General features: G+C 43.6%; 54 protein-coding genes and 1 pseudogene. 47 read left to right on the top strand and 8 right to left on the bottom strand.

What is annotated here, in order from left to right:
• Positions 1–564: 564 nt before the first annotated feature.
• Entirely contained in the window at positions 565–1,233 is a 669-nt protein-coding gene (locus tag ACWQAU_RS00505; protein WP_027821505.1) for a hypothetical protein, read from the bottom strand.
• 592 nt (positions 1,234–1,825) lie between these two features.
• Here ACWQAU_RS00505 and ACWQAU_RS00500 point away from each other — a divergent pair.
• From ACWQAU_RS00500 to ACWQAU_RS00490, 3 genes are read left to right on the top strand one after another with little or no spacing between them, the layout of a single operon-like run.
• Positions 1,826–1,993 (top strand): hypothetical protein, encoded by a 168-nt coding sequence (locus tag ACWQAU_RS00500; protein ID WP_153302738.1) that lies wholly within the window; start codon positions 1,826–1,828, stop codon positions 1,991–1,993.
• 17 nt (positions 1,994–2,010) lie between these two features.
• The gene (locus ACWQAU_RS00495) at positions 2,011–3,351 is read left to right on the top strand and encodes a sensor histidine kinase (RefSeq protein WP_027821504.1); all 1,341 of its coding nucleotides are present in this window, start codon (positions 2,011–2,013) and stop codon (positions 3,349–3,351) included.
• Positions 3,352–4,095 carry a response regulator transcription factor gene (locus tag ACWQAU_RS00490; RefSeq protein WP_015825122.1) on the top strand — a complete coding sequence of 248 codons (744 nt, stop codon included), beginning with the start codon at positions 3,352–3,354 and terminating at the stop codon, positions 4,093–4,095. It abuts the gene before it with no gap.
• Between the two features lie 293 nt (positions 4,096–4,388).
• Here ACWQAU_RS00490 and ACWQAU_RS00485 read toward each other — a convergent pair whose 3' ends face one another.
• The 3 genes from ACWQAU_RS00485 to plnE form a co-directional block, all read right to left on the bottom strand.
• Positions 4,389–5,162, bottom strand: coding sequence for a CPBP family intramembrane glutamic endopeptidase (locus ACWQAU_RS00485; RefSeq protein ID WP_027821503.1), 774 nt, complete (start codon positions 5,160–5,162; stop codon positions 4,389–4,391).
• A gap of 98 nt (positions 5,163–5,260) precedes the next feature.
• Positions 5,261–5,419: a two-peptide bacteriocin plantaricin EF subunit PlnF gene (gene plnF / locus ACWQAU_RS00480; protein ID WP_003643811.1), complete on the bottom strand. Its 159-nt coding sequence runs from the start codon at positions 5,417–5,419 to the stop codon at positions 5,261–5,263.
• Positions 5,420–5,443: 24 nt separating this feature from the next.
• Complete coding sequence (gene plnE, locus ACWQAU_RS00475; protein WP_003641985.1) at positions 5,444–5,614, bottom strand: two-peptide bacteriocin plantaricin EF subunit PlnE; 171 nt, start codon at positions 5,612–5,614, stop codon at positions 5,444–5,446.
• A 265-nt stretch (positions 5,615–5,879) separates the two neighbouring features.
• Between plnE and ACWQAU_RS00470 the strand changes: the two genes are divergently transcribed.
• The 7 genes from ACWQAU_RS00470 (at position 5,880) to ACWQAU_RS00440 (ending at position 12,826) form a co-directional block, all read left to right on the top strand.
• A complete protein-coding gene (locus ACWQAU_RS00470; protein WP_027821502.1) occupies positions 5,880–8,030 on the top strand; it encodes a peptide cleavage/export ABC transporter in 2,151 nt (716 codons plus the stop codon).
• 16 nt (positions 8,031–8,046) lie between these two features.
• The gene (locus ACWQAU_RS00465; RefSeq protein ID WP_027821501.1) at positions 8,047–9,423 is read left to right on the top strand and encodes an HlyD family secretion protein; all 1,377 of its coding nucleotides are present in this window, start codon (positions 8,047–8,049) and stop codon (positions 9,421–9,423) included.
• 89 nt (positions 9,424–9,512) lie between these two features.
• A complete protein-coding gene (locus ACWQAU_RS00460; RefSeq protein ID WP_027821500.1) occupies positions 9,513–10,202 on the top strand; it encodes a CPBP family intramembrane glutamic endopeptidase in 690 nt (229 codons plus the stop codon).
• 67 nt (positions 10,203–10,269) lie between these two features.
• Entirely contained in the window at positions 10,270–10,938 is a 669-nt protein-coding gene (locus ACWQAU_RS00455) for a CPBP family intramembrane glutamic endopeptidase (RefSeq protein ID WP_027821499.1), read from the top strand.
• Positions 10,939–11,024: 86 nt separating this feature from the next.
• Positions 11,025–11,705 (top strand): CPBP family intramembrane glutamic endopeptidase, encoded by a 681-nt coding sequence (locus ACWQAU_RS00450; RefSeq protein ID WP_027821498.1) that lies wholly within the window; start codon positions 11,025–11,027, stop codon positions 11,703–11,705.
• A gap of 93 nt (positions 11,706–11,798) precedes the next feature.
• Entirely contained in the window at positions 11,799–12,485 is a 687-nt protein-coding gene (locus tag ACWQAU_RS00445) for a CPBP family intramembrane glutamic endopeptidase (RefSeq protein WP_027821497.1), read from the top strand.
• A 137-nt stretch (positions 12,486–12,622) separates the two neighbouring features.
• Positions 12,623–12,826, top strand: coding sequence for a hypothetical protein (locus ACWQAU_RS00440; RefSeq protein ID WP_027821496.1), 204 nt, complete (start codon positions 12,623–12,625; stop codon positions 12,824–12,826).
• A 94-nt stretch (positions 12,827–12,920) separates the two neighbouring features.
• On the opposite strand, the gene helD is transcribed toward ACWQAU_RS00440, so the two are convergent.
• Positions 12,921–15,230, bottom strand: coding sequence for an RNA polymerase recycling motor HelD (helD, locus tag ACWQAU_RS00435; protein ID WP_003646480.1), 2,310 nt, complete (start codon positions 15,228–15,230; stop codon positions 12,921–12,923).
• A gap of 258 nt (positions 15,231–15,488) precedes the next feature.
• On the opposite strand from helD, the gene ACWQAU_RS00430 reads away from it, so the two are divergent.
• From ACWQAU_RS00430 to ACWQAU_RS00270, 33 genes and pseudogenes are all read left to right on the top strand, one after another.
• Positions 15,489–16,265, top strand: a complete 777-nt coding sequence (locus tag ACWQAU_RS00430; RefSeq protein ID WP_027821495.1) for a carbon-nitrogen family hydrolase — start codon at positions 15,489–15,491, stop codon at positions 16,263–16,265.
• Positions 16,266–16,703: 438 nt separating this feature from the next.
• On the top strand, positions 16,704–17,720 hold the full coding sequence (trpS, locus tag ACWQAU_RS00425; RefSeq protein ID WP_015825134.1) for a tryptophan--tRNA ligase: 1,017 nt from the start codon (positions 16,704–16,706) through the stop codon (positions 17,718–17,720).
• 405 nt (positions 17,721–18,125) lie between these two features.
• Positions 18,126–18,836 (top strand): GntR family transcriptional regulator, encoded by a 711-nt coding sequence (locus ACWQAU_RS00420; protein ID WP_003641997.1) that lies wholly within the window; start codon positions 18,126–18,128, stop codon positions 18,834–18,836.
• Between the two features lie 72 nt (positions 18,837–18,908).
• Positions 18,909–20,270 (top strand): PTS sugar transporter subunit IIC, encoded by a 1,362-nt coding sequence (locus ACWQAU_RS00415; protein ID WP_003641998.1) that lies wholly within the window; start codon positions 18,909–18,911, stop codon positions 20,268–20,270.
• A 6-nt stretch (positions 20,271–20,276) separates the two neighbouring features.
• The gene (locus ACWQAU_RS00410; RefSeq protein WP_003641999.1) at positions 20,277–20,465 is read left to right on the top strand and encodes a hypothetical protein; all 189 of its coding nucleotides are present in this window, start codon (positions 20,277–20,279) and stop codon (positions 20,463–20,465) included.
• Complete coding sequence (locus tag ACWQAU_RS00405) at positions 20,455–20,877, top strand: DUF3284 domain-containing protein (protein ID WP_003642000.1); 423 nt, start codon at positions 20,455–20,457, stop codon at positions 20,875–20,877. Before ACWQAU_RS00410 ends, ACWQAU_RS00405 begins: the two co-directional genes overlap by 11 nt.
• A gap of 222 nt (positions 20,878–21,099) precedes the next feature.
• Positions 21,100–22,455, top strand: coding sequence for a PTS sugar transporter subunit IIC (locus ACWQAU_RS00400; protein WP_003643816.1), 1,356 nt, complete (start codon positions 21,100–21,102; stop codon positions 22,453–22,455).
• Between the two features lie 17 nt (positions 22,456–22,472).
• The gene (locus ACWQAU_RS00395; RefSeq protein WP_027821494.1) at positions 22,473–23,909 is read left to right on the top strand and encodes a 6-phospho-beta-glucosidase; all 1,437 of its coding nucleotides are present in this window, start codon (positions 22,473–22,475) and stop codon (positions 23,907–23,909) included.
• Positions 23,910–23,989: 80 nt separating this feature from the next.
• Complete coding sequence (locus ACWQAU_RS00390) at positions 23,990–24,886, top strand: ROK family protein (RefSeq protein WP_003642003.1); 897 nt, start codon at positions 23,990–23,992, stop codon at positions 24,884–24,886.
• Positions 24,887–25,035: 149 nt separating this feature from the next.
• Complete coding sequence (locus tag ACWQAU_RS00385) at positions 25,036–25,782, top strand: MurR/RpiR family transcriptional regulator (RefSeq protein WP_003642004.1); 747 nt, start codon at positions 25,036–25,038, stop codon at positions 25,780–25,782.
• 112 nt (positions 25,783–25,894) lie between these two features.
• On the top strand, positions 25,895–26,908 hold the full coding sequence (locus tag ACWQAU_RS00380; protein ID WP_027821493.1) for a tRNA dihydrouridine synthase: 1,014 nt from the start codon (positions 25,895–25,897) through the stop codon (positions 26,906–26,908).
• Between the two features lie 441 nt (positions 26,909–27,349).
• A complete protein-coding gene (locus ACWQAU_RS00375) occupies positions 27,350–28,267 on the top strand; it encodes a Ppx/GppA family phosphatase (RefSeq protein WP_003642008.1) in 918 nt (305 codons plus the stop codon).
• A 45-nt stretch (positions 28,268–28,312) separates the two neighbouring features.
• The gene (locus ACWQAU_RS00370; RefSeq protein ID WP_003642009.1) at positions 28,313–29,587 is read left to right on the top strand and encodes a hydroxymethylglutaryl-CoA reductase, degradative; all 1,275 of its coding nucleotides are present in this window, start codon (positions 28,313–28,315) and stop codon (positions 29,585–29,587) included.
• Positions 29,580–30,539: a hypothetical protein gene (locus ACWQAU_RS00365; RefSeq protein ID WP_027821492.1), complete on the top strand. Its 960-nt coding sequence runs from the start codon at positions 29,580–29,582 to the stop codon at positions 30,537–30,539. The genes ACWQAU_RS00370 and ACWQAU_RS00365 overlap by 8 nt, the downstream gene beginning before the upstream one ends.
• 21 nt (positions 30,540–30,560) lie before the next feature.
• Positions 30,561–31,265 (top strand): NAD-dependent protein deacylase, encoded by a 705-nt coding sequence (locus ACWQAU_RS00360; protein ID WP_027821491.1) that lies wholly within the window; start codon positions 30,561–30,563, stop codon positions 31,263–31,265.
• Positions 31,265–32,107, top strand: coding sequence for a DUF72 domain-containing protein (locus ACWQAU_RS00355; RefSeq protein WP_027821490.1), 843 nt, complete (start codon positions 31,265–31,267; stop codon positions 32,105–32,107). Before ACWQAU_RS00360 ends, ACWQAU_RS00355 begins: the two co-directional genes overlap by 1 nt.
• 594 nt (positions 32,108–32,701) lie before the next feature.
• On the top strand, positions 32,702–33,091 hold the full coding sequence (locus tag ACWQAU_RS00350) for an NUDIX hydrolase (protein WP_024971611.1): 390 nt from the start codon (positions 32,702–32,704) through the stop codon (positions 33,089–33,091).
• A gap of 321 nt (positions 33,092–33,412) precedes the next feature.
• Positions 33,413–35,464 carry a methionine--tRNA ligase gene (gene metG / locus ACWQAU_RS00345; RefSeq protein ID WP_003643823.1) on the top strand — a complete coding sequence of 684 codons (2,052 nt, stop codon included), beginning with the start codon at positions 33,413–33,415 and terminating at the stop codon, positions 35,462–35,464.
• A 232-nt stretch (positions 35,465–35,696) separates the two neighbouring features.
• Positions 35,697–36,593: pseudogene (locus ACWQAU_RS00340) on the top strand (multidrug effflux MFS transporter); the annotation flags it as partial.
• 158 nt (positions 36,594–36,751) lie between these two features.
• On the top strand, positions 36,752–37,528 hold the full coding sequence (locus tag ACWQAU_RS00335; RefSeq protein ID WP_003643825.1) for a TatD family hydrolase: 777 nt from the start codon (positions 36,752–36,754) through the stop codon (positions 37,526–37,528).
• Positions 37,515–38,078, top strand: coding sequence for a ribonuclease M5 (gene rnmV / locus ACWQAU_RS00330; RefSeq protein WP_011101014.1), 564 nt, complete (start codon positions 37,515–37,517; stop codon positions 38,076–38,078). Before ACWQAU_RS00335 ends, rnmV begins: the two co-directional genes overlap by 14 nt.
• Positions 38,075–38,965 carry a 16S rRNA (adenine(1518)-N(6)/adenine(1519)-N(6))-dimethyltransferase RsmA gene (gene rsmA, locus ACWQAU_RS00325; RefSeq protein WP_003642019.1) on the top strand — a complete coding sequence of 297 codons (891 nt, stop codon included), beginning with the start codon at positions 38,075–38,077 and terminating at the stop codon, positions 38,963–38,965. The genes rnmV and rsmA overlap by 4 nt, the downstream gene beginning before the upstream one ends.
• Positions 38,966–39,069: 104 nt before the next feature.
• The gene (locus ACWQAU_RS00320; RefSeq protein ID WP_003642020.1) at positions 39,070–39,321 is read left to right on the top strand and encodes a Veg family protein; all 252 of its coding nucleotides are present in this window, start codon (positions 39,070–39,072) and stop codon (positions 39,319–39,321) included.
• Positions 39,322–39,453: 132 nt separating this feature from the next.
• On the top strand, positions 39,454–40,320 hold the full coding sequence (gene ispE / locus ACWQAU_RS00315) for a 4-(cytidine 5'-diphospho)-2-C-methyl-D-erythritol kinase (RefSeq protein WP_003643828.1): 867 nt from the start codon (positions 39,454–39,456) through the stop codon (positions 40,318–40,320).
• A 309-nt stretch (positions 40,321–40,629) separates the two neighbouring features.
• A complete protein-coding gene (locus ACWQAU_RS00310) occupies positions 40,630–41,574 on the top strand; it encodes an alpha/beta hydrolase (protein ID WP_003642022.1) in 945 nt (314 codons plus the stop codon).
• A gap of 268 nt (positions 41,575–41,842) precedes the next feature.
• On the top strand, positions 41,843–42,541 hold the full coding sequence (locus ACWQAU_RS00305) for a metal ABC transporter ATP-binding protein (protein WP_003642023.1): 699 nt from the start codon (positions 41,843–41,845) through the stop codon (positions 42,539–42,541).
• Positions 42,534–43,331 carry a metal ABC transporter permease gene (locus ACWQAU_RS00300; RefSeq protein WP_003646500.1) on the top strand — a complete coding sequence of 266 codons (798 nt, stop codon included), beginning with the start codon at positions 42,534–42,536 and terminating at the stop codon, positions 43,329–43,331. Before ACWQAU_RS00305 ends, ACWQAU_RS00300 begins: the two co-directional genes overlap by 8 nt.
• 355 nt (positions 43,332–43,686) lie before the next feature.
• Positions 43,687–44,523 carry a pur operon repressor gene (purR, locus tag ACWQAU_RS00295; RefSeq protein WP_003642030.1) on the top strand — a complete coding sequence of 279 codons (837 nt, stop codon included), beginning with the start codon at positions 43,687–43,689 and terminating at the stop codon, positions 44,521–44,523.
• A gap of 68 nt (positions 44,524–44,591) precedes the next feature.
• Positions 44,592–45,974: a bifunctional UDP-N-acetylglucosamine diphosphorylase/glucosamine-1-phosphate N-acetyltransferase GlmU gene (gene glmU, locus ACWQAU_RS00290; RefSeq protein WP_027821489.1), complete on the top strand. Its 1,383-nt coding sequence runs from the start codon at positions 44,592–44,594 to the stop codon at positions 45,972–45,974.
• Between the two features lie 235 nt (positions 45,975–46,209).
• Positions 46,210–47,034, top strand: coding sequence for a serine hydrolase (locus tag ACWQAU_RS00285; protein ID WP_011101017.1), 825 nt, complete (start codon positions 46,210–46,212; stop codon positions 47,032–47,034).
• Positions 47,035–47,399: 365 nt separating this feature from the next.
• Positions 47,400–48,380 carry a ribose-phosphate diphosphokinase gene (locus ACWQAU_RS00280; protein WP_003643830.1) on the top strand — a complete coding sequence of 327 codons (981 nt, stop codon included), beginning with the start codon at positions 47,400–47,402 and terminating at the stop codon, positions 48,378–48,380.
• Positions 48,381–48,668: 288 nt separating this feature from the next.
• Entirely contained in the window at positions 48,669–49,691 is a 1,023-nt protein-coding gene (locus ACWQAU_RS00275; protein ID WP_015379808.1) for a YdcF family protein, read from the top strand.
• Between the two features lie 82 nt (positions 49,692–49,773).
• Positions 49,774–50,760 (top strand): hypothetical protein, encoded by a 987-nt coding sequence (locus ACWQAU_RS00270; RefSeq protein WP_015825144.1) that lies wholly within the window; start codon positions 49,774–49,776, stop codon positions 50,758–50,760.
• Positions 50,761–50,929: 169 nt separating this feature from the next.
• Here the strand turns inward: ACWQAU_RS00270 and yidA are convergent, their stop codons facing one another.
• The 3 genes from yidA to ACWQAU_RS00255 are packed head-to-tail and all read right to left on the bottom strand — an operon-like array spanning position 50,930 to position 54,058.
• Positions 50,930–51,739 carry a sugar-phosphatase gene (yidA, locus tag ACWQAU_RS00265; RefSeq protein ID WP_015379810.1) on the bottom strand — a complete coding sequence of 270 codons (810 nt, stop codon included), beginning with the start codon at positions 51,737–51,739 and terminating at the stop codon, positions 50,930–50,932.
• Between the two features lie 19 nt (positions 51,740–51,758).
• Entirely contained in the window at positions 51,759–53,111 is a 1,353-nt protein-coding gene (locus ACWQAU_RS00260) for an HD domain-containing protein (protein ID WP_003643832.1), read from the bottom strand.
• 14 nt (positions 53,112–53,125) lie between these two features.
• Positions 53,126–54,058 (bottom strand): lipoate--protein ligase family protein, encoded by a 933-nt coding sequence (locus tag ACWQAU_RS00255; protein WP_027821488.1) that lies wholly within the window; start codon positions 54,056–54,058, stop codon positions 53,126–53,128.
• Between the two features lie 41 nt (positions 54,059–54,099).
• On the opposite strand from ACWQAU_RS00255, the gene ACWQAU_RS00250 reads away from it, so the two are divergent.
• The 4 genes from ACWQAU_RS00250 to ACWQAU_RS00235 all read left to right on the top strand — a co-directional run bounded on the left by ACWQAU_RS00250 (position 54,100) and on the right by ACWQAU_RS00235 (position 57,300).
• A complete protein-coding gene (locus ACWQAU_RS00250; protein WP_259401851.1) occupies positions 54,100–54,231 on the top strand; it encodes a hypothetical protein in 132 nt (43 codons plus the stop codon).
• Positions 54,232–54,420: 189 nt separating this feature from the next.
• On the top strand, positions 54,421–54,861 hold the full coding sequence (locus tag ACWQAU_RS00245; RefSeq protein ID WP_003642040.1) for a YwiB family protein: 441 nt from the start codon (positions 54,421–54,423) through the stop codon (positions 54,859–54,861).
• 44 nt (positions 54,862–54,905) lie between these two features.
• On the top strand, positions 54,906–55,514 hold the full coding sequence (rpoE, locus tag ACWQAU_RS00240; RefSeq protein WP_003642041.1) for a DNA-directed RNA polymerase subunit delta: 609 nt from the start codon (positions 54,906–54,908) through the stop codon (positions 55,512–55,514).
• 172 nt (positions 55,515–55,686) lie between these two features.
• A complete protein-coding gene (locus ACWQAU_RS00235) occupies positions 55,687–57,300 on the top strand; it encodes a CTP synthase (RefSeq protein WP_003642042.1) in 1,614 nt (537 codons plus the stop codon).
• The last annotated feature ends 371 nt before the right edge of the window (positions 57,301–57,671 follow it).

The raw sequence follows: 57,671 nt of genomic DNA, 5'->3' as shown, positions 1-57,671 counted from the left end.
ATTAATGAGAGTTTATCTTCAATTCTTTAGTACTGCACTTCATTTGACAATTCTGGGGCATTATTCCTCGTTGGTGTAGGTTTAAATATAATGTTCAATGAGGGCTGGCAATCGTTGCCATGAGGTGTGTTAACTAAGTTGTGGGGTTGTAGACTGGATTTGAAGCTAAACGAGTTCAATCGTCATAGTAATTATTTGGTCGGTGCCGGTATGATCTCGTGTGAGGACGATGATTGCGCTGAGAGCGCTATTTGTCGCGCTAATCGGTATTACGAGAGTGCGCTACTTCATTATTATTACTATGAAAAACGGCTCCACCGTGGTAACTGCCACAGTGGAGCCGTTTAAGCAAAAACTGAAAAATCATATTATCTCATTTGTCAGTTTGACAGAAAGGCATACAAATTCACTCGTATTTATAATGTGCTATCGCCCAGCAGCCCCATCACTAATCACATAGATTGCGAAAACTACAATAAGCACTACCAGCAAGCTTCTCACTGGGTATTTCTTAATGATGTTTATTGTTTTATTGAGCATTAACGTGTGCCTTACCTTTTATATTTAAATTAATGTACCAATAATTAAAACGGCGTCTGAGATCCAATGGACATAGATGCCGCTCCGTAAAGTATTGGCAGATCGCCATGAAGCAGTTATTGGATAACGCGTAATACCGACGATTAAGGGATAAATCCAGTCGAAATGATAATGTGGAAGGTGCAAACACGCAAATACGATGCACCCTAATACGTTGATAATCGGCCACGCAAATTTTTTGAGCTTGGTTTGTGATAATAAGCGAATCAACGGAAGTGAAATAGAGGCCATTCCGACTTCCTCACCAACTAGTGATACTAGTAGCGTGAAGGCTATCCATACTCTTTCAATTAAAGGATAATCTTGCCCAGTTGAACTAGTTGTCAATGTTGTATTGTGAAATGACAATAGAGCATGCGAATTAATAATAGCTATAACCACAATCGCAGTGACTTCCAGAACAAACAGTAAAAGCACATACTTCATCACTATACGCCACTTTGGTGAGGGCAATGGTTGAAAGAATAGTTTTAAGTTAGAAAAACCATATAGCATTACTAAACTAATTATTCCAGCTGTAAGCATTGCTAACCAATCAAAATAAATATTAAGGAAAATCGCACCCATATAACCAGCCACAAAGAGCACTAATACTAGCGGGTAATATCTTCTTTTGAAATCAATTTCTATCATCTATTATAATCCCCCGAGACATCAATTATAGTGCGTGCGACCGACCGATTCAAACACGTATTCAACGACATTCTTACGACTCTGGCGGCCACCAGAAATATTCTTTTTAGGATCAGCAGTTAATTTCTCAAATTTACTTAAATATAGTTAATTTAATTTACATGATATGCGTTCCTAAATTTAAGTACATTTATTAAGATACGCTACAATTCTAAAAAAAGCATTTTTAAATTTATTAGCGTACTATTCACCTGACTTAACGTAGCTTTTAAAGTGAGTATCCGACGATTGGAGCCATTAGGAAAATCATTTTATCAATGATTAAAAACGGGTAAATAACATTAAGCATTCATAATGGTTTTTGGATTGTGTCCTTCATGGTTGTAGTACTTGCTTATCCGTATATATACAATCGCAGTATGTATGTGTTTTACTTACTTTTAATAATAGTGTTTAATTGATGGATATGATTTAGATGTATTACAATATAAATGAACATTAACGTTAAAACTATATAATTTAACGTTAATACTTGATTTTGCAAAAATATTGATAATCATGTTAAGTTTACAGATAAGGAGGGGTTATTATTATGAATAAAAATAGTATGTCTTTTGATAAAGTAGTAGGTAAAAGTTTAGATGTTGAGCAACTACAAAAGGTAAGTGGTGGGAAGTTCCAGAGCGTTTCATTAATGTATGGAAATAATGTTTCTCGCAAAACACTGACAAAATTTTTTAAATCTTTAATAAAAAGATAAATTAGGTGGTGTTCCACATGCTGGATTTTGGCGTTGTTGATACCTTTTACCAGGGATTTACCTCTGTTCTAGTAGTTTTGTTATGGTACTATTTTTTATCTGGTTTATTTAATTGGAAAAGTGTTTTGAAAATACTGGTTTTAACATTTTTTTGGGGAGTATTGAGTGTTTTTGTTGCAGATTTTATTCTGCTAATCATGGTATTGATTAATTTTGCTAGTCAATTTATTCAAAAAAAAAGTTTGAATTATGATAAGAGTGGAATTTTGCTACTAGTTGTGATTATCCAAGTTTTGATCGGTAATATTGCAATGTTTCTAGGAAGAATGAGTGTTAGAGGATTGTATAATGTCTCTAACCTGATGGGTGTACAGTATTACACACATGAGGTGTTAATAATATATGTAATATTTGTTATTATTATTAATTATGCTATTTTATTTTTCTATAGACGGTACTGTCATAAAATAGTGAGTGTTAATCGGAAGATAAAGGAATTAAATTTAAGTAAATCGTTATTTGAGTTGATTCTAATATTTTATGTTGCTATTGAAAGTATTATGTTAATAAGCTTAAACGAAAATATTACGGCAACCATTCAATTAACTTTAATAACTTCATTTATTGTAATGTTACTTATGATGCTGTGGCAGATGTTTTTTTTTATTCGGTCGTACATGAAAAAGCAAGAGGCTAGCTATCAGGCGAAACAAAATACACAATTAAATGAATATTTGAAGAGTGTTGAACAACAATATCTTGAGTTAAGAAGGTTCAAGCATGATTACAAGAATGTTATGTTGGCATTGCAAGATTCCATATCTAGCGGGAGTTCTTCAGAACAACTACCATACTTTAAAGAATTAATTGCGCAGAGCGCTATCGACACGTCGTTAGATAGTGGAAAAATAGCCAAAATTCAGCACGTTGGTAATGAAACATTACGGGGATTAATTGTACAGAAATTTTTCGATGCCCAAACTAAAGGGATTGAGCTGAGTCTCGAACTTGATCAGAGCGAATTCATAATTCAGCATAATTTGGTAGATGTTGTTCGAATTGTTGGTAATTTATTGGATAATGCGATTGATGCGGCCAAGTCTACTCCAGATAAGCAGGTAACTTGTGCATTTAACTCGCTACATGAAACGAAAGAAATTTCAGTGAGAAATTCAACTAATAAGAAACTTGATGTGAATAAGATGTTCGAATTAGGCGCGTCCACCAAGGGGAGTCAGCGTGGCTTTGGCCTATCAAATGTGCAACAATTGGTAGACAAACAAAAGAATTTTTTCCTGGATGTTGACAGCAAAAATGACCGAGTTATTATAACTTTGACAATTTTGGAGGAAGAATGATTGTTTCCAATTTATTTATACGAGGATAATGCTGAGCAAAGAGATAATTATCGTAAGACCATCAATAATACAATTATGATTAATGAGTTTGCAATGGCGCTTAGAGCGGCAACGGATGACCAAAAAATAATTCTAGCAGACTTGAATCAACAGCAAGATGGTCTTTTCTTTTTAGATATGGAAATCGGTGAGGACAAACAGGCTGGACTGGAATTAGCTAGTCGAATTCGAGCAGCGATACCTTTGGCCAAGATAGTTTTCATTACAACACACGATGAGCTATCATTTGTTACTCTGGAACGGCGGATTGCACCGTTGGATTATATTTTAAAAGATCAGTCTGCTGACCTAATTACGCAAAGGATTATTAAGGACATCAATGTAGTACAGAACGAATTAAAAAAGACTAATAGCCAGCGCAAAGATGTTTTTAACTATAAGTTAGGAACGCGATACTTTTCACTCGCATTAGATGATGTGATTTTGTTGAGTACATCTAAACTGCGACCGGGCAGCGTACAGCTCCATGCTATTAATAAGGTTGCTGAGTTCCCAGGAAATTTAAATGCGCTCGAAGAAAAGTATCCGCAATTTTTCCGATGCGATAAGAGCTCGTTGGTAAATTTAAATCATTTGCGAAGTTTTGACTATAAAGAAAAAGAGTTGTTGCTCGACGGTGAAATTAGGTGTAAGGCTTCGTTTAGAAAGTCGCGGGAATTGAATAAGTTGTTGAGAGATAACTAGTTTTTTAATATTATTTAGAGCTTCTGTCAGTGTTATTTGACAGGGCTCTTTTGTTATGAATATGAAAACTGATTATATAATATAGGTGCTGAAGATAGTTGGAGTTGTGATCTTATGAGTATTAAAATGACTAAAAAGTAAGCACAGTACTCGATCGTAAAGTATATTAGCATAGCGTTAAGACGTGAAATTTAGTTAGCGATATGACTAGCTCTTAGCGTAATCCAAAACTTCAGAGATAATTGAAATTGTAGTGCTGCAAACAATAATTTATAGGAATTCAGAATGGATGATTACTCGTCTATTTTATCTTCAATATTTAGGATACTCAATAACTTCCAATGCTTAGAGGATAGGATAAACGTAGCAATGCCAATGAATAAAATATTTAGAAAGAGCCCCTTTAGAAGAGCTTCCATTGGCCCGTTAATGGGTGATTGAGTTGGATCAATACCTTGAGAATAAAAACTGGAAAAATCTATCAACCAATGGACACTAATGGCAGCTAGTAAGCTTCCGGTTTTTAAATAGATTGCTGCAAGTAAAATACCTAACCCAATAACATAGAGAACTTGACACAATACTGACCATACGGGCTGTGATAAAAGGTTGACCAAATGCATAGCCGCAAAAATAAGCGAAGCAGTCATCATCGAAGCGATGGTGGCCTGCAATGTGGCAAATTTTTTAAGGTTTAGTGCTAAAAGCGTTCTGAATATCATGCCACGAAAAGCGTATTCTTCAGTTATCGCTACAATCAACGAAAGTAATAATGAGATTAAAAATTGATACATGTGGTTTCGAAAGAAAATAAGTAGAAATATTATTGCTAGGCTCAAAGGCAGACTATTCTTCCTTAATATTGACATGATATTAACGGGTAGCCAGTGGATAGGTTGTTTAACATATCGCCTATTCAGAATGATTACCGCGATTAATATAATAGATTCAGTTAATATGAATTGAAAGGGTCCGTCTTTTATTCCCATAATATCAGTCAAAGGATTCATTAAAAAGAGCACTATTAGGTAGTAAATGGCTGTGATTATTACTTTTATTAATGGCATAGTTAAAATTCCCCCCATATAAACTAAAAAGGCTGAGCACTGCAGGCCCAGTCATAAATCGAGTGCTTTCTTATAGTGCTTAAACTTGATGGCTTGAACTATCCGTGGATGAATCCTCGGACAGCGCTAATGACCCAATCGGCAGGCCCAACAGCACTTTTATAATTGTTCCGAACGCCACGCGCGCTATAGGCATGGAAAACGCCACCTGAAATAGCATTTAATTCACGGTCACGCAAAACTAGAAATTTTTTCATAATTGTTGATCTCCCCCAAGAAAATTAACGAATACTTTTCAAAATACCACGAATGCCTGCAACTGAACCAATTGCATCAACAACATGTCGAACACTTTTACCAAAGTTATAACCGCCCCGATTAAAACCACCAGATATTTTGGCAAGCTTTTTTTGCGGCAACCTGGAATATTGTAATTTCTCAAACTGTAGCATAAATAATCCCCCTTGTATGATGTTATTTGAAACAAATTTAGTTTAATTTATTTTTTTACCAGATTGTTGAAAAAATTATAAAAGTAAAAAAACGTTCTCTTAACGTCAAATACCAATGCTAGCTAGTTGATGTTTAACCGTTAAGCCTGATGAGGACATTCATCGTAAGATTATGTACGTTAATAGATAGTTGGCATACGATAACATTTGTTAGCCCATAATAAACTAATACTGATACTTAATAATTGGTGAGGGGAGTACAAGTATGCATTGGAGAAACTATGTTGCGCAAGTTGACGAGATGGACTGTGGGGTCGCAGCTTTAGCAATGATTTTGAAAAATTATGGTTCGACAACATCATTGGCCTATCTAAGAAATATTGCTAAAACGAGTTTAGAAGGGACTACGGCATTAGGATTAGTAAAAACGGCCGAAAAGTTAGGTTTTGAAACCAAAGCAATTCAAGCAGATATGAGTCTTTTCGATGTCCAAGATTTACCATTGCCATTCATTGTGCATGTTACCAAAAATGGGGATCTACAGCATTTTTATGTTGTTGTAAAAACCTCGAAAACGCATGTCGTGATTGCTGATCCGGACCCAACAGTTGCGGTTATCAGTATGTCAAAGGAACGGTTTGAAAGCGAATGGTCCGGAGTTGCCCTTTTCTTTGCACCGAAGTCGGAATATAAGCCAGTTAAGCAAGATAAGGGCTCACTATGGGGATTTATTCCAAGCTTATTAAAGCAGCGCCGACTGGTTATTAATATTGTGCTTGCTGCAGTTTTAATCACGATTATTAGTATCTGTGGGTCTTATTTCTTACAAGCGGTGATTGATACTTATATTCCTAATAATATGCACAGTACATTGGCAGTGGTGGCAATTGGTCTAATCGTTTTTTATACCTTTCAGGCTATCTTTACTTATGCCCAGAATTTTTTATTGGCGGTTTTAGGTCAACGACTTTCGATTGAAATTATTTTAGGCTATATTCGGCACGTCTTTGAATTGCCAATGAGTTTTTTTGCCACTCGGCGGACGGGGGAAATTGTTTCAAGGTTTACGGATGCCAGTAAGATTATTGATGCGTTAGCTAGCACAATTGTTTCGCTGTTTTTAGATGTCAGCATCGTTATTATTATGGGGGCAATCTTGGTAATCCAGAATATGACACTTTTTTGGATTACGTTACTCTCGTTGCCAATCTACGCGGTTGTCATCTTAGCCTTTAATAAATCCTTTGAACGATTGAATCAAAAGGAAATGGAAAGCAATGCTATTTTGAGTTCAGCCATTATTGAGGATCTTCATGGGATTGAAACTGTTAAGGCGCTGAATGGTGAGACGGAACGTTATCAGAAAATTGATTCAGAATTTGTTGATTATCTACGTAAGAGTTTAGCCTATCTTAAAGCGGATACTTTGCAACAGGCATTAAAACTGTTTATACAGTTAGTCTTAGAAGTTGTTGTTCTATGGGTGGGCGCCAATCTCGTCATTCATAATCAGTTATCAGTTGGGGAGCTCATGACATATAATGCTTTATTAGCCTATTTTGTTAATCCACTACAGAATATTATTAATTTGCAGACTAAGCTTCAAAGCGCTAAGGTCGCTAACAACCGGTTAAATGAAGTGTATTTGGTCGCTAGTGAATTTGAGGCGTCACGGCCAATTCATAATGAAAGTCAATTAAATGGTGATATTAAGTTACAAGGGGTCAGCTATCGTTATGGTTACGGTGAAAATGTCTTAGATGATGTTAATTTGACGATTCGACAACATGATAAGGTTGCAATTGTGGGGATGAGTGGCTCTGGCAAGTCCACGTTAGTTAAATTGCTTATTGATTTTTATCAGCCGAATAGTGGTGATGTCATGCTGAACGGCTTCAACGTTAAGAACATCGATAAGCATACATTGCGGACCCATATTAACTACATCCCGCAGGAACCATACATCTTTTCAGCGACCATTGAAGAAAATTTAAGATTAGGTAATCGCAGCGGTATTACTGAGAAAGATATTGCGAAGGCTTGCCAATTGGCGTTAATTGATACAGATATTAATAAAATGGCCATGCAATACCAAACTAAGCTAGATGAGAATGGTAATACACTATCAGGTGGTCAGCGACAACGATTAACGATTGCGAGAGCGTTATTATCTCCCGCTCAAGTCTTGATATTTGATGAGTCGACGAGTGGACTGGATGCAATTACTGAGAAACAATTAATCGATAATTTAGTGGCAATGACTGACAAGACGATTATTTTTATTGCCCACCGGCTGTCGATTGCAAAGCGGACGAATCATATCATCGTTCTGCATGATGGTCGGGTCGCTGAAGAGGGGACCCATGCGGCATTGTTGAATGAACATGGTTACTATTACGACTTGATCAATAGCTGAGGGGGGAAACTGAATAATGAGAAAAGACCTGCTAGAAAGTGGCGAGTTTTACGGGATTCGGTTTCAAAATTTTTCAACATTACTAATTATTCCAGTGACGCTATTGTTAATTGGTACGATTCTGTTTTCACTCGTAGCTAAGCGCGAGATTGTTATTAATGGTACTGGAACTGTTCAACCGACCGGAACGGTTCCGGTGATTCAAGCGACTGTCAATAGTGCCATCAAAAAGAATTATTTAGTTGAAGGTGTGCGAGTGAAGAAGGGTCAAAAGCTATTAGTTTATACTAACGTTTTTAATCGCAATAAATTACGCGAAGATAATGTCAGCAAACGGCAATTGCAACGCCAAGTAATAGCCTTGGATCATTTTAAAGATGGCATCAATACTGACAGTGATGTTTTTCCAACGACCGATGAATTTGGGTACCGAGAACTATTGCAAAGTTATTTAAAACAGCGTCAAATCTATTTAACGGAGAATCAAATGTTGGCAGCAAAATCGAGCGCTGCTAGTACTAAGAAAGCCACGCTAACGAAGACCGCGCAACAAGTGGTATCAAATACTAAGACCAATCTGGATGCTTATCAAGCCTTATACAATGCGGTGGCTAATGGTAGCAAGTATGCCAATAGTGCCAAGTATGGGTCTGTTTTTAATGAGTATGTCGCTAAGTCAAAGGAGGCCAACAACGCAAACGATAAAAAAGAAGTTAAATCTGCAACGTTAGCAGACATTCAACAGCAGATAGATACGCTTCAGGATTCGTTGTCCTCAGCTAAAGTGCAGTTAGAAGAATTACAAGGCTTTGATGATACGAAGTACAGTGTTGAGACTAACAATACCAAATTAGCCATGTTAAAGAATGATCAGTTAAGCGAAGTCGCTGAGAAACGAATGAAAGCTGAGCAAGATTTACGGACCGTGAAAGCAGATATTGATAGCTTAACGACACAATCAAAATCTTACACGATCAAGGCAACCAAAACCGGCGTCCTACACGTTGCAGACAATTACCGTGGTGCAAAGTACGTTAGTTCAGGAGCTGAAATCGCTAAAATTTTACCGATAATCAAGCAACAACGGCGAGTGAACGTTAAGCTATATATTTCGACGGCGGATATTTCTTCCGTTAAAGTCAAGCAAGCCATTAGATTCAAAGTCACGCGGAACGTACCGAAGCCAATTATTTTGGACGGTGTGGTCACAAAGATTGGGGTCTCACCAGTCGAGGAGAGTAAAGCGACTTTTTATGAAGTGACAGCGGCCGTTCCGATTACAGCCGATCAGGCACAGTTACTGCGCTACGGGATGATTGGGCAAACGGCGATTATTACGGGCAAGGTGACTTGGTTTGATTATTATAAAGATAAGGTGCTGGATAATAATTGATGGTGGTCCATCAGTACTAACTGACTAAATATCACTGTGGTAAAGTAAAGTTATCTAGAAGCACATATATCATACGAAAGAGGTAAGTAATGGCACACTCAAATAAACAATTCATCATTAACCTAGTCATTGCCAGTCTAATCAGCTTAGCATTGGTGAGCTTTAGTATGGCACCGGCGTATCTTTTCCTAATTAAGAATAATTGGTTCATGATCACGATTGGTTTTGTAATCTATGCCTTGGAAGCTTGGGGGCTATATTGGCTTTATCGGCATACAGCACGAGTTAGGCATTACCAAGTCGCGACGTTGAAGTCCCGGGTGAACATTGCACAATTAGGAACTGTGATTATTGCGATGCTGACAATGGTCGTGCTCATTATTGTTGATCTTAAATTGAGCGCGATGCTAAATATTCCCGAGACCAGCAATTCCAGGTCGTTGGCATGGATGCTCGGTGAAGCACCGCTTCCCATGATTGTTTCGGTCGTGATATTTTCCCCCATCTGTGAGGAATTGATTTTTCGCGGTATCTTTTTCAGCTACGCGTTAACGAATCAGTATAATCACCGTAATTATCAGATGATCGCGGTTGTTATTAATAGCTTAATATTTGCAAGTGTCCATGTTGATGCAAATTGGGAGCCGTGGATTTATTATACGTTAATGGGGGGCATCTTGGGGACAACTTATTTGTTGGCTAAGCGCGATATTAGAATGAATATTCTGGTGCACATGGGGACTAATTTGGCAGTTTTCGCGTTGGCGGCTATGAGTTAATGTTGTGGATAAAAAATTAAAACATAAGAATTAGTTTATCCACAGGGGATAACTTGGGAGGCTTGGTATGGTTGCTCGATTGCTCAGGGTATTTGGTTATGTGTTAGCGGGTTTAGGGCTATTTATATTCATTCAATTACCGGTGTTAGCGGATGGCTATTGGAATTGGTGGGGTGAACGCTCGCAACAAATCAACGGCGGTTATCATTGGGTAGCATTAGTCGTTTTAACCGTTGGTGTTGCGGTCGTACTAGTACGTTGCTATCACCATTATTTTGAGATGCCAGTCCTGGTAGGGCCTTTTTCTTGGTCAATGATGGGGCTGACTGCTTTAGTGGCAGTGGTGGTCGTGGTGATTCAAATGGGGATAAGTGGTCTGCTAGTCAGTCCAACCGAAACACAAAATGATGAAATCATGGCACTGATCCACAGTCCATTGGGGTTATTAACATTAGTGTGCACAAACATCGTTAGCCCCGTACTCGAAGAATTACTTTTCCGTGGAATTGTTCAAAATACGCTGCGACGATACTTGCCAGTATTGGGCGCGATTATGCTGACAAACGCAGTATTCGCGCTCGGCCATGGTTATCAGTTAGCCAGTACGGTGGGCATCTTCATTACAGGGTGCGGTTTTTCATGGTTAGTACTCAAAACAAAACAACTGAGTACCGCAATGGGATGTCATATACTGGTGAACTGGCTGGTCACAATTATTAACATGATGTGGGGATAAGTTTCAGTTAGTGATATCCGGTCAAACCGCAAGTTGTGGATTAGGTACCATTGGGGATAATTATCAAGAAATGGATGTGAAGGAGCATGGTACATCAAAACGTCAAATTTATTGGTAGATTACTACTTGCCAGTTTATTGGCAGCAATCGTGATGGGTCTTAGTACGGCGCCCATCGATATTTTAACACTCAATTATAACTGGATAACGGTGGCGATCTTCTTGGTCGTCTACCTGTTTGCAATTTATTTATTCTATCGAATTTATCTGGAATCAGTTACTAATAATCATTTTAAGATTACGAAAATAACTGCTAAGCCGAGCGCGCGTCAGTTAGTGGTTACGGTACTGGCAATGGTGGTCATGCTGATCTTGGCAGCGGTGCAAGTTAAATTTGTTAGTGACGCTGTCTATCCAATCGCGGAGAATGTTGCTGACTTACAAGCATTGTCTCAGCGCTCACCGATATTGATGGCATTGGCCCTGGGTGTTTTTGCACCGATTTTCGAGGAATTAATTATTCGCGGCAATTTCTTCAGTTATGCGCTGGCGGGACGTTTCGATCAGCCACGATACCAACTAGTTACCGTTATTGTTAACGGCGTGTTGTTTGGTCTACTGCGTGGCGGTTTTAGTTGGGTGCAATTGTCATACTATACGGTTATGGGTCTCGTACTCGCGGCAACCTACATATTATCTGGCCGGGATATTCGAGTCAACAGTGTCGTGCACGTCACAGCTAATCTGGGCCTCATGCTAATGGCATGAGGCCAGATGGATTTGGCAAGTAACTTGAGTGGGTTGATCTAAAAGCCCGTTAGTGAACATTCTAGTTACGGTTGTTTGGATGGAGTGGATGAAATGTTACAGAAGAATTTACGGTTTATTGGTAATTTACTAATTGTGAGTGTGTTGAGTGTCATTATTGTCAATATCAGTTCCTTACCCGTGTATATTTACTTGATTACGGCCAATTGGTTTACACTGTTAGTTAGCTTCAGTTTATATGCCGTGATTATCGTTTTCTTGTACAACATCTATAAGACGACCGCGGAATTGCGGCAATTTGATTTTCGACCGTGGCGAACGCGGCTAAATAAACGGGCCTTGCTACTCATGGTGATCGGCGCAGTCATTATCGTGGCGTTTGCTTTTGGCCATGCTAAGCTGACGGCGGTATGGCACATCACTGAATCGGGTAATGAACGTGCATTAGATTTACTGTTGCGGAAAAATCCGTTAGCGATGACACTCGATGCCGTCATTTTTGGACCAATCGCTGAGGAGCTGAGTTTCAGGGGCTTTTTCTTTAGTTACGTCTTGTCAGACCAATATCTTGGCCGGGAGTACCAAGCGGCTACCATTGTTATCAATGGGCTTCTTTTCGGTTATCTGCATAGCGGAAATAGCTTGGTGCCATTAGCATATTACACGCTGTTCGGCATGGTGCTGGGGACCATCTACCTATTATCTAAGCATGATATTCGTGTGAATAGCGTGACACATATGTTAGCAAATCTGGGGATACTCTGGTTGGTTCCTAGCTAAAATAGTTACTTTGGCTTATGCTAAAGTGAACAAGGTAACAGGTAGTAAGAATATTGTGAATACGGTGATAAAAATACAAAGTTGGTTCTGAAAACTGTAATTGATGGATATGTGATATTAGAAGGAGTTTGGTAAGTATGGATGAAATTATATCTTTTGAATTCTCTAATGGTTCGAAAATTTTAGATAGTAATATCTATGAATATAAAGTAGGCAAAGAAAGCGTTACCAAAATAGACTTGCCGGATAGCAATGGATTTGTGGCTGTTCATAAAGATAATAATAAAACAGAGTATATTAAGGCTCCATATATGAAATTTTGCACAGATAGCCATGTTTAAAAATGGCCCAGCATTAGTTTCGTGATAACGAAAAACGACTGGAAGTAGCTAGCGTAATACCGCTGGGCTACTTCCAGTCGTTTTTTAATTTCAGTTATACTCGTACCTGATGTTCAATCGTAAATAATGTCGGGTCCAATTGGGCAATTAGTGGGGAGACATCACCGATGCTGAGCAATGTCAAGTGGTGCATCGCTCGTGACGCAATCGTATATAAGATGCCAACTGAATCCGCATCGGGATAATTGGTAGCGGAGACATCGTATGCGACCACCGCGTCAAATTCTAGCCCCTTTGCAAGGTAGATTGGCATAACAATCACGCCTTGTGGCATGGTACGGTCACTATCGGCCATCAACGTTGTTACTGTATAGCGTTTCAGGTATTGGTAGACCTGCTTGCTTTCTGCTAAATCTTTAGTTAGTACGGCAACGGTGTTAGTTGCCTTGAGCTGATGTTCAACTTCGCTACGCAGACTGCTGAGAGCGGCGTCTTCGCCATAGCGAATCATGACCTTAGGTAAATCGCCTTTACGTGTGAACGCTTGAATCTGGTCGCCGTCGGGTAATAGCGCTTTAGCAAAGTTCGTAATCTGTTCGGTCGAACGGTAGCTCTTATTCAACGTAATCAAGTTCGCCCGTCGGACATTGAAAGCATCCTTGAGGCGTTCCAGTAATTGCTGTGGTAACTCAATCCCCTTGAATAATGCTTGTTCACTGTCACCTAACAGTGTGAACTTAGCTAGTGGGAACGCGTGCTTGATATATAACAGTTGTGCTAGCGAATAGTCTTGCATCTCATCGACAAAGATATATTGCATTCGCCGGTTCTGACCACTGCCAGTTAGGACATCGCGTAATAACAATAGTGGCGCGCAGTCAACCAGAGCAATCCGATGGTACTCAACGGCGGCCTGGTAAGCGGCAATTCGTTGTTGCCATTGGTCAGGCGTCACGGTGGTGGGCCGATCAACTTGCGCTAAGAAATCGTTATATTGTTCATAGGTGTCTAAGAAGTAACCATTATAGATCGCATCGTAGACTTGCCGCAGTCGTTTGGTCACGATTTGCTTACCAATATAGAAGACTTCATCGTCGAGTGATTGAAAATCACCGCGGCGCTTGGAACCTAATAAGTCGTGGTAAGCTTCGTCGCTCAATTGGTCAATGATATCATTGACCCAGTCAGCTTGGGCTTCATCGTCAATGCGATGCTTTAAGCGTTTAATTAAAGTGTTCTTGATTGCTAGGAAACGGTCAGCTGGTTGCATCGCTGCTGGTAAGGCCGTCGCAATCTTTGTAATGACCTCTTTAGCGAAGAAGATTTCGCCATTAAAGACGATGTTTGTGAAGCGTAATTGGTCGGCTGGTAGCTGATGGCAATATTGATCGACTTGGCGCATAAAGTCGGCGCTTTCTTGAAAATCGCGAATTGCCGGTGTCAGTTGTTCACGCTGGCGGTCACTTTCGTAGCGCTCAAAGAGGCTTTCAACGGTTAGGCCTTGAAAACGTGCACTGAGAAATTCGGCAAGCGTGACTTGACGCATATTGCGCTCCCCTAAACTAGGTAAGACTTCGGAGATGTAGTGACTGAATAAGCGGTTGGGCGAGAATAATACCATTTGGTCCGCTTCTAGGGAAGCCCGTGAGTGGTAGAGCAGAAAAGCGATCCGTTGTAAAATGGCGGACGTCTTTCCAGAGCCGGCGACCCCTTGGACAACTAGTAAGTCACTAGTGGTATCACGAATAATATCGTTCTGTTCTTTTTGAATGGTTGCTACAATATTTTGCATGTAGGCATCATTTTGTTCTCCAAGGACGGCCTGCAAGATTTCGTCACCGACCGTTTCATTCGTGTCGAACATATTCTTGATCTGACCATGATTAATCTGGAATTGGCGTTTCTTGATCAGCTCGGTCGTCTGTTGCCCGGCCGGCGTTTGATACTGGACCTGGCCCAGAGTACCATTGTAGTAGACTGAGGAAATCGGGGCGCGCCAGTCGTAAACTAAGAAATTCTGTTCAGCGTCGACAAATGAGGCGGTGCCAATGTATAAACGTTCGGCTTCCTCGTCGGGACTATCTTGAATATCAATGCGCCCAAAATAGGGTGAGTTACTAAGATCTTTCAAGACACCGACTTGCCGTTTCAAGATGGCTTCGGATTCCACGGCGCGTTCAACCATTTGCTTTTGTTGTTGCAGTTCCGCGTTCGTTTCAATCCGGTCATCGACTTCAAACGTGTTGACGGAATTATTATCACCATAGTTTTTCTGAATGACATCGGTTTCGTGATGAGCCTTTGCCAGCAAGTCGTCGGTCTGTTGTGCCCGTTCTTTAACTTGCTCGATGACTCGATCAACCCGTTGTTGTTCGCGTTGTTGCTCTTGATCTGATGTTGCCACGTAGAGGGCCTCCCGTCTGATAATCGTCTAAATCGCTTGAACAATTTTAGGCGGGTTTAGGGATGATGTCAATCAAAGCGCCTGCAAATTCACTGATTTATCAGTAATTGTTGTGAAATGTGATTATGAGTGGCACTAAGGCGTACTGGCCAACGGTGGGCAAGTTCGGCAGCCTTACGATGGCAAGGCTGAAACTTGCAACCTATGACTATTTATTCTAATATGATTTTAATCATTCTAATAAAGTGGGTGGAACGAATGCGTGTCGCACTAGCACAACTTAATATTCAGTTTGGAGATCCGGATGCCAACTACGAGCAGATTGAAGTGGCCATTCAACGGGCAGCTGAGCAAACTGTCGACGTGATCGTCTTACCGGAGATGTGGAATACCGGTTATGCGTTAACTCGCCTGAATGTCTTGGCGGATGATGATGGGCAGCAAACGTTACAATTACTCAGCAAGTTAGCTCGGCAGTTTCACGTCAACATTGTCGGTGGCTCAGTCGCGGTCGCTCGCGACGGGCATTACTATAATGAGATGTTAGTCGTCGATCGTCAGGGACAGTTACTGAGTCGTTACGACAAAGTCCACCGGTTTGGGTTAATGGCGGAAGATCGTTATATTACCGCTGGTGAGACCGAGAATGTTTTTGAACTCGACGGAACTGTTGCGATGGGGGCAATTTGTTATGACATTCGTTTCCCAGAATGGCTTCGTAAACAAGCAGCCCGTGGCCCCCAGGTGATTTTTGTCAGTGCTGAGTGGCCGACAGTGCGGCAGATGCAATGGCGGCTATTACTGCAAGCACGTGCGATTGAAAATCAAGCATTCGTGGTTGCGGTTAACCGCGTCGGCAGTGATCCTGATAATCAATTTGGTGGTCAGTCACTAGTTATTGACCCGCTCGGCCAAATTGTGGCTATCGGTGGTGCCCATGCCCAGTTGATTACGGCCGAGCTTGATTTAACACAAGTTGACCAGGCTCGTGGTCAGATTCCAGTGTTTGAAGACCGGCGCCCGGAATTATACTGAAGCGTAAATGGGGACTGTGGCTGGGAGCACTTAACTGAATTTTAATGGTGTTGAAGGAACGCCCGCTTGAATTTCGATGGGCTTAAACGTGGAAATGACGGTCGTTATGATGAAATGGTAGCGGCTAGTTAGCGCGAATGATGCCCAGAATTTATTTTGACACGGTCAGGTATAACCAGTACACTAGAACTAATTAATCGTTGAAGAAAAGAACAGTAAGGCGTCCAATAACAGAGACCTAGCACGTGCTGAAAGCTGGGACGGACTAATGAATTGGCTTTTTGGAGATTCGGTGAACACCGGGAACCCACCCTTATCGGTCAATGAGTGGCAGAGACAAGCTTTCTGCAATTTAGGTGGTACCACGGTGATGCGTCCTAATTAACTAGTATTAGTTGATCAGGCGCTTTTTTAGTGCCAATAGAAAGGATGAATACAATGACAAAAAAAGTGTTTTTAACGGGTGATCGCCCCACTGGTAAGCTGCATATCGGGCACTATGTCGGTTCATTACGTAACCGGGTCGCATTACAAGATTCTGGAGACTATGACTCATACATTATGATTGCGGATAACCAGGCGTTGACGGATAATGCGCATGATCCCGAAAAGATTCGTAAAAGTTTATTACAAGTTGCGATGGACTACTTGGCAGTGGGAATCGATCCTCAAAAGTCAACGATCTTAGTCCAGTCTCAAATTCCAGCATTAACTGACATGATGAATCAATACTTGAACTTAGTGACGGTAGCGCGCTTGAATCGTAACCCAACTGTGAAGACGGAAATCAAGCAAAAAGCTTTTGGTGAGAGTGTTCCTGCCGGTTTCTTTGTTTATCCAGTCAGTCAGGCTGCTGATATTACGGCTTTCAAGGCGACGACCGTTCCCGTTGGTGACGATCAAGAACCAATGCTCGAACAGACCCGTGAAATCGTACGGAGCTTCAATAAGACTTACCAAACTGACACGTTGGTCGAACCTGAAGGCTACTTCCCACCAAAGGGCTTGGGCCGAATTCCTGGACTTGACGGCAATGCCAAAATGAGTAAATCACTAGGAAATGCGATTTACCTTTCTGACGATGCTGATACTTTGAAGAAGAAAGTCATGTCCATGTATACCGATCCTGATCATATTCATATTGAAGATCCGGGTAAGGTCGAAGGTAACGTTGTCTTTACGTACCTTGATATTTTCGATGAAGACAAGACCAAGGTCGCAGACTTAAAGGCCGCCTACCAACATGGTGGCTTGGGTGACGTTAAGATTAAACGCTACTTGATGGACGTGTTGGACGGTGTATTGCGGCCAATCCGCGAACGGCGTGCAATTTACGAAGCTGATCCAGCTCAAGTCTTACAAATTTTGAAGGATGGTACAGCGAAAGCGAACGTGGTCGCTGACCAAACGTGGCGTGAGATGCAAGACGCCATTGGAATTAATTATTTTAAATAAATCATGGTAGAAAAAAGTGCAACTGACCGTCGGATGTGTGAAGACGGTGAGTTGCACTTTTTTGTACGCCCTTAATATGGGGTTGTCCGGTAAATTAATAACGATGGACCAACGCATCACGGTTGCTAATTAAAAGGAAAAGACAGACTAAATTGAAAATTAGACTGATTTCGTTTGCTTTCTTACATGAATAATTGTAAAAAAGTGCTTGTTAAAATAAGTTTTTGGCAAGAAAAGGGGTGGTAAGGAATCTGAAAACGCTTGCTGTGGCTGGCTTTGGTCATAATATAAATTCATTGGTATAAAATTACGAAAAATAAAGCGTTTTCATATATTCTGTGATAATATAATTTGTGGGCACAAGTTTTACAAGCACCTACTAATTTATCGAAAGGAGGTTTAGTCATGTATCAGGCAATTGCGCAGGCAATCATTAAATCGATAATGGCGGATGAATATCCGACCAAGTTACCAACCGAAAAAGTGTTAATGGCGCAGTACAATGCCAGTCGCAATACGATTCGTAAAGCGATTGATGTGGTCTTCCGGCATGGGTTGTTGCGTCGTGTGCAGGGGAGCGGCAATTTTATTATCAAACAACCGCAGAACACGAAGAAAGTGCTCAACTTATCGATTGGATTTGACCAGTCCGCCATGGTTGAGGGTGGACCATTAGTATCAAAAGTTGTCACATTTGATAAAGTGACAGCGGATGAGACTTTAGCACAACAAGGGAACATTGCGCTTGGTGACGAGGTTTATCGGGTGGTGCGATTACGTTATTTGAATGACATCTTGTATGACCTGGAAGAGTCTTATTTTCCGCGAACGGTCGTCCCGTTCTTATCGAGTGAGAGCGTGCAGCATTCAATCTTCGCCTTCTTGCGAGAGGCATATGGTATTACGGGGAGCACCACGGAAAACTACGTCCATCAAGTGCGGGTGGACGCGCAACGGGCGGAGTTGATCGGTTGCCCAGATGGTGACAAAACGTTGTGCTTGGAAGCAATCAATTACTTGGCTAATGGGACGGTCTTTAACTTCTCCAGGACGTTCTTCGTCTATCCAGATTTGGAACTCTATTACCATACCGAAAATATTGATTTACAAAACTAGTACGGGGGTGACGCAACAGTTGTGTTGGGTCACTAACTAGCGAAAACCTACATTAGGAGTGAGGGGTATATTATGAATTCATTTATCGAATGGCTTAACAAACACTTAGTGCCAGTTGCGGCCAAGATTGGTGCAGTTCGGTGGTTGATCGCATTACGTGACGCGTTTATAGCAATTATGCCGGCAATGATGGCCGGGTCGATCGCCACGGTTCTGAACGCTTTAGTTCGAGATATTCCAACGAAGTTCGGTTGGATGGGCATTGTTAATTCGATGCAGTGGTTGATTGGAATTAATGCGATGGTTTGGACGGGGACGTTAGCCATCTTAGGTCTGATTTTCTCATTTACATTCGGGTATCAATTGGCAATCCAGTACAAAGTTGAACCAGTTACTGGTGGGATCGTGACACTTGGAACTTTCATCATGAGTTTGCCACAAAACTTTACCGGCACGTTGACGAGTACGTTGAGCAAGGGCGCTACTAAGATTTTGACGGACTCTGGCATGGCGGTTGCTGGCAAAAAGGTGACGGCTTGGGGTTACTTCAACTTCAACACGTACTTTGGTTCGTATGGTTTCTTTACGGTCATGATTTTAGGGGCCATTGCGAGTGCCGTTTACATTGCTTTGATGAAGAAACACATTACAATCAAGATGCCAGATTCTGTGCCACCGGCAGTTGCAAACGCCTTCACTGGGGTTATCCCAGCCGCCGCTGCATTTTATGTCGTTGGGATTATTAACTGGATCTTCAGTAAATTCAACACCACGGTGATTGAATGGATCGCGAAGATTATTCAAGAACCACTATTGAATATGAGTCAAGGGTACGGCGCCGTCCTCTTAATGACGCTGTTAGTTCAAGTTTTCTGGTTCTTCGGGATTCATGGTTCCAATGTCCTGGCACCAATCTTGGACGGAATCTGGTTGACGGCTCAGCTTGCTAATGTTAACGCTTACCAAGCTGGCAAAGCCTTGCCATACGTTTGGACGCGGAACTGTTTTGACTTATATGCATGGATTGGTGGGGCCGGCTCGACCTTACTATTATTAGTAGCGATTTTAGTATTTAGTAAACGAGACGACCAACGTTCAGTGGCTAAGTTGGCGATTGGCCCCGGATTCTTTAATATTAACGAACCCGTGATGTTCGGGATGCCAATTGTACTTGACCCAATCTACTTTATTCCGTTCGTTTTAGCACCAGTTGTGACTGTTTCGATCGCCTACGCTGCTTTATCAGCTGGGTGGGTCGCACCGATTACGAACAATATCGTTTGGTCAATGCCACCGATTATGAACGCCTTAGTTGCCACAATGGACTGGCGGTCAGTGGTCTTACAATTATTTAATGCCGCCGTTGCCTTTGCGATTTACGTGCCATTCGTTAAGGCTGCCAACAAGATTAAACCAGCAGCGATTGGAGAATAGATTGTCATGAAAAGCTTAAAGCAGTGTTTACTCATCGGGATGAACCTTGGATTATTAGCCGTTATCTTAAGTCCCCTGGCCGGAACGACCGGTCAATGGGTGACGCTCGGATTAGGTTTAGCGGTCAGCGCAGCACTTTTCGTCGTTTATCGGCGAGTGGGTCAGATAGAAAGGAGCCACCAGAATGCAGATTAAATTAACTTTGAACGCCCCTGTGGATTATTTATACCAACAGTTGATCGATTCCGCGCGGGCTGATATTCAGCAGCAAACGGGTCGGCCGGCGCCACGGCAGAGCTTACAAGGCTATGAGTATGCCAAACAGTGGTCCAACGGTCTGACCGGTAATTTGAAGATTACCCACGCGCAACCCGGTGTTCGATATGCGTATGAATTAGAAACGCCCCGCGATCATTACGGCGTCGATTATCAATTCGCACCGGACACTGATGGTCACCAAACTGTCTTAGAATATGCCGAAACCTTTTTAGGCAAGGATAAGAAAACGAATGCCAATAATAAGCTCGGCGTGCTATTCTTAGGATGGTTCCGTAAACGCCGCTTTAAGAAGATGATGAATCAGATGGCTGCTAGTTATAATCAATAAGCAGGCTGGATTCAAAAATTGATTTCGTTAGAAGAGTGCTGTAAATCCGTAAGTGGATTTACAGCACTTTTTTGAACAGATATGGTACACAGCGTTTCAGATGTGGTCGTGATACCATCACGATGGAACAAGTGAGCAACTGCATTGTAAGCGCTTTTAAAACGCATGTAGTTCACTTATACTAGCTTTTGTAAGTTAAATCAAAGGGAGGAACAACTTATGATGAACGGTTTTAACGTGTTTATGGAAAAACACATTGTACCATTTGCAGTCAAGTTGAATGAACAGCGACATGTCGCGGCAATCCGTGATGCTTTTATGTACACATTCCCAATTACAATGGCTGCATCGTTAGTTATTTTAATTAATAACTTAGTTTTTTCAAAAACGGGGTTTATTGCACAAATCTTATTTTTACCCAAATTTTTTCCACACTTGGAAAATGCCCAAAAGTTATTAACCTCAGTAACTAACGGAACGATGAATATTTTATCGATTTTTATTGCGTATCTGGTGGCACGGAATTTGGCCAAATATTTTAAAGCTGATGACATGTTAGTAGGGATGACGGGGATTGCCTGCTTCATGATTTTATACTCACCATCAATTATCAAAGACGGTGTAACCTATTTGCCAACGACTTATTTAGGTGCACAAGGGCTGTTTGTTGCAATGATAGTAGGTGGCTTAGTTGGAGAATTTTTACCACGGCTAACGCGCATTAAGAAAATGCAAATCAAAATGCCTGAGATGGTTCCGCCGGCAGTTGCACGGTCTTTCAATGGCTTAATTCCTATCGTTATTATGATTATGCTGTTTTCTATGTTGAACTATGGGTTATCACTAATTTCACCACAAGGAATCAATGATATTATTTATAAATCAATTCAAACACCATTAACCCACATTGGGGTCAACTTATTTGGCGTTATCATTATTGCTATTGTTCAAAATCTTTTGTGGCTTGTCGGTATCCATGGTCCAAACACGTTGAACGCGTTACGATCAATTATTTTTACTGAAGCTGATTTGAAAAACCAAACGTTTATTAACGCTCATGGTACAGCTTGGGGTGTGCCCAACCGTGCAACCTGGAGTGTGTTGAATGATGTCTTCGCCAATATGGGTGGTAGTGGGATGACACTTGGCTTGATTATTGCTATCTTCCTCGTCTCAAGGCGTAAAGATTATCGTGAGATTGCTAAATTGGCATTAGTGCCCGGCCTCTTCAATATTAACGAACCGCTAATGTTCGGTTTACCAATTGTTTTGAATCCAATTATGGCGATTCCATTCGTTCTAACACCAGTGATCAATATCTTGGTTGGCTATACAGTGACAGTTATTTTTAACTGGATACCGACGCCGGCTTTTGGATTGACATGGACAACACCGGGACCACTGATGCCGTTCTTGGGGACTGGTGGCAATTGGCTTGGCCTGATTATTGGATTTGTTTGTTTGGGAATTTCCGTGTTGACGTACATGCCATTTGTACTCGCTGCCAATAAGATGATGGCTGCAGATAGTCAATCTAAACAAGATACGGATACGACGACAGAAACGGTTAAAGCATAGTTTAAAAGGAGTTTAACATGACGATTAAAGGACGAGCGTTTCCAGAAGGGTTCTTATGGGGTGGCGCAGTGGCTGCACATCAACTCGAAGGTGGTTATAAAGAGGGCGGCAAGGGTCTCAGTACGGCAGATATTATGACATTAGGGACGAATGAGCGCCCTCGTGAAATTACGGACGGAGTAGTGGCTGGCAAGTATTATCCTAATCATCAGGCAATTGATTTTTATCATCGTTATCCCGAAGATATTGAATTGTTTGCTGAAATGGGGTTTAAGTGTTTTCGAACATCGATTGCCTGGACGCGGATCTTCCCCAATGGTGATGAAAGCGAACCGAATGAAGCTGGATTACAATTTTATGATGATTTATTTGATGAATGCCTTAAAAATGGGATTCAACCAGTAGTGACACTAGCACACTTTGAAATGCCATATCACTTAGTTAAGCAATACGGTGGGTGGCGTAATCGTAAGCTTATTCAATTCTATTTAAACTTTGCAAAAGTATGTTTTGAACGTTATCGAGATAAAGTAACGTACTGGATGACTTTTAATGAAATCAACAATCAAACTAATTTTGAATCAGACGGTGCCATGTTAACAGATTCTGGAATCATTCATCAAACAGGAGAAAACCGTGAACGCTGGATGTATCAGGCGGCTCACTATGAACTGGTGGCGAGTGCCGCGGCGGTACAGTTAGGCCATCAGATTAATCCAGATTTTCAAATCGGTTGTATGATTGCGATGTGTCCGATCTATCCGCTTACAGCAGCACCAGCAGACGTCTTATTTGCGCAACGAGCGATGCAAACCCGATTTTATTTTGCCGATGTTCATTGCAATGGCACTTACCCACAATGGTTGCGTAATCGTTTTGAGTCGGAGCATTTTAACTTGGACATTACGGCAGAAGATTTGAAAATCTTGCAAGCTGGAACGGTAGATTATATTGGATTTAGCTATTACATGTCGTTTACTGTGAAGGACACAGGAAAGCTAGCTTATAATGAAGAACATGATTTAGTTAAAAATCCATATGTTAAGGCTAGTGATTGGGGCTGGCAAGTTGATCCCGTTGGGTTACGCTATGCTATGAATTGGTTCACGGATCGTTACCATTTGCCACTGTTTATCGTGGAAAACGGTTTAGGCGCAATTGATAAGAAGACGGCAGATAACCAGATACATGACGATTATCGGATTGACTATTTAACGGATCATTTACGACAAATTAAGCTGGCAGTTCTGGAAGATGGGGTTGATTTAATTGGGTATACGCCATGGGGGTGCATTGATTTAGTTGCGGCTAGTACTGGTCAAATGTCCAAACGCTATGGGTTTATCTATGTTGATGAGAACGATGATGGTTCAGGTAGTCTAAAACGTTATAAAAAGGATTCATTTACTTGGTTTCAACATGTGATTGCGACAAATGGTGCCGAAATTGACTAGTGCTTAATTAATGATGTTTGAAATAGTTGTCAATGGCCAGCTTTGATAGCTGGCCATTGGGCGTTTAGGAGGACTGTTAAATGACAATGTATATTGGAATTGATATTGGTGGTACTTCAATCAAGTGCGGCCTAGTTGATGCTCATGGACATATTAGTCGTAAAGTAACACGACCGACTGCCACAGCAAAGGTAGACATTATGGCCGATTTAGTTGCGATGATTCAAGGACTACAAGCAGATGGACAAGTTGCTGGTATTGGAGTTAGCATGCCGGGAGTTGTTCAAAGTGACGGCTTCTTGACGACGGCAGGTGCGGTCACGGCGTTTGAAAAAATTAACTTGCAAGCTGAGTTACATGCACAGACGCAGTTACCGGTCATTATTGAAAATGATGCCAACGCAGCGGCTATTGCTGAGCAATGGCTGGGAGTAGCTCAGAATGTGCCTAATTATTTAAGCTTGGTTCTTGGAACCGGGGTCGGTGGGGCACTGGTTATCAATAACCAGATTTATCGGGGTGCACACGCGCGTTCAGGCGAATTTGGTTGGATGGTTGTTGACGATGATGAGATTGATACTGAAATGGGAACCCTTAATTTCCGGGGTGCAACAGTTATCGGTCTCATACGACGTTATAATCAGTTTAGTGCGATGCCGGTTACTGACGCGCGCGAGATTTTTGACCGAGCAGATGCGGGAGAAGTACTGGCACAACATGTCTTTCATAGCTACTATTACAGTTTGGCTAAAGGAATCATTAATTTAATGGTTGCTTTTGATCCCGAATTAGTCGTAATTGGTGGTGGCATTAGTGCGAACACGACCTTTATGACTGATTTGAATGCAACGATTGCAGACTTACAGGCTAATCATAATAGTATTAATCATTTGACTTTGGCATCAGTAGTACCAGCTAAATTGCGGAATGATGCTGGGATGATTGGGGCAGTGTATCAGTTGATTAAGCGTGGTTAAAAAGGCGGATCAAACTGGTTTATTAAAATAGGGTGACACGTATTTTAATTTAAAAAATGAAAAAGCTTGAATGCTAGATGTTTTTTAGAAGCGGTTACGCATTTATGGTAATCTAGTGAATAGATTATTAGATAGGGTGGTGGCTAACCGTGGCATTCTTTGGCTATAAGGATATCGATAAGTTATCTGGAGTAGATTTAGCAATTTATCGATTTATTGTGGAGCATGATGAGCAAATCCCGTATATGCGAGTCCGTGAGTTAGCGCGGGGTGCGCACGTTTCTAATTCGTCAGTCATGCGCTTTATTCGTAAAATTGGGTATGATAGTTTTCCAGAATTTAAAGTATCGCTACGCAGTGAAACGCCCATTCAAAAGCCGGATGCTCCAGGTATTCAGTTTGTTCAACCGAGTGCCTTTCCTGCAGATATTACTAAGATTATTCGACTGGCAGCTCAGTTGATGGTCAATGCGGATAATATCGTGTTTGTTGGTATCGGAGCATCAGCGGCGTTGGGCGAGTATGCTTCACGTCAAACGTCATCATTAGGATTTAATAGTTATGTCGTCAAGGATCCTTTCTATCCACTATTACCACAATTACGTAATACTAGTAATAACGTTTTGGTGGCAGTGTCAGTCTCCGGTCAGACGTCTGAGTTGGTTGAAATGCTTAATGACTTTGTGAATAATCCTGAAGTCAATATTATTAGTATTACGAGTAATCTTGAGAGTACGATTGCTCGAATGAGTCGATATGCGTTAACGTATCGGGCGACTGAGGAGCGTATTCATCAATATTATGACTTAACTAGCCAAGTGCCATGCCTTTACATTATTGAGGCACTGTTACGGGAACTTCGTCATCAAGAAGTCGTCCAACACCGGTTTGAGTAAACTTTTAATTTATTTAGCCAGCAAACGTCATTCCTGCAAAGCAGGCATATCAATGCTAAAATTAAAAGCATTCAATCCAAAAGTTAAACTAGTGATAAGGGAGTATGAGAACGTGACAGCAACACCATTCTGGTCGCAAATTGCGGCCCAAGCCAAGGCAGACGGGCGACCATTTTTTACGATGGCCCCGATGGAAGCCGTTAGTAATACTGTTTTTCGGCAAGTCATTAGCCATGCCGCTGCTCCAGATACGTTTTTTAGTGAATTCGTCTATGCTAAGAGTATTACGAACCCGAATACGAAGTTTCCGGTGCATGGTCGTTTGTACGTGGCGGCAGCTGAGTCGCAAAAACCGGTCGTTCAACTGTGGGGTAACGAAGCGGCTGACTTTGCTTCGGCTACAGCTGAACTTCGTGACCGGGGCTTTGAAGCAGTTGATATCAATATGGGCTGCCCGGATGGGACGGTCATCAAAAATCATGGTGGCAGCGATTTGATTCGCAATCCGCAGTGGGCTGAAGACGTGATTGCGGCTGCAAAGACGTCGGGACTGGCCGTTAGTGCGAAGACGCGCTTAGGTTACAGTAAAGTTGCTGAATATCATGACTGGATTGCAACGTTGTTATCGCAACATGTGGCAGTCTTGACCGTTCACTTGCGGACCAAACAGGAAATGAGTAAGGTTCCCGCGCACTTTGAAGTTGTAGATGACTTGATTAAAATGCGTGATGCAATCGCCCCGGAAACGTTACTCCAGATTAATGGTGACGTGGCTGATTATCAGGCCGGGGTGGCGTTAGCCAAAGCACATCCTGGATTAGATGGTATCATGATTGGTCGGGGAGTGTTCGCGAATCCGTTTGCATTTGAGTCCCATCCCCAATCGCATGATTTGCATGAACTATTAGGTTTACTGAACATGCAGCTCGACTTGTTCGATGACTTTGCCACCCGTTATGACGTGCCACGTTTTCCGTCCTTAAAACGGTTCTTTAAAATCTATGCGCGCCCAGAACTAGGCGCCACTGACCTGCGTAACACGATGATGGATGCCAAGTCAACGGATGATGTACGCAAAATTTTAGCGGCTCATCAAGCCAAAATGCGGGTGACCAATCACAGTTAGCGTCAGCAGCAGACAGGTTGATTAAGGCAGTAATACGTTAATAAACTTCAATCTTATTATATAGAAACATCTCGATATCGGCAGTGAGTGCTAATGTTGGGATGTTTTTGTATCTAAAGGGGTATGACAATTGTATTCAAATCATTGGAGGACTGATTGTTCGCCTGTCGCCAAGCTAATCTGGATGCTTGTAACATCATTTACAATGATTGTAACGTTGTCATCTTATCAAGAAAACCATGTTACAAGCATTCGTTACTGCCAACTAGCTAGTCTAATAAACCCAAAATGAACGGCCCTAGTCAAAACACTAGCGTTGTTCATTTTGGGCTTTTTGATATTTTTTGGTGTGCAATCCGGCCCTAGAAGTCACAGTGTTACATCATAAATGTTAGAATAAACCTAACTAATATTTTATAAACGAAAAGTGAGCGTGGTGTTATGAGAAACTTAGCGATTGTGGATTTAGGGTCCAATTCGGCGCGGATGGCGGTCAGTCGGTTGCATGCTAACGGCACTGCTCAAGAAATCAAGCGTGTTAAGGAAGATACGCGTTTGTCGGAAGGAATGGGAACGGCACACGTACTCCAGCCAGCCGCAATTGAGCGAACAATCAAGGCGTTACTCAATTTTCGCCGACTTTATGAAAAAATGCCCAATACGGATGTTATTGGCATCACCACAGCTGCAGTTCGGATGGCACAAAATCAGGCTGAATTTCTCAATCAAGTCAAGCAAGAAGTGGGGCTCGATTTACGAGTCTTATCTGGTGACGATGAGGCCTATTACGATTATCTTGGGGTTGCCAATTCATTGGTCATCCATGATTGCCTAATCTTAGACACGGGTGGCGCAAGTTGTGAACTGATCTTGGTCAAAAATGGCCGCAAACAGCAACTGATCAGCATTCCATTTGGCGCGGTGACATTATCGGAACAATTCGGTCTCGACGACTTAGTGCCGTCTGCGAGTCTATTTCGGGCGCAGATGTTCCTACGTAACCGACTGGCAGATATTTGGTGGTTATCAGAAGCAGTGCACTTCCCAATCATTCTATTGGGTGGTGCCAACCGAACCTTAGCCCGCATTAATCGGCGCCGGCAACAAAAGTTAAAAGTTGAAGATATTCACGGGTATCGTCTGAAGACAGAGACGGTGTTCCACACGTTTTTGGACTTACTGTCACGGTCGAAAAAAGGTCGCCAGGAAATTTCAGGAATGGAATATGATCGTGCGGACATTATTGTTGGTGGAATGTTACCGCTAGTGACGTTATTACAGATGTTGGATAGTGATCGGGTGATCTTTTCTGAAAGTGGTGTTCGTGAGGGAATTATTTCAGAACACCTCAATCAATAGGTCGGTTCGGTAGATGAGTCGAATGGAGAGAATAGGAATGAGAATATGACAGCTGATTTTCGGCACTTTTATCAAAAAAATTGGGCGGAACGCACTGCCATCGTAGCGCAACAGGCCCATTTAACGCCAGCTGAACAGGCGTTATTTAAACAATATTATTTACCACAACATCATGAAATTATTGAGAATTATTTGACGGATTACCCATTACCGATGGGGTTGGCTGTCAACTTAGTCGTCGATGGCGTGGATCACATTGTTCCAATGGTTACTGAGGAACCTTCTGTTATTGCGGCAGCAAGTAATGGCGCTAAAATTGTCAAGCGTGCAGGGGGCTTCACGACCGTCCTTAATCAACGTGAAATGATTGGTCAAATCGTTCTGGAGCAGTTGTCTGATCCGGCTGCAACCGCTGCCGTGATTGAAGCCCACGCTGCAGCATTATTAAAAGTAGCTGATGCGGCCCATCCCAGTTTAAAAAAACGAGGTGGTGGCGCTCGGCGCCTACGTACGCGTGTTCTCGGACAAGGCTATTTATCAATTGACCTATTCGTTGATGTGCAGGCTGCTATGGGGGCCAATATGCTCAATAGTATGTTGGAAGCCGTGGCAAAGTCCATCGGTGTGATGACGAAGCAGGACGCTTTAATGAGTATTCTATCGAATTATGCAACGGCGAGCTTAGTCAAGGCCATTTGTGACATTCCGGTCGGATTATTACAGGCTGGGCGGTATGCCGGCAAACTAGTTGCCCAGAAGATTGCGTCGGCCAGCACGGTCGCTCAGCTTGATCCGTACCGGGCCACGACTCATAATAAAGGTATCATGAACGGTATTGATGCTGTCGCTATTGCTAGTGGCAACGACTGGCGCGCCTTGGAGAGCGGGGCACACGCCTATGCTGTTAAGGACGGTCAATATCGTGGCATGAGTACCTGGACCAGTGATGGTCGGATGCTGCACGGTGAACTGGAATTGCCACTACCGGTTGGCATTGTGGGCGGTTCAATCAAAATTAACGAGTTAGCCCAGTTGAATCAACGAATATTAGGTATTCAAACGGCGGGTGATTTGGAAAGAATTATGGTTGCCATCGGGTTAGCCCAAAATCTAGCCGCTTTACGCGCCTTGGTCACGACTGGTATCCAGCAGGGCCATATGCACCTACAGTTGAAATCGCTCGCGATGGCAGCGGGGGCTACTCCTGAGGAACTCCCCGTTATCTTACAACGACTTGAATTAGCATCTCAACAAGACCTCGCAACCACGCAACAACTCATTGCGGAATTGCGGCAAACAAAGGAAGAGACCGATGACTGAAATTAAATTGAACCAAACTGTTACAGATTTATTAAGTACCGCCAATTCGTTATATCCGGGCAATATTAGTGTTCGTTTTGGTGACACAAAAGCGGGTTACGTCCGCCATGATCAAGCACAACAAGTGTTAGATGATGGTGACCTGACCGTTCGGGTTAGCGATATTACGGCTCCTAATTACACAGCGTCACATGAATTATTACATCTATTATTGTTATTACAAGGCTTTCCACAGATTACCTTTAATTTAACTACGCGTGATCAACAATTGGACGAACAATTGATGGCAATCGCTATGGAACTTTATGACATGGTGAGCCACGTCTTGGTCGTACGCAAACAACGGGAACATGACTTAATCGATGAGCAAATCGAAACGCTATACATGCAAGGTGTGGCGGCCACAATCGAACCGGAACCTGCGGGCAAGGCGGATGCGATGATGACGTTACGGTTATTAACATTGACTGACCTACTCGTTTTCTTTAATGGTGAATTAACAGCTGATGATTTGCAAAAGGTGACAACGGCCTATCCACAAGCTTGGCCGGCTGCACAGAAGCTATACGCCGTAATCAGTCAGAAGCCAGTTGATACCCCGTTCACTATGCGGCGTGCCGTAGTAAAGCTGTTCAAGGCTTTTGATGATCAGATGACGGCTTGGCATTTACCAGTCCTACACGGAACGGAATTTGTGACCGTTCAGAGTGTGCTCAGTGAACGGCAAGAGCGGCTGGAAGTCCGGCAATTATTTGACGTTTACCATTCAGATCTATTAGATAAAAATAAACATACCCGAGCGTACATTGGGTTATATAAGAGTGACCGTCAGAATGCGTTTGTCTTACCAGCACCGGCGCAAAAGAAGAGCGATGCCTTTTTCAAAGAGGTGTACGATAAGACGGTCAAAGAATTATTCCAAGAAATGAATCTACCCTATACGTTACGGTAAGCTAAGCAGGGAGATGTCAGAATGAGTGACATTACAGCAGCACAAACAACTTTACAACAAGCTCAGCATATCGTTTTTATGACGGGGGCCGGCGTTTCGACGCCCTCGGGAATTCCCGATTACCGGTCTAAAAATGGACTGTATACCGAACACCATAACGCGGAATATTATTTAAGCCACGCGTTTTTGGCGGAGCATCCGCTGGAATTTTATCAATATTTACAATCAAATTTATATTATCCAGACGCCCAACCGAATGTGATTCATCAAAAGATGGCGGCACTGACTCGGCAAGGGCGGGCCAGTGTGATTACACAAAATATTGATAATTTATATGGGGTGGCTAAAACGGCTCAGCTCGTTGAATTTCACGGTAATCTCTATCAGATTTACTGCACCAAGTGTGGTCAGCATGTCGATTGGCATGAGTATTTGAAGTCCCCTTACCATCAGACAGACCATGGCTACTTACGGCCTAACGTGGTGTTGTATGACGAGGGGATTGCGAGTGCCAATATCGAACGGGCAGTTCAATATTTACAACAGGCTGACCTAGTCGTTATTTGTGGGACCTCGTTTCGGGTGTACCCGTTCGCCGGCCTAATTGACTATCGTAATCCGAAGGCTCAAGTGCTTGCAATCAATGCGGAACCGCTCCAGTTGCCATTTGCATTTACGATGGTGCAACAAGATGCGGTCGACTTCTTCGAGGGGGTGCAGGTCTGATGATAACAATTGGCTTAACAACTTGGACGGAACACCCTAGTTTACTGGGTGGTACTGAAAAGCTGACCTTAACTGAATATTCGGGAGTCCTACCAGTCGTCGAAGTGGACACGCCATTCTATGGTATTCCGAAAGTGACGACGGTCGCGAAGTGGCAAAAGGCCGTCCCTGATAAGTTTCAGTTTGTTTTGAAAGCAAATCAGGTGATGACGCTGCATGACACTTATGACGAAGGGGTCTCGATGGATGCGCTAAAGACAGCTTATCGGGAATACCGTGCGATGCTCAAACCGTTAACGCAGCACCAGCAATTAAAAGCGGTGCTCTTCCAATTTCCGCCGTTCTTTGAACGGTCGAACCGCAACTTCCATTACCTACAACGGATGGTCGAGTGGTTACCCGGTGTTCCAATCGCAGTCGAATTTCGTAACCAGAGTTGGTACGAGGAGAGTGTCAAAGATGCGGTCTTTAGTTTTCTGAAGGATCTGGGGATTACCCATGTGATTGTCGATGAGCCGCACGCTTTAAATGATGGCGTTAGTTTCGAGTCGGTCGTAACGAATTCGAAGTTGGCACTCTTACGCTTACATGGTCGTAACCAGCAGGGCTGGTCAGCCAAGGGCGCTAACTGGCGTAGCCAACGGACTTTATATCGGTATAGTGATCAAGAACTAGCTGAATTCAAGCAAACGGTGGAACAGTTACAACAGCAGGCGGACGAGGTTTGCGTCATCTTTAATAATAATTCTGGTGGTGACGCGGCCGATAACGCGATGGCACTCAAAGAGTTGCTAGGCGTTTCGTTTGGTGATTTAGGACCGCATCAACTGGACTTGTTTTAAAATAATTTATGAGTGATTGATGTGATACTTTGCTTAATTGAACGAGTTATCAGTTGAATTACTATGTTGAATCAATACAGTCAGTATGACCGTGAACCGTTGAAATTTGGTCGTACGGTTGAATATTCTTTAATTGATGAATCAGGACAACTAAAAATGTAGCGGCAGTTCGGACATTCAATAATGTGAGCTGCCGCTACATTTTTTGGCACTTACACCTTAGCTAATCAATATGGACTTAGCCATCTGATTTGAAAGCGAACGGTTGGGATACATCATTTGGAAGTAAAGTTAGTGTAAAGTCAAGAAGTAGTTTATGTAAATCCCTGTTTAGTTTTGGTAATAATTATCCGTTGGTCGTGGATACGATGGCTTGGACTGCCTTAAAACTAGACAGTTATAAGTACCTTAATTCATGATTCTTAGATGAATTAGGGTGATTGAGAAAAGTGCGTGATTAAGATACACTGACTTCAGTTCAAGCAACTAAGTAGTTGCCTGCCACTATGTGAGTTGCAGATAGTTATGGCAGGTTGAAGTGTTGTTGAGAATCGAATGTTAGGTCATAAAAATATAGATTGGGGCGGATTGGGTATGCAACCGGATATTATTTGCGCAAATGGGGTTTTCTGCGCTGATGGAAAAGTCTTATTAACACGGGAATCAAAAAACACAGCCTATTATTTTCCTGGTGGCAAGGTTGGTGTGGGAGAGACGCTAACACAGACTCTGCAGCGAGAATTAAAAGAAGAGTTGTCATTAGTTGTGTCGCCAGATCGGTTTAAGTGGGCCTTCACCCACCGTGGTGTGGCCTATAATCAACCGGGAAAAATAGTCGAGTTAAATTGTTTTTTAGTTGCGGGGAGTGGCGCGCTCAAAGTCGACTCGGAAGTTTATGATTATAAGTGGTGTCGGCCGGACGATAGCCGGATCGCGGAAGTCGTTCGTGAAGCGCTGGCCCGATATTCGTGGGTTGTTGAATAATAATAGATTACCAATAAATGACCGGTTAAAATCAACTCGTGATTTTAATCGGTTATTTTGTGGTGGTTGGTTGGGCCATTTGAAGCATGGTGCACAGTTGACTAGTCTGCCACGATCTTTGCGTGTGGAGAACTCTTTTGTTAGTGTTTCTTAATAAACACAGGAAATATGATACAATATAAGAGATTCTACACATTGGCCCAGCAACATGTTATTTTAGACCAAGACGTGTTGTTTGGACGCGTGTGATTTGTTCATGGATTTTAATCAAAGACATGCTTAACGAGTTAATCATAAACCAGTTTGAAGGGAATTTACGTCATGGCAGAAACAAAACCAACTTATTATATTACGACGCCGATCTACTATCCTTCGGGGAAGTTGCACATCGGTAATTCATACACGACAATTGCGTGCGATACTTTAGCACGTTACAAACGTGCGATGGGTTACGATGTTTACTTCTTAACCGGGACGGATGAACACGGCCTCAAAATTGAAGAAAAAGCAGAAAAATTGAACACTGATCCGAAGTCATACGTTGATGGGATGGCAAAACAAATCAAGGATTTATGGCAATTGCTAGAAATCTCTAATGACAAGTTTATTCGGACCACCGATGATTATCATGAACGCGCAGTCCAAGAAATTTTCGATCGGTTACTTAAAAATGGTGACATCTACTTAGGTGAGTACGAAGGCTGGTACTCCGTTGATGACGAAGAATACTTCACTGAAACGCAGCTGGCTGAAGTTTTCCGTGATGATAACGGCAAGGTTATTGGTGGTAAGGCGCCCAGTGGTCATGAAGTCGAACTTGTTAAAGAACAGTCCTACTTCTTTAAGATGAGTAAGTACGCAGATTGGTTGTTAGATTATTATCAAAGTCATCCTGACTTTATTGAACCAGCTAATCGGATGACCGAAATGATCAATAATTTTATTAAACCAGGTCTGGAAGACTTGGCCGTTTCTCGGACGAGCTTTACTTGGGGTGTCCCTGTCAAGAGTGATCCTAAGCACGTCGTTTACGTGTGGATTGATGCCCTGACAAACTATATTACGGCACTGGGTTACGCAACCGGCGACTCCGAAGACTTGTTTAACAAGTTCTGGCCTGCCGATGTTCAAATGGTTGGTAAAGAAATCGTGCGCTTCCATACGATTTACTGGCCAATTATTTTGCATGCACTCGGGTTACCATTACCTAAGAAGGTCTTTGGTCATGGTTGGTTATTGATGAAGGACGGCAAAATGTCCAAGTCTAAGGGTAACGTGATTTATCCTGAAACATTGGTTGAACGTTACGGCTTGGATGCGCTTCGTTATTATTTAGTTAAAGCCATGCCTTATGGTAACGATGGTTTATTCACACCAGAGGACTTTGTGGCGCGGGTTAACTATGACTTGGCTAATGACTTGGGAAACTTGCTGAACCGGACCATTGCGATGATCAATAAATATGAAGATGGTCAATTACCAGCATTCAAAGCCGGTGTGACTGAATTTGACGCTGACTTAGAAGCCACAGCTGCCACGACTATTAAGAACTTCAACGCTTGCATGGACAGCCTGCATTTATCGGATGCGCTGGCTGAAGTGTGGAAGTTGGTCAGTCGGACGAACAAGTATATTGATGAAACGGCACCTTGGCAATTAGCTAAGAGTGACGATGCGAATGATGCTGATAAGTTAGCCAGTGTGATGGCCCATTTAGCAGCTAGTTTGCGGGTGATTGCTAGTTTGATCAGTCCGGTCATGACGCATGCACCTAAGGAAATCTTTACCCAATTAGGGTTGGACCCAGCAACTTTAGCAATTGCCGACTTACAACTGGCTGATTTGCCGGCTGGCGCACAAGTCGTTGCTAAGGGAACCCCAATCTTCCCACGGGTCGATATGGATGCCGAAGTTGAATTCTTGAAGGGTAAGATGACGAAATCCGACAAACAGAAGGGGCGTAAAGCCATGGAAAACGCGAAACATGAAGCTGAAGTCGAACAAGGCTGGAACCCAGCTGAGACTAATTTGAACCTCACTAAACCAGCAATTACCATTGATGATTTTGACAAGGTCGAATTGAAAGTTGCTGAAGTCATTACGGTGCAGAAATTGAAAGGGGCTGACAAACTCCTACAATTCCGTTTAGATGCAGGAGATGCTGATCATCGCCAAATCCTTTCAGGTATTGCTAAGTGGTATCCAGAACCGGAAGAACTGATTGGCAAGAAGGTTATCATCGTTGGTAACTTAAAGCCACGGAAGCTTCGTGGTGAAATGAGCCAAGGCATGTTACTGTCAGCAGAACACGACGGTCAGGTGCAATTAATTACGGTACCAGATAATATGGTAAACGGATCATTGATTTCGTAAAAACTAAATGTTGAATAAAAAATCGGGCGCACTGACTAGTGAGCTCGATTTTTTATTTGTAATTCAATTGTTATTTTAGTTGTTTTTGACAAATGGGTTAATCTCCCGTACAGTAGTACGAACAAGAAATGAGGTGAGAACATATGAAATATGAACAGATTCTCGTATGCGTCTCCGTAGATGGAAAAGGACGTTTTTCCGAAAATTAATTAAATTTAGGAGACTTAATTAAATGAAAAACGTCCAAAAACAAGTGCCATCATTATTACTGTTAATCACATTAGTGGGTTTTCCACAAATCAGTGAATCAATTTTTACGCCGATCTTGCCAGCGCTCAGTCAGGCAATGCACGTTAGCGCCAGCCACAGCCAGCTAACCATGAGCAGTTATTTTGTGGCTTTTGCAGTTGGGGTGCTCTTCTGGGGGCAATATGCTGACTATCGCGGGCGCCGTGATGCCATGTTAGGTGGATTAGCCTTTTATTTGATTGGTAACTTAGGGTTATATCTGAGCCCGGGCTTTACTTGGTTATTGGTTTGCCGCTTGATCCAAGCTTTCGGTGCTAGTGCTGGTTCGGTTGTGACACAGACTATCATGCGTGAGAGCTTTACGGGTGTTACTGGTGCAAAAATCTTTGCGAAGGTGAGTGCGGCCATGGCACTATCACCCGCTCTCGGGCCACTCATCGGAGGTGGCGTCCAGACTGTGTTCGGCTATCAGCATGTCTTCTCGGTCTTGATCATGATAGCAGTCGTAATACTGTTGTACGCGGGGTGTTGCTTGCCAGAGACTCGACCAGAAACGGTCAAAGTGGCCTCTTGGCGGCAACAAAGCGTTGTCGTTTCACGGTTATTGCACGATCCCGTGGTCTGGTGTTACGGCCTATTGATTAGTGGTATTAATGGTATTTTGTTTAGTTATTACGCTGAAGCGCCGTTTATTTTTGAAACGCACTTCGGCTTTAGTGCTGTGCAATACGGTAGTCTCGGTTTAGTCTTAGCCGCGGCCAGTCTGCTGGGCGCGTTGCTAGTGAATTGGCTTGTCAACTATTGGTCACCAATGCAGGTCGCTTTAAGTGGCTTAGGATTGAGTTTGGTAGCGGCAGTTGGCTTGGTGATGACGGTGGTGTACGCGGGGCTGTATTGGCAGCGTGTACGTCATTGATTTTGCTTGAAAGCCTGGGGGAACCCGGGCTTTTTATTTTAGAATTACCGTCTTCTTTTCCGAAAACTTGCGTCCCATGGTAAAATCAACTAAGATAACAAAAGTCGAAAAGGGGTTATTACATGCGGATTTTTGATTCTCATACCCATTTAAATAGTGAAGAATTCATCCAGGAAGTGCCACGTTACTTACAACAAGCGGCTGACCTTGATGTTACGCGGATGGCAATCGTTGGTTCGAATACACAACTGAACGCCGATGCGATTAAACTGGCGGAAACGTATCCTCAGTTAGTCGCGATTGTTGGTTGGCACCCGGAAGATGCCAAAAACTATGATCAGGCGGCTGAAAAGTTGTTGATTGAACAAGTCCAACACCCGAAAGTCGTCGCGTTAGGTGAGATTGGGCTGGACTACCATTGGGATACGTCGCCACAAGACGTTCAGCGGCAAGTCTTTGCCCGCCAAGTCGCCATTGCTAAAGAGATGCAATTGCCAATTTCCGTGCACAATCGTGATGCTTTCGAAGATACCTATAAGATCTTGAAAGCAGCTGATATTCGTGACACGGGTGGCGTCATGCATAGCTTTAATGGTGACCCTGAGTGGCTCAAACGGTTCTTGGACTTAGGTATGCATATCTCCTATAGTGGTGTCGCATCATTTAAGAATGCGCGTGAAGTCCATGAATCCGTCAAGCAAACGCCACTAACGCAAATGCTGGTTGAAACGGATGCCCCTTATCTAACACCGGAACCATACCGGGGAAAGCAGAACGAACCCGGTTACACGCGGTACGTTGTTGAAGCAATTGCCAAGTTACGTGAAACGACGCCGGAAATTATAGCGGCCCAAACTTATCAAAATGCAGAGGAATTTTTTAAGATTGAAAAAGATTAAAGAAGTAATTGTGGTTGAAGGGAAAGATGACACGAAGCGTCTCGCCCTAGCTGTCGATGCAGATACACTTGAAACGAATGGCTCGGCGATTTCCGAAGCCACCTTAGCCCAGATCAAAACGTTGCAGGCCAGTCGCGGCGTAATCGTGTTCACCGACCCAGACTTTTCCGGTGAACGTATTCGGAAGACGATTTCGGCGGCTGTTCCGGGTGTCAAGCACGCCTTTTTGCCCCGCAAAGCTGGTGTACCAACTAAGGCTGGGGGGAGCCTGGGCGTTGAACACGCGAGCCCAGCGGCGATTCAAACTGCACTCGCCCATCTATATACGGAGCAAATCGACGAGCCCCAACAGTTGATCAGTCACCATGATTTGATTGCGGCGGGCTTACTAGCTGGTCCCACGGCGCGTCAACGACGCGAACAATTGGGTGAACGTTTAGGTATCGGATACGTCAACGGTAAACAACTGCCCAAACGGTTGCAACTATTTCAAATTCAGCCAGCTGATTTTTGGGCGGCTGTTGACCAACTAACCACAGAGGAGAAATGATGAGTAGAGATTTAGATATTGCGAATCCCGCCCGCACACGGGCAATTATGCATACGTACGGGTTACAAGTTAAGAAGAGTTTAGGACAGAATTTTTTAACTGATCAGAACGTGTTACACAACATTGTTGCCACTGCTGACATTGGAACCAATGATAACGTGATTGAAATTGGCCCTGGGATCGGGGCACTGACTGAGTATTTGGCACGGGCTGCGCACCACGTCCTGGCCTTTGAAATCGATGATCGGTTACTGCCAATTTTGGATGAGACACTAGCTGATTATGACAATGTAACGGTCGTTAACCAAGATATTTTGAAGGCCGACTTAGCCGCGATGATCAGTGAACATTTAGATAACGAGCGGCCGTTGAAGCTCGTCGCCAATTTACCGTATTATATTACAACGCCTATTCTGATGAACATTTTGGCGGGGGACGTTGCTTTTGAAAATATTGTTGTGATGATGCAAAAGGAAGTTGCCGACCGTTTGGCAGCTGAACCGGGTACGAAGGCGTATGGTGCGTTAACGATTGCTGTGCAGTACCGGATGGCTGCTGAGATGGCGATGGTCGTTCCCCGGACGGTTTTCGTGCCGTCACCGAATGTCGATTCTGCAATCGTGAAATTGACGGCATTGCCACCGCGGACACACGTGCCATTTGACGAAGCAGCTTTTTTCAAGGTCGTTAAAGCGGGCTTTGCGCACCGTCGGAAAAATCTGTGGAATAATTTGCAAAGCCTATTTGGTAAACAACCTGAGACGAAGACGGCCATTCAACAGGCTCTTGATATCGCGACAATTGATCCCAAGATTCGTGCCGAACGGTTGACGGTCGATGAATTTATTACATTGACGGATGCATTACATCAGGCTGACTTACTTTAAGTTATCTATGCTTATAAAATGGTTGCACATTAGAAAACCTTGTGATATAATATTGACTTTTTTGTGAAAAGCTAGTATAGTGTCTTTCATGAGGAGGATTCTCAATGCCAATTTCACTAGCTGCAATTAAAGATAAACTTGACTCACGGATCGGCCAACGCATGAAGGTCGTTGCCCAGGCTGGCCGTAAGAAAACAACTGAACGCCACGGTATCTTGAAAGAAACTTATCGTTCGGTGTTCGTTGTGGATTTAGATCAACAAGAAAACGCATTTGAACGGGTCTCCTACAGTTATACTGATGTTCTGACAAAGAACGTTCAAATCGCTTTTGATGATGAAACAACTGAAGCTTAATTCGCGTCTCGTGAATTCTCAATATTAAGACCCCCAAGCAAGGTCTTTTTATTTTGCCTTGATATTAGTATAATTGTATCAAAGTAAGTCAGCGACCCCGGGTAATCGCGGTCATGGAAGAGGGTGAGACGCGTGCAGATCGTTGAAAAAGCACCGGCCAAAATCAATTTAGGACTGGATACCTTATTTGAACATCCAAATGGGGATAAAGAGTGGGACATGGTGATGACGTCGGTCGATCTGGCCGACTATGTCATGTTAGAATCATTGCATACGAACCGAATCGAAGTGGTCACCGATAGTGGCTTTTTGCCGAATGATCGCCGTAACTTAGCTTTTCAAGCGGTGAGCGTTTTAAAACGGTATTGTCATGTTGATCGGGGTGTCCGTATCAAAATAAGAAAGGCCATTCCGGTAGCGGCTGGTCTAGGAGGCGGCTCATCTGATGCCGCCGCTGTTTTACGGGGCTTGAACCGGATGTGGAATCTCCACTTGGACTTAGCCACGTTAGCACGTTTGGGATTGCAAGTAGATTCAGATGTGCCATACTGTGTCTACAGTCAGACGGCCCACGTGACGGGAAAAGGCGATGTAGTCACCCCGCTACCTAAGTTGCCGCCGATGTGGATTATTCTAGCGAAGCCGAAAGTCAGTGTGTCAACGCCAAATATTTTGCGGCAGGTCAATTACGAGCGCATCGACCAGCATCCCAATATTGAGGCCTTGTTGGCTGGTATTCAACAGCAGGATTTCGCGGAGATTTTTGCGAATATGGGCAACGTTTTAGAGCCAATCACGGCAAAACGCTACCCCGAGATTTTACAGATCAAGCGGCAATTGTTAACGTTTGGGGCGGATGCGGCCCAGATGAGCGGCACCGGACCAACTGTGTTCGGTGTGTGTCGCAAACAATCGCGGGCGCAACGCGTGTATAATTCCTTGAAGGGTTTTTGTCGGGAAGTATACCTTGTGCGGCCGGTTAATTTAAATGAACATTAGACCGCAGTAGTCCGCCGTGATGGTGGGCTTTTTTTATTGGTACGGGCTTAGGTGAGCCGAGTCTCTAATTTACTGCTACGCTTAAACGGTAGCGCTGAGCCATTTGTCATCACGACCTGTGTCCAGCCAGAGATGGTGTAGCAGTGCAATTGGCACCGGAATGCGAGTAGCCGCGGCTTTGCTTGCAGGTTGACACACGAAGATGGTCGTTGCCTTCAACGCATCATAGGTTATTCGGACAACGTAATCTCTTTTTGTAAGCAATTTATGCGCGTTTATGATTAAATAAGGAGTAACGGAGGTGTTCGGATGAAGCAGTCGACAAAATTTGGATTGAAATTGGCGGGCGTCATTGGTGCTGCAACTTATGCGGGAACGTTACTTGGTGGCTTAGCGGCGTATCAAGTCGCGATGCACGTGAGTGACGCACAGAAGCAGCAGGGCCGCGAACGTTCGCGGGCAGAAAACACTGAAATTGAGAATTTTTGGTATTTCAAGCAGCCTAAACAGCAGTGGATGATCCAGTCCTTTGATGGGCTGAACTTAGTGGCAACATATATCCCTAATCCGAAAACAATTGGCCGCTTGGCGATTTTGGCGCATGGTCTAGGACATTCGCGCGAACAAATGATTCCGTATGCGCGCATCTTTATGAGCTTGGGGTATGACGTTTTAATGCCTGATGCCCGGTCATTTGGTGATAGTCAAGGCCATACGATTGGTTATGGTTGGCTAGACCGACTAGATTATGAACGTTGGATTACGATGGCGCTTAGTCAATTAGGTCTGGATATTGACATCGTATTGATGGGAATTTCGATGGGGGCCGCCACGGTCATGGCGACTAGTGGTGAGCCGTTACCGGAGAATGTTAAAGCTATTGTGGAGGATAGCGGTTATGCGGATCTTTATGATGAAGCGAAGTTCAGACTGACTCATAAGTTCCACTTGCCAGCCTATCCGATTATGCCGGTGGCGAATCGCTTAGCACACGTTCGCGCGGGCTATGGGTTTAAGGATGGCCGGATTCTGCAACGGGTGATTGATGGCGGGTTACCGATCTTGATGATTCATGGTTCCAAGGATCAGACGGTGCCTGTTCGCAATGCACATACCTTGTACGACCAGTTGCCACAACAAAAGGGCCTGTATATCGACCCCGATGCTGGTCACGTTGAAGCCATCCGAACGCACCCGGATCGCTATCAAGAAGTGTTGGATGAATTCTTACATGAGCAGGCGGGGTTGGCTTAAGCCCCCTTAAATTAAAGTAATGATAAACATGAATTGACCGTGTTTTACCGGCTTAACGGTAAAAACGGTCTTTTTTTTGCAATCTCGTCTTAGTGACAAGCGCATTCAACTAGTGGTCAAGGTGTTATTTGATTAGGCCCCCGATGATTGCCATGGCTGGTAATGATTGCGGCATTTTGAGCTCAGGTATTGACAAATCACCGCATTCAGGTAAACTAAAATAGTAATCATTACGATTTACTTTAATTTAGAAAGTTGGGGTAGTGTTATGACGGAACCGTTAATTGCCGTCCAACACCTTGGAATTGGCTTTCCAAACAACCAGGTGTTTAAAGATTTGAATTTTAACATTGAACAAGGTGACTTTTTGACCGTGATTGGTGAAAATGGGGTGGGGAAGACCACTTTAATTCGCGCCTTGCTTGGCATGCTGAAGCCAACAGCCGGTCAAATTAAGTATTATCCGAATAAAAAAGCCATTAAAATTGGCTATGTGCCCCAATTTCGCAACTTAGACCAGGAGTATCCGTTAACGATTGAGGACTTTGTCGGGCTGAACCTAAAAGGGTGGCAGCCGTGGCTGTCTCGAGCTGAACATCGTCAGGTAGCGACAGCATTAGCCGTGACCAATTTGAAGAAACTCCGTCAGCGACCGCTTGGGATGGCTTCTGGTGGTGAAAAGCAGCGGGCTTACTTAGCACAAGCAATTGTGCAACAACCGCAGCTATTAATTTTAGACGAATCGACGGCTAGTCTGGACAATGAAATGAAGTATGAATTGTTGGACCTCGTTCAGAACTTAAACCAAACTAGCAACATTACCGTCTTCTTTGTGACGCACGACTTGCCATTAGCGAAGCAATACGCCAAACATTATCTGGCCTTAAAGCCCGGCCACCAGCAATTTGGCAATATCGCTGATATGTCGGTAGAGCAATTAAAGGAGGCCACTAATGTCAATGTTTAGCTTAGTATTTATGCGAAATGCCTACTTAGCAGGAACCTTTATTGCAATTATTTGTGGGACGATTGGCGTTTTCGTGATTGCCCGGAACCTCTCATTTCTGACACACACACTGTCTGAAATTGGGTTTGCCGGTGCAGCCTTCGGGATTTTTATGGGCTGGACCGCGTTGAGTGGGATGCTGATTTTTACCGTGATTAGTTCGGTCATCGTGGGGCAGATGAGTGTGAAACAATCACGACGCGAAGCCTCGATTTCTGCAATTTCCGCTCTGTTTATCGGCTTAGGGATTCTATTCCTGTCGTTATCTAATCAAACTTCGAGTTATGCGACGAGCATCCTGTTTGGGAGTGTGATTGGGATTGCCAGTGCGGATGTCATCCGGGTCGCAATCTTATCGGCCATCGTCCTACTCGTGATGTTGGGCTTGTACCGGCCACTCAAATTTGATTCCTTCGATGCGATTGGCGCCCGGGTGAGCGGCTTATGGACGACCGGCATCTCAGTGGTCTTCTTGGTACTCGTTGCGATGAGCGTCAGCGTGGCTGCCCAAATTGTGGGGTCATTACTGATCTTTATCTTACTCACGTTACCAGCAGCGGCAGCGCGATACTTTGTCCATACGGTTAGCAAGATGATTTTTCTAGCGATTGGTTTCGCGTTGATTGGGGTTTGGCTGGGGCTGTACTTGAGTTACGTCACGAATTTACCAGTCAGTTTCTTCATCGCTGCAATCGAGTGTATCTTCTACTTTGCCGCGCTGGGTTATCAGCGGTTGCGCGTTGGTAGTTAAGCTGTTGATACCGTTACTGATAATCAAAAAAATTGTGTGGGGCAGTTATCTGACTGTCACTGATAAGCAAGCTTTCAAGTGGTTAACTACTTCTTGAAAGCTTTTTTGTTGTACCGACTGAGTTGTACATCCGTTGCTGTTATTTATGGGTGATTTTGATGACTGATTTGGTCCATTCTAGTTTATTGTTCTCAAATTCGTCCATTATTAGGTGTACTGACCAGAATATTGGCAAACATATTAAGAAATTCCGATGGTTTAGTAAAAAAATGTGAAAAAATTAGCTTATTTCCGAACGTTTGTGTTATCATTTTGCATAGACTTTAAAAATGAGATTTAGGTTGAGGTGGAAGTTATGAAAGTACGTAGAAGCGAACGTTTAATAGATATGACGCGCTATTTGTTGGAACGTCCCCATACATTAGTTTCATTGACATACTTCGCGGAACGGTACGCATCCGCAAAGTCGTCAATCAGTGAAGATTTAACGATTTTGAAGAAAGTATTTCAGGCTCGGGGAACAGGAATCTTGGAAACCATTCCCGGTGCTGCTGGTGGTGCGCGGTTTATTCCTTATATTTTAAAGGAAGAGGCCCAAGAATTTATTGACGAGATGACCACCAAGGTTGCCGACAAGAGTCGGGTGTTACCGGGTGGCTATGTTTATTTATCTGATATTTTAGGCCAACCAGATATTTTGCGCCAAGTGGGTCGGGTGATTGCGACTCAGTACTTGAATCAAAAAATCGACGCTGTTATGACCGTTGCAACTAAAGGAATTCCGATTGCCCAAAGTGTTGCGACTTATTTAAATGTGCCGTTTGTGATTGTCCGCAATGATTCTAAAATTACGGAAGGCTCGACCGTTAGTGTGAACTATGTCTCGGGTTCTTCAGAACGGATCAAGAAGATGGAACTTTCTAAGCGAAGCCTAACGGAAGGCGCCAACGTGCTCATCGTGGATGATTTCATGAAGGGCGGCGGCACAATCAACGGGATGAAGACCTTGATTGAAGAATTTGATGCTAATTTAATTGGCATCACCGTTTTTGCCGAAGCCAGTTTTGTTGGCAATCGTTTAATCGATGACTACACGTCGTTATTACGAGTAACCAACGTGAGTGATAGTGACAAGGCGATTAAAGTCGTTGCTGGTAACTATTTGGAGAAGGTTTTCGGTGCGGAAGTCTAGCCTGGTGTGTTATCCAGACCAGTTTTTTGATATGATGGACTTATCTGAGGACTAAGGAGTAATTTGTAATGACAACCAAAAATGCAATCATCATGGCCGCTGGTAAAGGGACCCGGATGAAATCCAAGCTAGTCAAAGTATTACATCAGGTCTGTGGCAAATCTATGGTCGACCACGTCTTGACCCAAGTTGAAGCCACCCACATAGCAAATATCGTGACCATTGTAGGCCACGGTGCCAAAGATGTGGAAGCAGCCTTAGGCGACCGAACTGAGTACGCGGTTCAAACGGAACAATTAGGAACCGGTCACGCAGTATTACAAGCCGAATCGCTCTTAAAAGATGCGGATGGGATGACGCTGATCGTCAGTGGCGACACACCCTTATTTAAAGCTGAAACTTTTGAAGAATTATTTGAATATCATCAAGCTAAGGGTGCTGCTGGCACGATTTTAACGTCCAAGGCACCTAATCCTCAAGGCTACGGCCGGGTTGTTCGCAATCGGTTAGGCATCGTTGAAAAGATTGTAGAACAAAAGGATGCGACTAAGGAAGAACAAGAAATTCATGAAATTAACACGGGGGTCTACTGCTTCGATAATCAGAAGTTGTTTGCCGCCTTACATGAAGTGACCAACGATAATGCACAGGGCGAATATTATTTGACTGACGTGATTCAGATCATGAAGAATCAGGGTGATGTGGTCGCCGCCTATCAAATGGATGATTTTGATGAATCAATGGGGGTAAATACCCGTGCAGCTCTAGCCCAAGCGACTAAAGTGATGCAACAACGGATCAACGCGCAGCATATGGAAAATGGAGTTTCAATTATCAACCCTGACGATACCTATATTGATGCGGGCGTTAAGATTGGTGCTGATACGATTATTGAACCAGGCGTCTTGATCAAGGGCCATACGACAATTGGTGAAGATTGCTTCATCGGCGCGCACTCCGAGATCCATGACATGGTGATTGAAGATCGTGTTCGGGTGACGGCTTCCTTCTTGGAAGATTCCATCATGCACGCTGACAGCAACATTGGCCCGTATAGCCATTTGCGGCCGCAAGCTGAGATTGGTGAACACGTCCATCTTGGTAACTTTGTCGAAGTCAAGAAGGCTAAGATCGGTAATCGGACCAAGGTCGGCCATTTGACTTATGTTGGTGACGCAACGTTAGGTCAAGATATTAACGTTGGTTGTGGCGTGGTCTTCGTTAACTATGACGGAGTCAACAAGCACCACACGAATGTCGGCGATTCCGCCTTTATTGGTAGTAACTCGAACATCATTGCGCCAGTTGAAGTGGCTGACCACTCGTTTATCGCGGCTGGTTCGACCATTACTGATGATGTTAACTTCCATGATATGGCAATTGCCCGGGCACGTCAGACGAACAAGCCCGACTTCTGGGGCCGTTTACCACATGAACCAGAAAACATGTAATTATTATCATTGATAATTGAATTCAGAGACCATCCAAGTGCGTTGTTGCTGGGATGGTCTTTTTTTGTTAGCTCATCGGCGTGACTTGTGGTGTAATAAGGGCTATTTAGCTGCTAAATAGGATAAAGTTGATTTGACTGTGTCAGTTCAGGGCAACTGAGTGATTTTAATTAAGTCACGGAATTGGTATAATTGGCGAGGAGTTTACGGGACGGGGAAGTTTGGAGGCATTTGGATGCAGACGAAGAAGTGGATTCGCGGCCTTGTTTGTGGTCTGGCATTGCTTGGCGGTTGGAGCTTGGCATTACCAGTACACGCAACTAGTGTTAAAAGTGAGCAAACAGCCGTTAAAAAAATCGCGCAACGGGATTTGAAATCGCTGGGTGGGCGCTGGTCGGTCAAGGTGACCCGATTAGGTCGACGAAAACTAACCGTGCAAACGGGAAATCAGCGCATGACTCGTCAACGTTCTGCTAGTACGATCAAAGTTTATGTGATGCTGACGATTTATCGACGGGTCCAACAACGAAAGTTACGGCTAACACAGCAAGATCAAAATGATTTGAAATTAATGATTCATAATTCCGATAATAGCGCGGCTAACCGGTTAATCAAACGTGCGGGGGGCTTCAGGGGCGTTAATGCGGCCATTAAGCATTATCGATTCAAGCAGACGGTTTTACAACGGTATATGCTTGATACGAATGCGCTACGCTGGGGACGCGATAATTACACGTCGGTGGCTGATCTAACTCGTTTTTTAACGCTGACATATCAACATAAGTTATTAGGTAAGACGTATGATAAGAAGATGCTGACCTTACTTAAGGGCTGTCGCAACCACAGCAAGCTACCATACTTAGTTAAACACGTCACGGTCTATAATAAAACTGGTGAATATCCCGATAAGGGTGTCCAAAACGACGCGGCCATTTTTAAGACCAAACAAGGCACTTATAGCATTGTCGTCATGGCCCAGAATGGCAAGCAGTACCAACAATATCAAGGGATGAATCGCTTGGGGCGCGATGTCGTGACTTATTTAAATCAGCACCACTAAGTGTGTTTAGATAACTGAACAGTCTAGTAGATTCCTGTTCGTCAGCCGGTGTGCGCTCTATTCCGACTTCTAGTACTGGCTACTTTTGAACGCGAGAAACGGCAGCGGTCAAGTACCAACTAAGACAATAACTAGTGCAATGCGTGTGTCAGTACCAATTACAACTGATAGCGGTCTCATTAACTAAGATTGTTCGGTAATCGGGGCTCACGAAACTTTAATCTTTAATCACGAAGGGGCTTAGATTGCCGAAAGTCGTGCTTCCAGCCCAGTCTCACGCAATTTTGCCTTGTTGTTGGGACTTGATTTTCACTAGCAAAATGCCTATTATTTAGTAAGTAATAAATTTTCGAATGGAGGAAATTATGTCAGAACAGTATTTTGATCCAAAGTTAAAAATCTTTGCTTTGAATTCAAATAAACCATTGGCAGAAAAAATCGCGGACGCCGTTGGGGTTAAGTTGGGTAAGACTTCGGTCGATCGCTTTAGTGATGGCGAAATTCGCATTAACATTGAGGAAAGTATTCGTGGTGATCAAGTTTATATCATTCAATCAACTTCCGCTCCCGTTAATGACAATTTGATGGAACTATTGATCATGATTGACGCCCTACGTCGCGCGAGTGCTAAGACCATTAACGTGGTTATTCCTTATTACGGATATGCGCGTCAAGATCGGAAAGCACGTTCTCGCGAACCAATTACTGCTAAGTTAGTTGCAAACATGCTGGAAACAGCCGGTGCAACACGGATTTTGGCACTCGATCTTCATGCTGCCCAAATTCAAGGCTTCTTCGATATTCCGTTGGATCACTTGATGGGTGCGCCACTGTTAGCTGACTACTTCCTGAACCACCACTTGGATGAAAATGCTGTGGTTGTTTCACCTGACCATGGTGGTGTGACTCGGGCACGTAAATTAGCTGAATTCTTGAAGGCACCAATCGCGATTATTGATAAGCGTCGACCACGGGCCAACGTTGCCGAAGTTATGAATATTATCGGTGATGTCAAGGGTAAGCGGGCCATCATGATCGATGATATGATCGATACGGCTGGGACGATTACTTTAGGTGCACAGGCACTGGTTGATGCGGGAGCAACTGAAGTTTACGCCAGTTGTACGCATCCAGTTCTGTCTGGTCCTGCCATCGAACGGATTGAAAAGTCACCAATTAAGAAATTAGTTGTGACGGATTCAATTGAATTACCAGCTGCTAAGCGAATCGATAAGATCGAACAAGTTTCAGTTGGTCAATTAATGGGTCAAGCAATCAAGTTTATCCATGAAAATAAACCAGTTAGTCCATTATTTAAGAATCGTTTCCATAACGAAGAAAATTAATTGACGAAGCGTCAAATTGGCAATTGCTGATTTGACGCTTTTTAAGTTGCAGTAATTTCTAAAAGTGATAGAGTAAAGGTGTTGTTTGGTGGGCATTGTGACCTAGTCAAAGTTGGACTGGACGCCGTATATCAACGAATCTTTCGTTTTGGCGTGCTTCAACATTAATTAGGTGATGGCGCGGAACGGATAACGGACCAACGTCGGGCTACCGGCGTCCTTTTTTTATCCATAAACACTAGCACGAATCCTTAAAATGATTACAATATAAGTTAAGGGGGTGTTGCGATGACACCGTTTTATTGGGGTAGTTTGGCCCTTGCTAGTGCGTTGACCTTGCAATTGACGGACCGGCGGCATTGGTTAACGGGACATCTTTTTTTGATTGCAGTCATTGGCATTTTGTTAAGCGCTTACCATCGATTCAGTGCGCAGGCAAGTCCTACTTGGCAATTCATGTTGGTCGGTGCAAAAATCTTGGCTTATACGTTGTTGCCAATTGTAATTTTGATTGTGGGCATTAGTTTTGTCAGGTATAGTTACCGATTGATTCGCAAGGAGGGCTGGGCGTTTCATTACAGCTTGCTAGCAATCGTCGGTGGCGTATTAGTCATAATGTTGATCCTATCAGTCATCAACTTAGGCGTTTGGCACTCACGGCGCTTATGGCAGTTCTTAGGCCTGGCGTTATTATTGACGGCGTATTTTGCGTTCAGCTTTTTCGCCTACCTATTAGCTTGCGTCACGACCAGGTTGGGTCGGCACCGACAAATCGATTACATGATCGTCTTAGGCGCGGGATTGATGCCGAACGGCCAGCCAACGCGAACACTAGCATATCGGCTTCAGGCGGCAGCGAAGTACTACCGGGCGCAGCGGGCGCGTTATCATCAGCCAATCACGATCGTTGTTTCGGGTGGTCAGGGGCCTGATGAAGTCATGGCTGAGAGTACCGCAATGCGGCAGTACTTGGTTGATCAGGGGGTTCCCAGAGACGCCATTCAAGAAGAAAATCAGTCAACGTCGACGATTGAGAATCTAAAATTTTCGCACGCACTAATTGTGCGGCAGCAACCGTTTTATCGCGCCGTGATTGTCACGAGCGGCTATCACGTTTTACGGGCTAATATTTTTGCTCGGCAGCTGCACCTGAACTTAACGGGAATCGGGGCGCACACCCCACTGTATTATTTGCCATTTGCTATGTTTCGGGAATACTTGGCCTTAATTGTGATGTATCGGTGGGCCAACTTAGTGGCGGTACTTGGTTTAACGGCTTATTACGTGGCGGCGTTAGTTAGGTTAATTTAGTATAATCGCGTCTCGGAGCTTTGAAAAAACTGACATTGCGATTAATGGTATAATGGAGAATGATAAAAAGGAGGGGTTTGCCGTGGATCATGCCTATCGATCATCTTGGCCACTGTTTGTAATCGTCCTGATTGGATTGATTACACTTTCAGGCTGTGCCAAAAATACCGGAGGCGTAACCGCAAGTTCGGCAACGACCGCAACTGGTAACAGTACAACGGCCGTTTTAACCAAAGCTGATCAGCAAATTTCGCAACAAAAAATTGCCGCTGCCCAGAAGACTTTAGCGGGTGCTTCTGAATCAACTCCAGCGATCAAAAAGTTAGCCCTTGGGTTAAAGTATTATCAGGAAGCTGAAGAAGCACTTGATAATAATCAGCTCAGTCTAGCAAAGGGTTATTTTGACACGTTAAGTAGTTATGATGGCACGACTGACGCCAGTTTTATTGCTGCTCGGCAAAAGCTCGTCAAGCAGTACCAGGCGGTCAAGCTAGCCAATGGTTACTATAACGCTGCCCGTGATGAATTAAGTATTCATGATTTGGCCACTGCGAAGGCCAATATTGATAAGTTGGACGATGTGCAAGCCACACATCCGGTTATCAAAAAATTACAGAAAAAAGCTTTGGCAATGAAACAAGCCATTATGAATTATGAGGCGTCGCAATCAACTAGTTCTGGTAGTGATAGCTCAACGGTTGTCAGTTCGAGTTCTGCGGCTAGTGCGAGTGATAGTAGGACGTCTTCAAGCAGTACGAGTAGTACTAGTGCCGATAGTTCAACGATGACAAGTTCGTCGAATAGCAGCGCGTCTGCCAGCAGTAGTTCTTCAGAGCTGACAACTTCGGCGATCATCAAACAGTTTCAGGATGCGTCCGGTGTTACGTTTACTTCGGATACCGAATTTAATATTACTAAGGAGACTAGTGCTTATTATCAGATTACCGCAATCTATGCGACGAATGAGTCTAGTTCTTCTGCTTCCAAGACAGTAACGGATACTTATCGTTATTATCCGGATAGTGGTAGTGTTACTAAGGAAAATAGTGCAACTGGTAGTTTCGAATAACCAGCATTAAAAAGTGACGATCAGGTAATGACTGATCGTCACTTTTTTGCTTGACTGGATTGTTTAGAAAACGCTGGGTAACGGTCATAACAGTGATAAAAAAGCAACGCTCACGGCACGTTAAAAACGAGCCATTAGCGTTGCTTGAATTAGTTTGAAAAATAGTAGCTTAGGCGAGTGCCCAAGTGTTAATGGCGTGTGCGACCCCGTCTTCAACGTTAGTCTTGGTTTCATAACGGGCAATTTGCTTGGCCTCATCAATGGCGTTACCCATCGCAACACTGTTGGTTGCGTAACGCAGCATACTCAAATCGTTACCTTGATCACCAATCGCCATGACTTCATCAGCAGTTAAGTTCAGATGGTCGGTCAACGTGGCTAGGGCGTTACCCTTGCTAGCGGCGGGATTCATGAATTCTAGGAAATACGCTTCTGAGCGAACAATGGTAAAGCGTTTGGAGAATGACGCTGGTAATTGCTTGATGGCTGCATCCAGTAGTGGGCCGTGATCGATGAACATGCACTTGACGATTGGTAAGTCTGGGCGCATTTCTTCGGGCGTCCGGAACCGAATCGGCATATTGACGAGTGCACTTTCGCCGACCGTATAAGGGCTGATATTTCGATTGGCGGTGTAGATATGGTCTTCACTTTCAACGTGACAATGGATATTGAGTTTTCGGCTGAGCGTTTCAATGTCGATATAATCGTCATGTGACAGAGTAAGTCCTGTGATGATCTTGCCAGTAATTGTCTGAACCATTGAGCCATTAAAAGTAATGACGTAATTATCTTCACCAGCGATTCCAAGTTGCTTTAAAAAGGGCGTGACGCCACTTAATGGCCGTCCCGTACAAATGACGACTTTGATTCCTTGCGCGTTAGCGGCGTTAATCGCTTGAACGGTTGCGGGATTTAGTTCGCTGTGCTCATTGAGTAAGGTGCCGTCCATATCGATGGCGATAAGCTTGACTGACATAATAATAATTCCTCCAAAATTAGTGTGGTACGACCAGACGATCGTTTAAAATATATTGCTGGAATTCTTGGTAAATTGGTTTAAATAAATCGTTTTCGGCGTTTTTGCTGAGCATTTCTTTTGGAAAGAAAAACCGCTGATCGCCAGAGACTTTCCCGGTGATGGCTCGCACTAGGTCACTGACGGTGGATAGTTCTAGTAAGGAACCGTCTTTTTGTTGCAGTTCAATCTGGGTACGCGGCTTCTTCATCTTAGGATCATAGGCGTCGTAAGGGAGATCGTAACTGTCGTTGATGTCAGTGTAGTAGTGCGTATCAAAGCCGGCTTGTTCAATTAATTTTTGTAACGTTGGAATTAGCGGTTGAGTCGTTGCATCGACTCGTGCTGATTTTAAGGGACGCCGGTCTAAGAAACGGGTTGCTAGGTCAGCGAGAATTTGATCACGGCTATCACGCCAATGGCTAAAATAAGTGTTTAAGACGCCATCGTCTAACCGTAAATAATCGTGTAACGTAAAGTTATTATTGAAAAACGGCAATAACATCACTGGTGTGGCTTCAGCGTCGACCGCGTGGCTTTGATAAAGATCGTTAGCCCGTTCCAGTAGGCGATCTAGGATGACTTCCATGGAACGTGATACTGGATGGAAATAGACTTGCATGTACATCTGGAAGCGACTGACAATGTAATCTTCGACCGCGTGCATGCCTTCCATCGCAAATGTAATGCCGCCTTGATACGGCTTCATAACGCGCAAAATACGGGTCAAATCAAAATTGCCGTAATTCGTACCCGTGAAGTACGAATCTCGCAGTAGGTAGTCCATCCGATCGGCATCGATTTGACTAGAAATCATCTGGACGACTTGGGGATTCGGGTACGTTTTTTGAATGACGGCCGCAACTTGGGCCGGGAAGTCAGGCGAGACTTGCTGTAAGACCTGATTGACCTCGGTTTCAGGTGATGTCAAAATCTGAACAGTTAGGGCTTCATGGTCGGTGTGAAAGATGTGCTCGAATGTGTGTGAGTATGGCCCGTGACCGATATCGTGTAACAGGGCGGCGCATAGTGCGACCAATCGCTCGTGATCATCCCAACCACCGTCACCAGGGGCCTGGGTCGGGTAGTTACGTTCGAAGTTATCGCAAATACGGCGTGTAATCTCATAAACACCGAGGCAATGTCCAAAGCGGGAGTGTTCTGCACCGTGGAAGGTCAGCGAGGTCGTACCGAGTTGCTTAATACGGCGCAGTCGTTGAAATTCCGAGGTGTTGATCAAATCGAGAATGACTTGATGTTGGATATAAATGTAATCATGGACCGGGTCACGAAAGACTTTCTCCATGGGTAATAGTTGCTGGCGATAGGCCAAATTAATTCCTTCTTTCAGTGATGCAAGCGTTGTTGTCGGCGTTGCATTTGTTGATAGGCTTGATTTAAGTGTGCTTGAAATTCAGGTTCTTCGGTGACTAACGGCAAACTTGTTGTGTCGACCGTCCCATGTTGAGCTAGGATGGCTATAAAACGAGCTTGTGTAGCGGTAGTGTCAGTCGGCGCTGCCAAAGCGTCAGCAACGGTCGTCATGACTTGTGGATCAACATCTGGAAACCGCGCGTCATGGTGACCGGCTAAGCTGACTTGGTAAAAACGCTGAATGAGTTGACTACGGGCCATCTGATCGCCATCAACGCTGACATACAGCATGATGACCAGCGCTTCGGCAGTGCGCCGTTGCGACATTCCGGCAATTTTACGACCGGCAATACTCAAATCATAATCACCAGGACAATAGGAGCGTGTAATCTCACCAGTCGTGATATTTAATTGTGGCCAAACTGCCTGAACGTAGTCGACCATCAATTGATATGCCGCTGTAATTGAATAGCGTTCACGAGTTGCTGGAAGAAATAAGGAGACGTTTAGTACACCAGGGTCAGCAACTACGGCTAGCCCACCTGAATTACGGAGCATGACCTGATAACCGGCAGCGTGTAGATCTGCTAAGCCAGCAGTTAGCCGTGGCAAGCGTTGGTCTAGTAAGCCGAGAATGACGGTTGGCTGTAACTGCCAGAAATGAACGATTGGTTGCTGACGAGCCGCCGTTAACCACAGCAGGGCGTTCGTATACGCAAAACTATCCAGCATCGCTGCCGGTTCGTATTTTTGACTCAAAGTTGCAATTGTTGATTCCGTCAAGAAAGCCACCCCGTTATCCGCTATTATCGGGCACGAGGGATGTCTCATGATGAAACCGCCACCGTTGTCCGTATCATCACTAATTATACTAGAAAAATGGTACTGTTGCATTGGCTTAGACAAATCAACTTAATCTGTAGCATACCATCATAGGATAATGAAACGTGCAAGTTAGTTGGTTTTTTGTTCGTCAGCAACGTGCGGCCTATTTCGACCTCCGGGGCTGGGGGACAATTGTTGGAACACAGCCGACTCAAAAAGTTTACGCGGGTTCGAACTTTTCCCAGCAGATCTAAGCTGACCGCTTTTAGTCCTATTTTTAGTTATTTTGGCATGAATGGCTTATAATTAAACAGGAAGTTTTACGATGGGCGTGATGGGAGTCGCGCGGTCGTGAACGCTGAAAAGGATATAGCGAGTGTGGTAACACGGTGATCGTAGACGGGCGTTCAGCGTGTGATTTTGAAATATTAGGAGGTCCAAATATGGATGATTTAACAACTGGTGTGCCAGTGGCGATTCATTTAGAGACGCAGGCGCGGCAAGATGACGATACGGCGAACTATGCACTGGATGTCGATGGTCAATTGGTTCAGATGGGTGACGCGTTTTATTTACGGTATAAGGAAGTTAACGATGATGCGCCAGAACCGATTCCAGTGACGATTAAGCTGGCAGCTAATGGGGACGTCGTGTTGACGCGGAGTGCGGAGAACCGACTTCGGTTGCACTTTTCCAATGGTAAACGGGTGCGTGCTCATTATCAAACGCCTATGGGGATGCTACCTGTTGAAACGGTGACGCCGATGTTACGAGTACGGCTACGTGAACGGCCATTTTCAGGTGAGGTGAACGTTGATTACGATTTATACGCGGGTGAGCAGCTACTTGGTAACTACAAGTTGCGATTGCAATTCACGGCCTAATTTGGTATTATGTACTATAAACTGTGGAAAGGACGTGCACCAGTTTGGAACTAAAACAATTTGATGGACAAAAAAAGTCCGAATTATCTTTAATCGAGGTTGCTCACGCGATCTTATCACAACATGGTGATGTGATGGCTTTTGCCGACTTGACCAACGCTGTGCAATCATATTTAGGTAAAAGCGACGAAGAAATTCGGGAGCGTTTATCACAATTTTATACCGATCTTAATATCGATGGTAGTTTCATTTCGCTCGGTGACAATATGTGGGGCCTGCGTGCATGGTACCCATTTGAATCCATTGACGAAGCCGTTATTCATACGGACGATGACGAAGATGAGGATCGGCCAAAGCGCAAGAAGCGTAAGAAGGTTAACGCCTTCTTGGCCGATGCCGGGGATGATGACGACGTGATCGATTACGATGACGATGATCCCGAAGATGACGATAACTACGATGACGATGATGATCAGGACGACGATACTGATGATTCAGCAAGCAGCAAGTACGATGAACTTGCGGGTGTTGATGACACAGACGACGATGTTGCTGATGAAACGTTGCCAGACGGTATCGAGGGTCAATTATCAGAGTTAAATGATGACGATGATGATGACGACTACGATGACGAAGACGACGAATCGAAATAAGCTTTTCAAGATTTTTCCTTGACGAAAAGGGAATCTCCTTGTATTATCTTATTTGGGCTCTCTGGTAGAAATACCTGAGACAAACGATCGTATTAGCTCCCTATTTCTGTTGAAATAGGGAGCTTTCTTTATTTATACCACCCCACGAAATAAATCTTTAAGGAGTTATCACATGACCAAATATATTTTTGTAACTGGTGGCGTTGTGTCATCCATTGGTAAAGGTATCGTCGCTGCTTCGCTAGGGCGTTTATTGAAGAACCGGGGCTTAAAGGTCACGATTCAAAAGTTTGATCCCTATATCAACGTTGATCCTGGTACGATGAGTCCTTATCAACACGGTGAAGTCTTCGTGACCGATGATGGGACCGAAACTGACTTAGACCTTGGACATTATGAACGTTTTATCGACATTAACCTTAATAAATATTCAAATGTTACCACCGGTAAGATTTATTCAGAAGTTCTGCAAAAGGAACGGCGGGGCGATTATTTAGGCGCCACGGTGCAAGTGATTCCGCATATCACGAACGCTATCAAGGAAAAAATCATGCGTGCGGGTACGACGACGGATTCCGATATCGTGATTACTGAAATCGGTGGGACGGTCGGTGATATCGAATCCTTGCCATTTATTGAAGCGCTACGGCAAATGAAGAGTGATTTAGGTTCCGACAATGTTTTCTATATCCATACCACATTGATCCCATATTTACGGGCAGCTGGTGAAATGAAGACGAAGCCAACGCAACATTCTGTTAAGGAATTGCGGAGTTATGGGATTCAGCCGAACATGTTAGTTGTCCGGACTGAACAACCAATTACGCGGGAAATGCGGAATAAGATTGCGTCCTTCTGTGACGTGGAACCAGAAGCAGTCATTGAATCCTTAGACGTTAAGACGATTTATTCAATTCCGTTGAATGTTCAGAAACAAAACATGGACCAAATCGTCCTTGACCATTTTGATGTACAGGCACCTAAGGCCGACATGAGTGAATGGATTGACTTAGAACATCATGTTCAGAACTTATCACGGACCATCAAGATTGCGCTAGTCGGAAAATACGTCGCTTTACAGGATGCTTATATCTCAGTGACGGAAGCATTGAAGCATGCTGGCTATACGGATGATGCCGACATTGATTTGAAGAAGATTTCTGCTGAAGATGTTACGCCAGAAAATGTCGAAGAACTACTCGGCGATGCTGACGGAATCTTAGTTCCTGGTGGCTTTGGTGATCGGGGAATTGAAGGTAAGATTACGGCAATCAAGTATGCCCGTGAAAACGACGTGCCATTCTTAGGTATCTGCTTGGGAATGCAAATGGCCAGTGTCGAATTTGCACGTAACGTACTTGGATTGAAGGATGCTAACTCTGCTGAAATCGATCCGAAGACGCCGGACAATATTATTGATTTGATGGCCGACCAAGAAGACGTTGAAGACATGGGTGGAACGCAACGTTTAGGCGCTTACCCTTGCAAGCTGAAGCCGGGAACTGTGGCGGCTAAAGCTTATCACAATGAAGAAGTTGTGATGGAACGTCATCGCCACCGTTATGAATTCAATAATAAGTATCGTGAAGCAATGGCTGCTAAGGGCATGGTCTTCTCCGGAACTTCGCCTGACAACCGGCTCGTCGAAGTGATTGAATTACCAAAGAAGCGCTTCTTCGTGGCCTCACAATATCATCCAGAATTCTTATCACGGCCTAACCGTCCAGAAGGGTTATTCAAGGCATTCATCGATGCCGCTAACCAGACTGGTAAAGTGAAGGCATAAATTTAGTACGGTAGAATTAAGAATAAAGCACGCCAGCGAATTGTTGGTGTGCTTTTTTTGTTGGGCGGCCACGGGCTTGATTAGGTCACCGATATTCACAGTGACAACTGGTGTTGCGAAAATACATGGTAACAATAAATGGTTCTCTTGATAATAGAAAAATAAAATGATAATAAAAAACTATTGACAATAAATGGCGGGAGGTCTAGATTATAAGTGTAAATTGAAAGCGCAAACATAATGGGTTAGTAGTTAATCTGGTTATTTAGAAAGCCAACGGTTGCTGAAAGTTGGTTGATTGGACTGATGAATCCGCCATTTAGCGTTTGACTTCATTTTTAAGAGGTCGCGGTGAGACGATATACTCGTAG

The sequence above is a fragment of the Lactiplantibacillus sp. 3062 genome, assembly GCF_055413545.1.
The sequence above is the reverse complement of the archived record's forward strand: the minus strand, read 5'-3'. Positions and strand labels throughout refer to the sequence as shown.

Coding starts and splice junctions, on each gene's coding strand:
- ACWQAU_RS00505 (WP_027821505.1), bottom strand. CDS start 1,233: ATGATAGAAATTGATTTCAAAAGAAGATATTACCCGCTAGTATTAGTG.
- ACWQAU_RS00500 (WP_153302738.1), top strand. CDS start 1,826: ATGAATAAAAATAGTATGTCTTTTGATAAAGTAGTAGGTAAAAGTTTA.
- ACWQAU_RS00495 (WP_027821504.1), top strand. CDS start 2,011: ATGCTGGATTTTGGCGTTGTTGATACCTTTTACCAGGGATTTACCTCT.
- ACWQAU_RS00485 (WP_027821503.1), bottom strand. CDS start 5,162: ATGCCATTAATAAAAGTAATAATCACAGCCATTTACTACCTAATAGTG.
- plnF (WP_003643811.1), bottom strand. CDS start 5,419: ATGAAAAAATTTCTAGTTTTGCGTGACCGTGAATTAAATGCTATTTCA.
- plnE (WP_003641985.1), bottom strand. CDS start 5,614: ATGCTACAGTTTGAGAAATTACAATATTCCAGGTTGCCGCAAAAAAAG.
- ACWQAU_RS00470 (WP_027821502.1), top strand. CDS start 5,880: ATGCATTGGAGAAACTATGTTGCGCAAGTTGACGAGATGGACTGTGGG.
- ACWQAU_RS00465 (WP_027821501.1), top strand. CDS start 8,047: ATGAGAAAAGACCTGCTAGAAAGTGGCGAGTTTTACGGGATTCGGTTT.
- ACWQAU_RS00460 (WP_027821500.1), top strand. CDS start 9,513: ATGGCACACTCAAATAAACAATTCATCATTAACCTAGTCATTGCCAGT.
- ACWQAU_RS00455 (WP_027821499.1), top strand. CDS start 10,270: ATGGTTGCTCGATTGCTCAGGGTATTTGGTTATGTGTTAGCGGGTTTA.
- ACWQAU_RS00450 (WP_027821498.1), top strand. CDS start 11,025: ATGGTACATCAAAACGTCAAATTTATTGGTAGATTACTACTTGCCAGT.
- ACWQAU_RS00445 (WP_027821497.1), top strand. CDS start 11,799: ATGTTACAGAAGAATTTACGGTTTATTGGTAATTTACTAATTGTGAGT.
- ACWQAU_RS00440 (WP_027821496.1), top strand. CDS start 12,623: ATGGATGAAATTATATCTTTTGAATTCTCTAATGGTTCGAAAATTTTA.
- ACWQAU_RS00430 (WP_027821495.1), top strand. CDS start 15,489: ATGCGTGTCGCACTAGCACAACTTAATATTCAGTTTGGAGATCCGGAT.
- trpS (WP_015825134.1), top strand. CDS start 16,704: ATGACAAAAAAAGTGTTTTTAACGGGTGATCGCCCCACTGGTAAGCTG.
- ACWQAU_RS00420 (WP_003641997.1), top strand. CDS start 18,126: ATGTATCAGGCAATTGCGCAGGCAATCATTAAATCGATAATGGCGGAT.
- ACWQAU_RS00415 (WP_003641998.1), top strand. CDS start 18,909: ATGAATTCATTTATCGAATGGCTTAACAAACACTTAGTGCCAGTTGCG.
- ACWQAU_RS00410 (WP_003641999.1), top strand. CDS start 20,277: ATGAAAAGCTTAAAGCAGTGTTTACTCATCGGGATGAACCTTGGATTA.
- ACWQAU_RS00405 (WP_003642000.1), top strand. CDS start 20,455: ATGCAGATTAAATTAACTTTGAACGCCCCTGTGGATTATTTATACCAA.
- ACWQAU_RS00400 (WP_003643816.1), top strand. CDS start 21,100: ATGAACGGTTTTAACGTGTTTATGGAAAAACACATTGTACCATTTGCA.
- ACWQAU_RS00395 (WP_027821494.1), top strand. CDS start 22,473: ATGACGATTAAAGGACGAGCGTTTCCAGAAGGGTTCTTATGGGGTGGC.
- ACWQAU_RS00390 (WP_003642003.1), top strand. CDS start 23,990: ATGACAATGTATATTGGAATTGATATTGGTGGTACTTCAATCAAGTGC.
- ACWQAU_RS00375 (WP_003642008.1), top strand. CDS start 27,350: ATGAGAAACTTAGCGATTGTGGATTTAGGGTCCAATTCGGCGCGGATG.
- ACWQAU_RS00370 (WP_003642009.1), top strand. CDS start 28,313: ATGACAGCTGATTTTCGGCACTTTTATCAAAAAAATTGGGCGGAACGC.
- ACWQAU_RS00365 (WP_027821492.1), top strand. CDS start 29,580: ATGACTGAAATTAAATTGAACCAAACTGTTACAGATTTATTAAGTACC.
- ACWQAU_RS00360 (WP_027821491.1), top strand. CDS start 30,561: ATGAGTGACATTACAGCAGCACAAACAACTTTACAACAAGCTCAGCAT.
- ACWQAU_RS00355 (WP_027821490.1), top strand. CDS start 31,265: ATGATAACAATTGGCTTAACAACTTGGACGGAACACCCTAGTTTACTG.
- ACWQAU_RS00350 (WP_024971611.1), top strand. CDS start 32,702: ATGCAACCGGATATTATTTGCGCAAATGGGGTTTTCTGCGCTGATGGA.
- metG (WP_003643823.1), top strand. CDS start 33,413: ATGGCAGAAACAAAACCAACTTATTATATTACGACGCCGATCTACTAT.
- ACWQAU_RS00335 (WP_003643825.1), top strand. CDS start 36,752: ATGCGGATTTTTGATTCTCATACCCATTTAAATAGTGAAGAATTCATC.
- rsmA (WP_003642019.1), top strand. CDS start 38,075: ATGATGAGTAGAGATTTAGATATTGCGAATCCCGCCCGCACACGGGCA.
- ACWQAU_RS00320 (WP_003642020.1), top strand. CDS start 39,070: ATGCCAATTTCACTAGCTGCAATTAAAGATAAACTTGACTCACGGATC.
- ACWQAU_RS00310 (WP_003642022.1), top strand. CDS start 40,630: ATGAAGCAGTCGACAAAATTTGGATTGAAATTGGCGGGCGTCATTGGT.
- ACWQAU_RS00305 (WP_003642023.1), top strand. CDS start 41,843: ATGACGGAACCGTTAATTGCCGTCCAACACCTTGGAATTGGCTTTCCA.
- ACWQAU_RS00300 (WP_003646500.1), top strand. CDS start 42,534: ATGTTTAGCTTAGTATTTATGCGAAATGCCTACTTAGCAGGAACCTTT.
- purR (WP_003642030.1), top strand. CDS start 43,687: ATGAAAGTACGTAGAAGCGAACGTTTAATAGATATGACGCGCTATTTG.
- glmU (WP_027821489.1), top strand. CDS start 44,592: ATGACAACCAAAAATGCAATCATCATGGCCGCTGGTAAAGGGACCCGG.
- ACWQAU_RS00285 (WP_011101017.1), top strand. CDS start 46,210: ATGCAGACGAAGAAGTGGATTCGCGGCCTTGTTTGTGGTCTGGCATTG.
- ACWQAU_RS00280 (WP_003643830.1), top strand. CDS start 47,400: ATGTCAGAACAGTATTTTGATCCAAAGTTAAAAATCTTTGCTTTGAAT.
- ACWQAU_RS00275 (WP_015379808.1), top strand. CDS start 48,669: ATGACACCGTTTTATTGGGGTAGTTTGGCCCTTGCTAGTGCGTTGACC.
- yidA (WP_015379810.1), bottom strand. CDS start 51,739: ATGTCAGTCAAGCTTATCGCCATCGATATGGACGGCACCTTACTCAAT.
- ACWQAU_RS00245 (WP_003642040.1), top strand. CDS start 54,421: ATGGATGATTTAACAACTGGTGTGCCAGTGGCGATTCATTTAGAGACG.
- ACWQAU_RS00235 (WP_003642042.1), top strand. CDS start 55,687: ATGACCAAATATATTTTTGTAACTGGTGGCGTTGTGTCATCCATTGGT.